This window comes from Methanomassiliicoccales archaeon (assembly GCA_035527755.1).
Taxonomy (GTDB): Archaea; Thermoplasmatota; Thermoplasmata; order Methanomassiliicoccales; family UBA472; genus UBA472.
Genome location: DATKZX010000006.1, coordinates 1 through 56818, shown reverse-complemented (window position 1 = coordinate 56818; position 56818 = coordinate 1). Strand labels below are relative to the sequence as shown.

Sequence of the window (56818 nt, the reverse complement as noted above, 5' to 3'; positions counted from 1 at the left end):
GACGCATCCAGACATCGTTTCTGAAACGTAGGAATGAGGCTTTAGAAGCCTTAGGACGAATGGCCGGTCCACACGAACAGACATTGTCGTGGGCGAACGTATCAGGTCTACCATTGGTCGTCGGATCGATGCTCATGTTCGATCTCTTCTTCCTGATATTCGCTCTTACCTTGGTTGATAGTGATATCCCCGACAACATGTTCGGGTCCTTATCGGCATCCATCATTTTCGGGTTCTTCATACCGATCTCTCTAGGCACATGGTATACCAGGGTAAACCTGAGACATCTCTATGTCTATGATCGAAATGGGATACAAGGTTTCATAGTAAGGAGAAACGGACCAATGAAAGGCATTTATTTGGAGTGGCGGGGAATTTCACGGTTGAAGTTCATCAGAACATATCGCGTACCATCTCCAATAGGTATCAGATTGAACGGTGACAATGGTGGGATCGTCCTGCCGAACTATCTGGAGAACTATCCTATGGTATTGTCGCATTTGATGAGGTTCGCCTCTGACGAGATAAGGTCAGCCATCCTATCGGAATTTGGTGACATCATCGATAATGATGGTAATATATCATTTTCAGATGAGTGACCCTCGTTCAAATGTTCGGTATCAGGGGCAGGATGTTCGTCTCTAGGATGATACGAAATTTCCCCCTATCGATAGCAAACAATGCTTCGCAAAAAACATGTGTGGTCTCGTAGATATAGCATCAAACTCCGGAAAAAGTTCGCAGAAAGATCAAAATACCAACGAATACCAGCAGGATCCCTACATAGATCTGTATTCCCCTCTTCGACAATTTTTTTGCCACTTCCGGGCCGATCTGACCACCGATCAATACCCCAGGAGCGACCCAGATCATGATATTGAAGATCAGTTCTTTCTGTTCAACAAGGGTTGAAATAAAACCGGGGGTCAGGCGAAAGAGCAAGGCGAACAGGTTTACCACAAAAATGATGACGACCGTTGAACCCACGGCTTCCGCGGCTGTACGGATCTTGCAGTGTTTGAGAATGCAGGGCATGATTATTTTCCCTGTCCCCGTAGCGATCAGACCTTTGAGGAACCCGGCTATCGCAGCCCGGATCCAGTAGATCTTTTCCCCCGTCTCTATGACCGCAGGTTCGTTATTCCGGGAAAACAGCCAATTACGACAGATCTGGAACGCCCCATAGAGAATAACAAAACTTCCGAAGAGTACAAGGAGCAATTCTGCCGGGGCAAAAGGAACCACTAACGTCCCTATAATGGCGAACGGGACTGTGATCTTCAGGTATTGTTTGACGATCGACCAGTTTACCGTCCCGCTCTTCAGGTTCCTGACGATTCCAGAGCCGAATCCGAAGAGCATAGTAAGGAGCGCGAGCCAGAATGATGTTTTCGGATCGATCCCTAGCCAGATGACATAGATCGGGATCCAGAAATTTGAACCTGATATGCCTGCTGAGATCGCGAGCATGGCGATGGCAATTCCCAGGGGAAATAGGTAGAAATACGTTACAAGATCAGACACGGGGTTCACGTTTTCCTTTTTTGAAATGATCGCGTAAGAATAAGGACCATATCTATTACAATTATAAAAAAACTAAGAAAATAATAATCTTTCTTCTTGTTCATTAGGTATCTCGACAGTAAATATCTTACAATAACTTAAATGATGCAAAACCTCGCAATATAAAGTACTACCAATTATGTCTCGAACAGATCCGTTTTAAGAATAATACATTCAGGTCGAATTATTGTGAAAAGCTTCAATATGCGCAACCAGGTCGATCATTGATCTTTCGAGAGATCACTTTCTTCTATTCCAGTATTCATAATCCAATCTCTGGTTCTTCCTCTCCATCGCTACAGCATCCTCATTTTCTATATTTTTATAAAAGATCAGTATTGTCGGATCTATAAAAGCAGCAGCGATCCATTCTCCTGGAGAACCTTCAAGATCCCATCCCGATCTGGAGAATGTGACCAGGGCAAATATGCTTATGAGACATAAGGCCCCCATTATCAACGCGGCGATTACAAATCCTTCGTTGGAAGTGGTCATCTCCAACCGAACGAACCAGAACAATGCCACAAAGGAGATGATGAGCGCGATGCCCACGATCGCTTCCTTGATCGTTCTCCGCATTCACTCACTGATTTACAGTTATCATCCGACTATTTACGTTTACCCTATCGTTAAGATCGATCTGTTTGCTAAACTCGTTGCGTTCTCTAGATTCTCGAACGATCGTTCTCTTGATGGACGATGGTCTGTGGGCCTGGAGAAAGTTTCGAAGACCTGGTCGTTCTCTACATCGATCAAAGGATCCATTTAAATGATACGTTCGACCATTTTTCTCGAAGGGTTCTTTCGGCAATTCAAACCGTAGTCCGATTCCCAATATCATTGCCGATCGAAAGGTCCATTGACTTCCGGCCTCACTTCTTCAGCGAGGCCATGGTCTGCTGCGCGAACTGTCTCGCCTCTTCCTTGCCCGTGACGGTCAACGGCCCCTTCAGTCCGGTGACGCCTATGTGTAGCACGGCGTTCTGGGCGTTGAGCCCCTCGCTCTTGGCAAGGTCCCTAAGCTTGGGAGCTGCTCCCTTGACGGCCCACTTGTCCATGCTCCTCTCGGCCATGTCCTCAGGTACGCCCATCATGGTGTCGAACATGACGATCGGTTGATCCTTCCAGCCCTGGGTCTTCAATCCCTTGACGAAGTTCTTGGCCGCAGGGGTCATCTTGAACACTCGTGTGGGAGAACCGAGGAACATGATGTCCCCGTTCAGAACGGGCTTGGTGTTCTCTCTCAAACTTACCAAGGCGATCTCGTTCCCGTCGGCCTTTATCTGATCGGCGATCGCTTCAGCCACCTGCTTGGTGTTACCGTACACGCTATCGTAAACGACAATGCATTTCATAGGGCGACCTCATTATTTTCGATACATAGTATTCGATACTGAGTATCTAACTCGTTTCCTGAATATTTGCATTGACCACCCGACCGAATCGCGATAATGGCCCCCGTCGGCATAATGGATATCTCTTTCAAGAATGCCGTTATGCCATCCATAGTTCTTCTGAAACGATTATCTTGTTATCTTCTAGTCTTATTATATCTACGAAAATATATTTTCCTTTCGGGGCTCCTATCTCCTTCAACTTCTGTTTCACCTCTCTCTTGGAATCCTCATTGTTCTCGCATTCAAGGGTACCTTGATATATTTCTCCAGCCCAATTTAATTTATATTCATATTTGAACATTCGATCAACCCCGTCAACGTAACATCACGAATGGGCTATTTTCAGATTTATTTAATTGCATTAGATGTTTCAGGAAATCTTCATTTTTATGGGGGGGGGTGGTTCCGATGATCCCTTTTCGATAATGGATATAGAAACCACCTAACAGTTCGCGATCAGATATGGGAAATCGTTTCGGCATTGTTCAGTGAAGTTCTCAAATATATTTATTGATAATTGTTTTAATAAATCGATCCGAGCACTCTGGTACAAAGGCTGTCGATTCGGAAGTTGCGGTCTTAAATCATTATCTATGTGCAGTTTAATTAGATCATCATGCCCGAAATGACCTATTTTCGATTGGTCCATCAAGCCATCGATCTCTATAATGAGGGTAAATTGGAGGGGGCCCTCGACCTGATCGAGAAGTATGGGGGTGAGGTAGAAGGTGATCGGGCACAAATACTCAACTTCAAGTGTTGCATCGCCAGCAAGTTGGGGCGAACGGAAATGGCCATGAATATCATGCGCGAGGCCATCATCGGCACTGAATATTGGTATCCTTACGAATATCTGCTGCAGGATGATGATCTGAAGAACATCCGGGACCAAAAGGAATTCACTTACCTGGCCGATATCTGTCGGGAACGCGAGATCTTAGCAAGGAAAGAGGTCCGGGCCGAGCTAAAAATTATAATGCCACTGGGGGGATCATCCACGCAAAGCCCCTGGCTCATGGCGCTGCACGGAAACGGGGACAGCGTTGCACTAACAGAGAAGAACTGGCATTCATTGTTATTGGAAGGTTGTTCACTGGCTTTCCCGCAATCATCCCAGATCACATCCCATGGGACGTACACTTGGAAAGACCTTGAAAAAGGTCTTATGGAGATCAACAGCCATCTACAAGATCTGGAAAAAGAGCATGACATCACCGGAGGTGAGTGGGTCCTGTCCGGATTCTCGGGAGGGGCCAGATTGGCATTTTATTCTGTATTGTATGGGGATCTCCATCCGAAAGGGCTCATACTCGTCGCCCCCTATTTGCCGGAAATTAAGGAATGGGAGGGGGCGATCCGAAATCTTGCCCGACAAGGGTTAAAAATATGCGTTCTATGCGGGGATATGGACTCGATCTCGTTCGAAACCGGAAAGGAAGTTAAAAGGATCATGGACGAGATGGGTATCCCAACTTTGTTGCAGGTCGTTGAGGGTCTGGGTCACGACTTCCCCGATGATTTTGCGCAGCATTTGTCGGAGATGCTCGAGTTCATCCATGATTGATGTGCTCCTAATATGCTTCATGACCAAGATCTGAGTTCCAAACCGTCCTTCTTTGATTAATTTATACATTTATTGATAATAATATCGATATAATATCGTGTAATGGGGGTTTTAGTGCTCAAAGACCGCTTCAGTACATCCTCTTAAATAGTAGTGACATCATGGACAGGTTTGTCCTGCATTCGAAAGGGTGTAGGAAAACAACAGTAGGTAGTTTAGTAATGTATGGAAACAGAGGTAATTCCGGGGGCTTCCGCCCCAGAAACGATGGGCCGCGCGAAATGAGCGATGTAGTTTGCTCCGACTGCGGCGCGAAGACACAAGTCCCTTTCAAACCGACTGAGGGCAGGCCTGTATATTGCAGGGACTGCTTCCAGAAGCACAAGCCGAAGGACAGGTTCTAAGCGTAAATATCAAACCACTTAGGGGCGAATGCCCCGTTAAATTCCTTACTGATATGTCGCAGGACAATATTTTGTGGAACGATGTCGAGATTGAACTGTGACTCGGTGTCCTTTGATAATTTTCTAATGTTCGGTCTCTCGATCCCTTTCTCTTATAGTTCCTCTAGTTAACAATGTTAACATATTTATTGGACGGTCTATATAGCAGACCGATGTATGCGTGGGTCAAACATCTCACGTGTTTTTTGTTTCAAGATTGTACCAAATCCATTATAGTTATCTCAATGTTTTTATAATATCATAATCGATAAAGAGAATCATTAATAAATATGCAATTTTGAGGGGGTCAGATATGGAAGGTACTAAGAGGTCACTAGCATGCGCATTGATTGCAGCGATTATGTTGATATCCGTCCTTCCGGTGCTCGCACCGGGGGCGGCAGGGGCGGGACCATTACCCGCCTGGAGCACTTATACGATCTATAGCGTGGACGACGTCGGGAGCTATTCATCCATCGGACTGGATTCCAACGATTTCGTACACATCAGCTACCACGACTCGACCAACGGTTATCTGATGTACGCGACCAATAAGAGCGGCGTCTGGACCAACGTCGCCCTGGAGACAGGGGCATATGCCGGGCAGGAGACTTCCCTAGCCGTCGACGCTAACGATTACATCCACATGGTCTATTACAATTACCCGAACAGCAACCTCAAGTACGCCACCAACGAAGGCGGGGGCTGGGTCAAGATCGGCATAGACACCGCTGGGGACGTGGGGCGATTCGCCTCCCTGGCCCTTGATTCGATCGGCAACACGCACATCAGTTATTACGACGCCACGAATGGAAACCTCAAGTACGCCACCAATTCCGGCGGAAGTTGGGCACTGTCCGTCGTCGACAGCACCAACGACGTGGGCTGGTACTCATCCATTGCGGTGGACCACAACGACATCGTTCACATCTCCTATTATGATAATACCAACGGGGACCTACGCTATGCGACCAATCCAGGCGGTGTTTGGACCACTACGTCCATAGATACCGCAGGTACGGTGGGCGTGTATTCATCCATTGGTGTGGACTCCACGAACAAGGCGCACATCTGCTACTGGGATGCCACGACCGGTTTCCTCAAGTACGCCACCAACGAGGAAGGTGCCTGGAGAATCGAACTGATCAGTGACACAGCCATCAACGGCATATATACCGATCTCATCGTGGACGAGGACGACGTAGTGCATATGGTGTTCTACGATTCCCTGAACGGGGACATCTGGTATGCCAATGACGCGTGGGACGGATGGACCCTCGGTGCGGTGGACACCTCCGGTAACGTGGGGCGCTATCCCTCCATGGCTCTCGATTCCCTGAACAACGTCCATGTCACCTACTATGACGTCACCAACATGAACCTGAGATACTCGCACCAGGTACTGGTGGCGCCGACCACTCCCCTGGAGCTCATGGCGGCCGCCGGGGACGCCCAGGTCACTCTGAGCTGGACAGAGCCGACCTGGGACGGCGGTTCTCCCATCACCGGGTATAAGGTATACCGCGGCAGCGAAAGCGGTGGGGAGACCTTGCTGACCACCATCGGCGACGTTCAATGGTACGAGGATACCACGGCGGTCAACGGAGAGACCTACTGGTACTACGTGGTGGCAGTGAACGCCATCGGCGAGAGCACCGTGTCCAACGAGGTTTCGGTCGTGCCAATGGCCTTGCCCTCGCAACCAATGGATGTGCAGGTCATCCCTGGCAACGGCCAGGCCATGCTCACCTGGGACGCGCCCACCGATGACGGTGGTTCAACGGTGCAATACTACGTACTATATCGCGGTCAGACCAATGGCGGGGAGATACCCCTGTTGGCCGTCTACGGGTCAACATCCTTTCTAGACGCGGGGTTGACCAATGGGGTCACTTACTGGTATTACGTCACCGCTGTCAACGCGGTCGGGGAAGGGGCCGCGTCCAACGAAGTATCGGCCGTGCCGATGACCCATGCCTCCGCTCCAACCGACCTGCAGGCGATCGCAGGCATGGAGGACATCGGCCTAGGCTGGTCGCCTCCCGCCTCCAATGGCGGTTCGGCCATAACCAACTACGAGGTATATCGCGGGGTTACCAGCGGCAACAAGTCTCTATTGATAACACTGGGCAACGTCACCACCTATCTGGACACATCGGTCGAGCCAGGGGTGGGATACTACTATTATGTCACCGCAGTGAACAGTGCTGGTGAAAGCGTCGCATCCAACGAGGCATCGTCAGTGATCGTTATACCTCCGTCCTCACCATTGTCATTAATGGCAATGGCCAGTGACGAAGCGATATCACTGACCTGGTCCGCTCCGTCGCTGGACGGAGGTTCCTCGGTGACTGGCTACGAAGTACATCGCGGGAATGCTAGCGGTGAGGAAACGTATCTGACCTCCGTTGGCGAGACGAACTACACCGATACTGGATTGGAGAACGGCATGGAGTTCTTTTACATAGTCAAAGCCGTCAACATCGCGGGTGCGGGCTCCGCATCCTATGAGGTATCCGCGATCCCGGCAGCCGTCCCTTCTGCACCACAGGAGCTGCAGGCTTCTGCCGACCCCTCCAACATAATCATCACCTGGACCGCCCCGACGGATGATGGTGGGTCACCCGTCAGCGGCTACATGGTCTACCGCGGTGAAGAGGCCAGCGGAGAGGAGCTGCTGGCGACGATCGGCGCGGTCACCTCATATCAGGATGACACTGCGCAGGTCGGACAGGAATATTGGTACTACGTCAGAGCGGTCAACGCCCTGGGCGAGGGGCCCGCCTCCAACGAGGCCACCACCATCATCCGGTTGGCCCCCTCTGCACCTCTGGAATTGCAGGCGGTCGCCGGAGATTCCATCGTGTTCCTGGGTTGGACCTCCCCGTCGGAGGACGGAGGTGCGGTCATCACAGGCTATGAGATATTCCGCGGCAACGTCAGCGGGGAGGAGGCTTATCTCACCACCGTCACTAGCACGAACCATACCGACAGCGAAGTGCAGAACGGAGCCACCTACTTCTACTATGTCTTGGCCGTGAATTCTGAAGGGTCTGGGGCGGCATCCAACGAGGTCTCCGCCATGCCCATGGCCGTTCCCTCGAACGACTCGGTGTTGATCGCGGTGGCCGGGGACTCCCAAATCGAACTGGCCTGGTCCGCTCCGTCCCACGAAGGTGGCGTGCCTATCATAGGTTATGTCATTTACCGTGGAATGGAGGAAGGCAGTGAGGAGTTCCTGGTTGAGACTGGGAACGTACTGAGCTTCATCGACGCTGGACTATCCAACGGCCAGACCTACTGGTACTATATCACCGCGGTCAACCAGGCCGGTGAGGGTCCTTCCTCTAACAAGGTCTCCGCGACCCCGTCAAGCGTGCCTGGCGCACCCCGGTCCATGCAGGCGGTGGCTGGGGCGTCGGCCATCACCCTGACCTGGCTAGCCCCGGAGAACGACGGGGGCTCCCAGATCACCAACTTTCAGGTGTATCGCGGACCGCCAGGGGAGGAGGTTCTCCTGAGCACCGTGGGCAGCGTGCTGACCTATGCCGACTCCGCCGTGGAGGTGGGACGGGAATACTGGTATTCCGTGGTGGCAGTCAACTTCGCAGGCGCGGGAGCCATGTCCGAATTTGCCTCGGCGATCATATTAGGCACGCCTTCCGCACCGCTCGGCCTGGAGGCCACAAGGGGACAAGACTTCGTGGTCCTGACATGGGAAGCCCCAATGGACGACGGAGGATCACCCATCGTTGTTTACTCCATCTACCGGGGTACGGAAAGCGGCGGGGAGGAGTTCCTGGTACAGGTGGGCGATGTGCTGAGCTTCATGGACGATGAGGCATCAGCCGGTTCCACCTACTGGTACTATGTCACCGCCAACAACTCTGCTGGTGAGAGTGAGGCCTCCTCGGAAGCGAGCATCTCGCTGCAGTCGGTAGCCACCGCCCCGAGCGACCTGGTCGCCGTGCCTGGCGATGGGATGGTCCTGCTGAACTGGACCACTCCGTCCGACGATGGCGGCGCTCCGATAACCGGCTACAAGGTGTTCCGGGTGAACGAGAGCGGCGAAGCGGTTCTGGTGGCCTCCGTAACCAGCGCAGGTTACACGGATGAGGGATTGATCAATGGGGAGGCATACGCGTACTTTGTGGTAGCGACCAACACCATCGGCGACGGCGCTCCCTCCGAACCGGTCATCACCACCCCACAAGCCCCTGAGAGAGGTCAGTTCGATTGGGTACTTTGGCTGCACATAATTCTTCTGATCGTCGCGCTAGTCCTTCTGACATACTACTATGTGAAGCGTAAGAAAGAGGAGGGCGAGGGATCGGAGAAGGAGGGAGGGGAGAAGGTCCAATAATCGATCAGGTGCGAACGGGGGTCCCTTGCCGATGACCCCCCTTTTCCAGCCCCTCACCATTTTTCATACAGCTGTCCTTCCAATCCCTCGGTCATACAACCGAAAGGTATGTAAAGCGGCCGATAAATCAAAAAAGCATAGGGCAAAAGCCCCATGGAAACCCGGGGTCCATCGATTTGTTTTTTTGTACGGGCATCGGGCAGGAGGGGAGTTCATATGATGAAAAATGCTACATTAATCGTGCTCGCCACGGCCGCGATGATGATTTTGGCGGCATTAGCGGCATTACCGCTCGCTGCCGGAGAACAGGTCGTCGGGACCTCGTCGACGTCCTTGGGATCGGGGGGACCCTTGGACTATGATGGGGCCCCGGCGGCCTGGGTGGAATCTGAACATGACACGCCGACCGGCACCAGTTTCATGCTTTACGAGAACTTCGGTGGATTCTGGGCGGATGCCGAGAAATCACCGACCAATACCGAGGACGACCTGTTGTGTTGGGCGGCCACGGCCTCCAACATGATGGAGTGGACCGGTTGGGGCTTCGTGGGGAGCATGGACGACACTGACGACTTCTTACAGTATTTCATCAACCATGTGACCGACGAGGGCAGTTTCACGGAATACGGGCATCAATGGTGGTTCATGGGAGACTTGCCCGATCCCGGTGATGGATGGTCCTCTGAGGACGTAGAAGGCGGCAACTTCTGGTCATCTTCATACGATTACTCGAATTATGCCGGTGCAATACACATGGGGTCGATCTCGATGCAGAACATCGCTCTGTTCATGCAGGCTGGATATGCCACCGGTCTATCTATCTACCAAGTGACCGGGGATGGCGCCCATGCCATTACTTGCTGGGGCTACAACTATGACCCGCTCGTGGACCCTGTCGCTGACCCGAATGGATATTTCAAAGGGGTATGGGTGAGCGATTCCGACTCTCATAAGGGCCAGGCCGATCCCGATGATTTCCTCATCTACTATGACGTGGAATTCAGCGTGGATAACAATTACTGGTACATGCCCAACTACGGTGGGGGTTGGTGGATCGAGGGAGTAAATTACCTGAAGCCCTTCCCCGGTGAGTCAAGGCCGGTAGCGGACACTGGCGGCCCTTACGTGGTCGATGAGGGGACCACCGTTCATTTCGATGCGGGCGGAAGCGCGGATGACGATTCCCTGATGTACCGCTGGGACTACGATGGGGACGGAACCTGGGATACCGGGTGGGTCACTACCAGCATAGTGTCCCATACCTGGTACGATGACTATGAGGGCACAGTGTACCTGGAGGTGTTCGATGGTAGATTGAGGGATATGGACATCACCACCGTGACCGTCAATAATGTGGCACCATCGATCTCGATCTTCGGTGATGTGATAGACGAGAACGGAATGGCCACGGTGCACGGCACCATATATGACCCGGGGATCTACGATACCTTCGAGCTGGTCATCGATTGGGGCGAAGGCTCACCTCAGACGGTCAACTATCCCTCCGGGACACCCATGTACACAATTGCCCATCAGTACCTGGACGACAATCCCACTGGTACACCGTTCGATGATTACCCCATCCAGGTGACAGTGACCGATGACGATGGTGGTGTCGACGTCGAGAACACTATCGTCACCGTCAGCAACGTCAACCCGGTCGTGACCATCGATTCCATGGTGCAGCCCAATCCAGAGTTCATTCTGCCGGTCATTCATACCCTGGAGTTCTATGGCAGCTTCAGTGACGTGGGCACCTTGGACACGCATGATGCAGAGTGGGACTGGGGAGACGGCGTCACGGAATCAACAGTGGTCGTTGAGACGGATGGTTCCGGAACAGTGACAGGGTCGCACATCTACATGGCTCCGGGCACCTATACCGCGACCTTGACGGTCTGGGACGATGACACTGGATATCACTCCGACACCTTTGAGGTGGTGGTCGTGGACGCCCACGGTGCCCTGGACATAATGGACGAATATATCCAGAACCTGCCGGACAGCGCCTTCAAGAAGAACCCGGACAAGATGAAGGCGGCCTTGTCCAACATCATCGGTGCATTGCACAACATGGTCGACGATAGCGATTTCTACGGGGCCATAATGGACCTGCAGAACAACGTCCTGGACAAGATGGATGGCCAGATCGGCGGGAAGGCGGCCAACGATTGGATAATCGATCTGGAGGCCCAGGAGGAACTGGCGATGAAGATCAGCGATATCTGCCAGTTCCTGGCATTGTTCATTTGAACGACCGGGGAAATGTATAAACCCTTTCCATTTTTCCTTTTTATCACGAAACAGGTGCCATCTCTCAATTCAACATAATTTATCACGTTCAAAGAAGACCTTCCGATCTCTGATCGTCCACCAGGTCTGCAGCATGATGCCCCAGGCGACAAGGCTCAGGGCCATACCAATGACCCACACCCACGGTCCATCGAACAACGGGGCCATTCCGTTCCCGGTGACGGCGACGGAAAGGAACAGTGGTAATATGATCGCTAAAAGCCGAAGCATTACCTTCCGGTCCTCCAACCCCCACATCATCAGCAGGGCGGTGGGCATGACGAAGTACACGAGCAGGATCTTAGGATAGACCAGGAAGAACACCATCATCACCAGCGTTGCCCCCTGCCAGAGCGAAAGCTTTCTCTTGTAGGCGAGAAGGGTGGCTCCCCCTACTCCTGATAAGGTCAAGGCCACCCCGGCCCAGCCCGGCAATCCCAATCCCAGTGCGTTCAGGTAATGCCAGGGGCTGATAGATGAACCACCGGTCGGGTAGTCCGGGTTTCCCAGGAGGTAATAGTGGAAGGAAGGCAGCTGGTCCGGGAACAGTATCACCAAAGGCAGCAGGACCAGCATTGCCAGTCCTGTAAAGCCGATCAAGATGGCCACACGGTTCCTCCGGTCAGAACTAAGGAACATCCAGGGGACCAGCAGTACATTGAACATCTTGGTGAGGACGCCTACCAAGGAAGTGACGCCAGATGACCATCCCCTCTCCAGATGCAGCAGGACCAGTGGCAGCAGGAAGAGGAAAGTGGTGATGGCCTCGTCCTGAACTCCGATGCCGAACTCCATCAGACTGAGCGGGTATGCCAAGTACGCTATGCCGGCCATCATGGCCATCCGCTCGTCATGTCGGCGTAATCCCAGATACAGTGTCAGCGAGGTCAATATCGAGAAGACGGCGAAGTATAGCTGATAGGCAAGTGCCGAGCCTCCAACAAGCTGAGGCAGAACGAACATGTACATGATGAGCGGCGGTGATTCCGAGTAGAAATCAACGTACGGTATCTTGCCGTCAAGGATCGATTCCGCCCGAAAGCGGTAGAAATCCAGGTCGGTAGGTTCACTGAGCACGTTGCCGAAGAACGGTCGTAATACCAATGCATCAAGGGCTATGGTCATGCCATAGAGCAGGCATCCGATCAGTATGAGCGCCATGATCCGATGCCGCAGGTCCCCGGTCATGGTCCAATCGACCAATCCTCTGACCTTCGCCATACCGGCATCGATGAGAGTGCCGGAGGTCATATCAGTGTCTCCGAACGACTCAGCCCTTTCACCATGTCCTTCCCTGCTCAATTAACTACCGCCTACATGAGATTTTCAAATATATGATATAACGGCCAGACTGGAGCGGTCTTACTGATAGTTCGCTCACTTTCAATGATCCCGCTCGATATTGTAAATACCTCCTGGTCGCTAGGGGGTGCATGGACCAGAACACTATCGTATGCGGTATGGCGGTTCGATCTCAGGACAGCAGGGCGAACTCCCCTGGTCGATCATACGTTCCGATGCCTTCTGGTGATAAGGTAAAAAGCCCCATGGACCGCAGGAAGCGACCCATGAGAAAATTGAACTAAACCATTTCCGATTTTATATCGCCGCCCGCGTAATTGTGGGGCGGTCCATCACATTTCCTGGGCTTAGATTCTGAAAAGAGCGAGAGGAAATTAATATCGAAAAAATCGTTTATGGGGACATGATCCAATTCTGGATGGACCAACCTCCGCTGTTCGTTCATCGGTTGTCTCGGGGGGAGCTCTTCGAAGGACCACGTTTCGCCACAGTGGACGAGGGGGACGAGGCCACCGTGATATCGTCAAAGGCTGGGGAGGGGGCGGTCGGACCTTATGTGTGCATCACCATGGGCCCTTTCGATCTGGGTCTCATAGGGATACTGGCGAGGGCGTCGGCCGCCCTGATGGAGGAAAAGGTCCCTATTTTCGTTATATCCACTTACAGACACGATCACATACTGATTCCGCTGGAGATGACCAGAAACGCCATAAAGGCGTTGACCGATGCCGGCTTTTCAAAAAGGAAATGAGGCAAGGAATATTTACCGACGTTCGATCATAAGTATCTGTAACGATGTTCATCAAAAGGGTCAGGTCCGAGGGGTTGGCGCACATCTCCTACTTCATGGAGTCGAACGGAGAGGCAGCGGTCATCGACCCCCGCCGGGACGTCGACGAATACCTGGAACTGTCGCGTTCGAGGGGGGCCAGGATCGTCCTGGTCCTGGAGACCCACCGCAACGAGGATTACGTCTCCGGGGCATTGGAGCTGGCCAACGCTACGGGCGCTGGCATCTACCACGGAGGACAGCTGGAGTTCGGTTACGGCAATCCGTTGAATGACGGACAGGATTTCGTTCTGGGCGATCTGATGATCACTGCCCTGCACACCCCGGGGCATACGTACGAGAGCCATAGCTACCTGGTAGCGGACAAGCGCGGACCGTTCATGCTGTTCTCTGGTGACACCATGCTCTCCGGGGACGTAGGGCGCACCGACCTGGCTGGTCCGGAACACGTTAGGGAACTGACCGAGATGCTGTACGAGACCCTGCAGCGCCGTGTCCTGCCCCTGGGGAAAGAGATAATGGTGCTTCCTGCCCACGGCGCCGGTTCGGTCTGCGGGCATGCCATCAGCGACAGGGAGACGACCACCATCGGTCTGGAAGTAAGGGACAACCGGATACTGGCCCTTTCGCGCATGGACTTTGTCATGGGCAAGATGGCCGAGGTAATGGAGAAACCGCCCTACTTCGAACGGATGGAGGCGCTCAACCTTCAAGGACCCATCATCCTGGGACCGTTGCCGATACCGCCATCGATGAGGCCCAAGCAGGTACAGGAGTCCCAGGGAGAGGGCTCACTGGTCCTGGACCTGAGGGAACCGCACAGCTACGCCGCGGCGCACATTCCTCGCTCGCTGAACGTTTGGCTTGATGGACTTCCCGTTTACGGCGGGTACGCAATCCCATACGGTCGCCCACTGGTCCTGGTGGGCGAGAGCTCAGAGCACGTTCGCACCGCTGTCAGATATCTTGTTCGTTTGGGTTACGAAGATGTCATCGGACAACTGAGACATGGTATGGGGGCATGGATCAAGGGGGGACATCCGCTCTCGTCCCTACCCGCCTACTCGGTACAGGAGATCAGGGCAAAACAGTTGACCGGGGTAAATATGCTGCTCGTGGACCTCCGGGACCGGAGAGAGCTGGAGGACGGAGCGATCCCCGGGGCCAAGGTCCTGCATCTCGGAGAATTGATCAAGCGATCTTCAGAACTGCCGGCGGATCGGGAACTGGTTCTGTTCTGCGGCTCCGGCTACCGGGGCGGCATCGCCGCCAGCCTCCTAAGGAACAGCGGGATAAAGAACGTCGGGATCATGCTGGGGGGCTTCCAGGCCTGGAAGAGGAACGATTTCCCGGTGGAAAAGTTCAAGAACGAATGAATTTAAGATAGGCGATGCCATCCAATCGGAACATCTGGTCCAGCAATACATTGATCTCCGGGGCTTGACCGCTGAGCACCATCATGTTCATGCACTTGTCATTGCCCAGGTGATTGTGCACATGGGTCTTGATCAGTGGGTGATTGTCATGATAGATATCGTGTATGGGACCCGAGGCGCAGGTGTCGTTGACCAATATCAGCACGCCATCCACCAGCCCGGCCATCGAACGTCTCTCGCTGTTCTCCGCCATGAGGGTGCGCATGGCCGCCCGGACGGCCTCTGAACGGCCTGTGAACCCCAGTTCCTTCTGCAAGGTCTCGAGGTCCTCCACGTTCTTGTCGGTCAGGGATATGCTGATGATGGGCATTTCGAATGTAAATGTTATTAACAACTATATAAGTTTATGAATATTCCTTAATAATGTAAAATATGGTCGTTCTCCGCTCGCATTAGATATACCAGTAAGATTTAAGAAATCCATTATTTAGCAATATGGAGTTCGGCCCAAGCAATATAATTAATAATTAAATCAGAAAATGTTATTAAGTAGCTCGATATAACAATATTGGGAACAATGAACCGGAAGCAGCTCATCTTGGTGATCGTGGCAGTGATCGTGGCGGTCTTGCTCATCGCAGCGTCCACTCTGCTGAAGGGAACGTCCGGGGAAGATGACCGCATTCAGGTAGTGGCCACCTTTTATCCCCTGGCCTATATGGCCGATAGCATAGGTGGGGAGAGGGTGACGGTGTCGTCCCTGGTCCCCTATAATTCTGAACTTCATTCCTGGCAGCCGTCGCCTCAAGACCTGATCGAGGCCGACAAGGCTGACATAATTCTCTATAACGGCGGACCTGCCGATGCCTGGCTGGTCACGGATGTTCTGCCTTCCATAGGCAGCGATGACAAGTTATTGGTGAACACCACGGTAGGGGTGGTGTTCATTCAGGGGGGCGATGAGGACGACGGAGGAATCGATCCGCACACCTGGTTAAGCCCAAACCAAGCTCGCATACAGGCGCAGAACGTTTTCAATGCGTTGAGCGAGGCCGATCCCGAGGGCGCTGCTTACTTCGAGCAGAGGTTCACCGTTCTGGATCAAACTCTTGCACAACTTCATGATCAATACATGCTTCTCGCTGAAAGCAACGTCTCAGCAATTATCGTCTCCCACGCAGCCTTCGGCTATGTGGCCCACGACTATGGGTTTGAACAGCACGGCGTCATCGGCCTAAGCGCGGACGAGGAGCCCTCGGCCAGCGCCATCGCCCATTTGGTGGACCTCATGCAGGACCAGAGCATCTTCACCGTCTACGTGGACCCAGTGTACAATCAGGATTACGTTTCCATTCTCAGTACGGAGCTGGCGTCCAGGACCGGACACGAGGTCCTTGTGCTGGACCTCTTCCTTATGCTGGGACCGTACGAGGACGTGGATTACCTGGGGCAACTGTCCCAGAACCTGATCAATCTCAAGACCGGGCTAGGAGTGGCCTGAGATGCCGGTCACGGGTCCTATAATCGACGTGCAGGGCCTAACGGTCAAACGGGGCACTTCCGAGGCCATATCCAATGCCTCCTTCATCATCAACAAGGGTGATTACGTCGGCATCGTCGGTCCTAACGGTGGTGGCAAAACGACCTTGGTGCTTGCCCTGCTCGGACTTCTGCCCAAGGAATCTGGCAGCGTCAAAATCATGGGGCAGGACATAGAGTCCTTCCATCAATGGGACAAGGTAGGGTACGTCTCACAATTTGCCATCAACTTTGATTCCCAATTTCCATTGACCGTCCGGGAGCTGGTGGGGCTGGGGAGGATCAACCGCAGTAACCTGGGACGATTCCGGAACAAGGATGATTGGAAGGCGGTCAATGAGGCCTTGGACATCATGAGCATTTCCGATCTGGCGAATAAAAGGATCGGCCGGTTGTCCGGGGGGCAGCGGCAGAGGGCCTTTGTAGCCAAATCACTTGTCAGTGAACCTGAGCTTCTGGTCCTGGATGAGCCAGTTACTGGTTTTGATCCCGTCACCCAGGAGAAGTTCTTCATGCAATTGAGCAACCTTAATCAGAAGAAAGGTCTGACGATCCTCATAGTGTCCCATGATCTAGCAGCGGTGTTCTGCCGCATGTCCAGAGTGCTTTGTGTGAACAAGGAGGTGCACAGTAGCGAGATATCGGATGGGACGGTCCCGGATGCTGTACTGAAGAAAGGATACGGCGAACATTTCCACTTCGCCTTCCATCAGCATAAGTGCCAGGGGGTGTTCGTCGATGAGCAGCTTTGATCTCTTCGACCTTCCTTCCCTTTTCCAATACCAGTTCTTCGTACTGGCATTGATCGGCGGGGTTCTGGCCGCTGTGGTATCCTCATGGATCGGTCTGTTCCTCATCCTCAGAAAGGAATCGATGTTGGTGGATGGTGTGGCCCACACCGCGTTCGGCGGGGTGGCCCTCGGTCTTTTCCTGGGAATCGAACCTATGCTGGGCGCCCTGGCGGTCTCAACGGTGGCGGTCTACGCCATCACATACATGAGGCGCAGAGGTATGGCCCAATCCGATTCGGCCATAGCCGTCATGTTGTCCATGGGCTTCTCTCTGGGCATCATAATCATATCCATGGCCAACGGTTTCAATGTGGAATTGTTCAGCTACCTGTTCGGTTCCATACTCACCCTCGACACCAATGACGTACTGGTCCTGTTCGTTCTGGCGTTGAGCATCATCGGTTTCATGGTGTTCTTCTACAAGGAGATGCTGGCTGTGACCTTCGACGAGGACGGTGCCAAGCTCCAGGGCATTCCCGTACAAGGACTGACGATGGCCTTCAACCTGCTAGTGGCGGTGACCATCGCCCTCAGCATAAAGGTCATAGGGATCATATTGGTGGTGGCGCTGATGGTGCTCCCCGGGTTGACCGCCCTGCAACTTCACCGCTCTTTCAAGAGCACGCTGATCGCCTCCACGATCTTCGGCATATTCGCCTCTTCAATAGGCATCATGCTATCCGCCCTGTTCAACGTGGCCACAAGCGGGGTCATCGTCTTCACCGCTGCCGGTGTGTTCCTGTTCGTAGCGGCATATCAACGGCTGGCCTAAGATCACATGCGGGACCAAACAGGTATTAATCAGAAAGGTGATTGAATTAAAATTACGCATTTATTGTAAATTATTTTAATTAATTACCATATTTATGCAATTTTTTTGTATTTACTACTATTTTCAGTACTGTTAATGTAACGTTGTTGCGTAGGCCATCAACAATCATTATATACGGTCAATTACTGTTAGTGGACGGGGATTTCAATGGGATACGAAGAAATATTTCCACCCATGGATAGCAAGTGGCATGGTAATGCCGCTAAAAGATTTGCAAGCCCCTTTGTGGATACCCCGCACGACCGCATAGACGTGGACCCGATCATCTTGTCCAACGCCGCTGTGGCCTGCGGATACACCATAAGGGACTTCTATGAGAAGCCTGAGTTGGGTATACACTGCGTCGGCTATATCTCCCACCTCTTTGACCTACTGCCAGTTACACACTGGTTCTTTTCGTTACCGTGGGTCACTGAATTGGGTCTTAAGCTGGTCTATAAAGAGACCTTGCCGCCGATCTCTACCGGACCGATATATTCGGACCCGGAAGACATCGACAAGATGCACGTACCCAGCAAGGAAGAGCTGATAGGCAAGACAGGAGCTCACGCGACTGTACCTCTGTTCTACAAGATCTACGACTACGTGGCGAAGAACCTTCCCATGACCTTGGTGCCGATCTCATATGGTTTCGACCTAGTGGGCGCGGCAGCTGAGATGGTGGGTGTGGAGAACTTCATCATGTGGACCTTCACCGAGCCGGAAGCAGCTAACAAGCTGGTTCGGAAGTACACCGACACCGCCGTAAATGGCGCTGAGGCGTTGGCCGACAAGTACGGTATGGCGATGTTGATCGTCGGGTCCGTGCTGGCCAACAACGATATCTTCAGCGACGATGCGGTCGAAGAGTACTCTGTGAAGAACATGTACTACTATGTGGACCAGTGCTTCAAGAGGGGCGCCGGACCTCAGGTGTTCTATCACCTGTGCGGTAACCATGAGACCGACTACAAGCTGTTCAAGGACGGCCTGATGTGGTCCCCGTTCACCGTGATACACGCTGGTTACCAGGGCAGGAATGTATTCCCGTCCGCTCTGCTGAAGGAGACCTTCGCAGACAAGGCGACCTGCATGGGCTCGGTAGATACCAAGCTTATGATCGACCCCAACCCGAACAAGGTCTACAACCAGGCCAAGGAGCAATTGCTCGCTGGCCGTGACTCAAAGAAGGGTTACATTCTGGGTACCTCTTGTGAGACCCCTCCGTACACCATACCGGGACAAATGTTGGCCTTGGTCAAGGCGGCTAGGGACTTCGGTACCTACGGAACCTGGTGAGGTGAAAAAAATGCAAGTAACTATACCAGACAACGTTAAGGAACTGATTGCGAAGAGGGGCCTGAAGGAGTCCGACGTCTTGGATGTCGTGAACACCGCTGCCCAGACCAACCACTACCTGAAGAAGGGAACTGACGGTTTGGCCAAGAAGGTCATCGGTGACCTCACCGTGTACGCTTTGTGCGACCTTTCTGGCAACGGCACTGCCGTGGTCAAGAGCGCCTATGCTCACAAGATGAAGCTGGGCAAGATCGTCAACGTCATGGGCGAGACCGAGTGGAAGTCCGCCGACAAGGGACACGCCATCGCAGCTGGCCACGTAGAGATCGAGTACATGACCGTCAAGAGGAACGGCCCCGCTCTGATCTGTCCGGCCTGCGGCGAGGCTTGGGTCGAGGAATACCTCGCCACCAAGACCTTGGCTGCCGCAGAGGGTCTCTTCGAACAGAAGCGCGCTTAAAACATTTTCAGGCCGCTAAACGCGGCCTTTCATTTTCATTTTTTTTCAATGGGCGCGAGCATTATCCATTATTTGGCAAAAGTAGAATAGTGTCGCATGCCATTCACGTAAATTATTCCGGTGAACAATATGAGCGAGGTCATTGGTCATACGAACAGTCTCTGCCCCAAATGCCTGAAGACCGTCCCCGCTACCAAGATAGCCGAGGACGACAAGGTATATCTGCTGAAGGAATGCCCAGAGCACGGTACTGAGAAGGTGCTTATCTGGAGGGGCGTGGCAGATTACGAGGACATGAAGAGGTACGCGGCGGTGCAGTCAAAGCCCCTGCGTTTGGCCGTCAAGGAGGACAACAATTGCCCGCAGATCTGCGGATTGTGCCCCGATCACGTGCAACACACCTGCCTGGTGGTCATGGAGATCACCAACGGCTGCAATCTGAAGTGTCCAGTGTGCTTTGCCAGCGCCAATGAGCGTTACAAGTTCAGCCCTTCGATCGAGGTCATAAAGGGCATGTACCAGACAATGCTGGACTATGTGGATCACCCCATTTGCGTGCAGATCAGCGGCGGTGAGCCGACCATTCGCGACGATCTGCCGGAGATCGTCCGCATGGGCAAGGTCATGGGCATCGATCACATCGAGGTCAACACTAACGGCATACGATTCGCCGAGGACATCGAGTTCCTGCAGACGATCAAGGACGCCGGTGTAGACTCGCTTTACTTCTCTTTCGACGGATTGCACGGCGACATATACAAACAGACCTGCGGCCGTGACATATTAGCTCAGAAGCTCAAGTGCATCGAGAACTGCGAGAAGGTGGGCATGGGCATCACCCTGGTGTGCGTGGTCTCCCCTAACATCAATCTGGACCGGGTCGGGGAGGTCATCAACTTCGCCAAATCAAAGGTCCCGACCATCAAGGGGGTGCACTTCCAACCGATATCGTACTTCGGGCGCTTCCCCATCTCTCCCAAGGACGAGGACCGGGTCACCATACCCGATCTGTTGAAGGCCATTGAAGAACAGACCAACGGTGAGCTTACGGTGGACAGTTTCGTTCCCACGTCCTGCTCCAACGTCCACTGTGACGCCAAGTCGATGTCGGTGGTCATGGAGGATGGTTCGCTCTTCCCCCTTACCAGCAGGGCATTAGGTCCTCCCAAGGATACCAAAGCTATCGCCACCAAGACCAGAACGGAGATCTCCGATCTGTGGCGCTTCATCGAGGATTCGCTGAAGATCGAAGAAGAGGGTGAGGAGGTCAACGAGTGGGGGTCCTTCGTGGACCGGGCCAAGACCAATTATCTGACGGTGAGCACCATGGCCTTCCAGGATGCTTGGACCTCAGAGACGGAGCGTTTCCGTAACTGTTGCATTCACACCGTGACACCGGATGGAAAGCTGATACCGTTCTGCTTGTTCAATATCAACTCGCAGGAAGGCAAGACCCTTTACCGTCATGAGATGTGGTCAAAGTTCAGTGAAAAGTAAGAACCGGGGGCAAGCCCCCAATATTTTTATTTAATTATCTGGAGTTTCTCTTGCCGAACTGGTTGTAGTAGTTCCCCAAGATATTGTTCATATAGCTGGCCAGGTACTTTTCACCGTACTTGTTCTTGGTGATGACCTGGTTGATGGGGAATTCGGTGTCACAATGCGGGCATCGTGCGTATTTACAGTTCTGATTGGCAAAACGGCAGCCGCGGCAGGCGATGGCCCGGGACTGCATGAGGCTGAATAGCTTTCCGCAGTTGGGGCAATTGAACCGCCTGGTGGTGTTCATCAGTTCAGGGGTCACTCCAGCCCTTTCTAGCTCCGGTGTAAGCGGCATTTTCTTCCTCATCCAGCGTAACCACGCTCTTAATATATTTCTTTTCCCCCGTTTACGTTTCTATAAGACTCTATCGTTACTCCCGCTCCTTTCCGTGTGCCTCCATATCCGGAGGAAATATGACCGACCAATGTAGGAAAGGACGGAAAGGGTGGGAGGAAAATGAATCGGTGGCCTTCATACCCGCCAACAAATTATCGATGATCTTCGGGGAAATGGCCATGACCAGATGGTCGTCTGGTACGAGTCCCCACATCCGGTCCCCCACGCAAGGTATGTCCATCACCATGTCCTCACCTGCGATGACCTTGGCGATCGCAGAGCAGACCGAGGATTGACCGGCGATGGTCCCTCGTAGAACCCGTCCTTCCGCGTATTCGTATCCCAGCAGCACCTTCAAGGCCTGCCCCGGGGTCATATAGGCGACCACCACATCCGGTTCGACCGGCATATGGTCCAGAGGACCCACGAGAAGAGCGTTGTACCTTTGCCCTTCGTTGCCCAACATGAATATCTCATCCTGCAGGGCCTTTGCCGCCTCATCATTCTTGGTGAAAGGTCTGTTCAGTTCTCCGTTGACCAATCTTTCCGGGGTCTGGATCATTCCTAGGCAGGACAGGCCCCATAGACACTTCAAACCGTGGGTGGTGGATACGCATACACCATCTTCTCGATAATGTCGAGCCAGGGCCGCCATATGGCAGGTGGCCGTCGAACGCAGGTTGCGCGCACCCCGAACCGCCAGAGCGTCGGAGGCCTTCTCGAACAGCTTGACCCCTATGGGGTAGGTCCCTAGATTCAGCAGTGAACGGAACTCTCTGGCCTGCCTCACCCGCTCCTTGTCCGGCATGACCCAGGGATGTCCTTTTTAATTTAATAGCCCTGCGGTTTGAAACAAATATATGCTCATTAGGACATGTAGTCGGAGATGAGCATCAAGAGCCGCATCACCATCGCCTACGCCCGTACCAAGCTCTCCTCCCGGAAAGTGGCAGAAGGCGTTGAGAACCCTTTGCACGACTGGGTTGAGCTGAAGGTGCGAAACACCTTCAAGCAGGACCCGGAGTTCAGAAAGGCATTGGGCAGAAGTTCATTGGATGAGATAGATCGGAAGATCTTCGAAGAGTACCAGCTGTATCGATTCCGCAAACAGTTGGCCTATGTGATGCAGAACAGCTACTACTATCAGAAGAAGTACGGTGAGGCCGGCGTGGTCCCCGAGGCGATCAGGACAATGGATGACCTGAACAAGGTGCCATTGACCGAACCGGACGATCTGGCCGAGGAACCGTTCCTCTTCCTATGCCAATCACAAAGCAAGATCGCCCGCACCTTCTCGACTTCTGGAACGTCCGGAAAGAACAAACGCCTGTTCTACACCCGTGACGATCTTCTGAACATCATCGACTCCATTGCCGCGGCCCTGCGTTCCGCCGGGCTGCGGAGCAACGAGACCCTCCACATAATGTTCCCGGCGGTGGTGGCCTGGGACCCTAGTTTGATGCTCGAGGGGGCTTGCAAAGTGGCCGGCCTGAAATCGGTGGTATGTTCCGAGGTGGACGTCGATGAGCAGATGAGGGTCATGAAGGAGAATCAGGCCCGGGTAATAATCGGTCTCACCTCCTTCATTTATCGGATCACGGTCCTCGCCCGGGAGAAGTACGACCTCCGTTCTTTGGGCGTCAAGGCCATCATCTGCTCCTCCGAGCCGCTCTCCGAGGCCGTGCGGCGGGAGATGGAAGGGGCCTGGGGGTGCAAATGCCTAAGCCAGTATGGCATGACCGAGATGGGGTTGGCCACCACGATCGAGTGTCAGGAACAAACGGGATTGCACATCAATGAGGCCGATTTCATGGTGGAGGTCATTGACCCAGACACCGGGAAACGCCTTCCACCGGGCAAGGAAGGAGAATTGGTATGGACCTCCCTGAGCTTCCAAGGCTCACCCCTATTGCGTTACCGTTCCTACGATATATCGCACTACATCGAACCGCCATGCGAATGCGGTCACGTCACCATAGGTAAGATCGGCAAACCCAAGGGGCGCCGGGACTCAGCGACGAAGATCGGTCTGGGAAAGCATATTTTCCCGGTGCTGTTCGATGAGGCCATAATGAATGTCCGCGGGGTGCTCAACTACCAGTTGGTGCTCGATAAGCCCTCCTTCAGGGACCGTCTTCATTTTACAGTGGAGTTCAACGGGGACATGGAGGAAGGCAAGGTGAACGTGCTGGAGGCAATTCTGGCCTTGGAGGAGATCAAGACCGGTCTGGAAAATGACCTACTGGATCCCATCGAGGTGGAGATGAAGGAGGTCTCCAATGATTTCACCCCCAAGATGAAGCCAATTGTGGACAAGAGACGGAGATTCGACGGTTAGAACGCGATCGAGCAATAGTTTTTCTCAAATCACGATCTCATTCACGATCCCCTAAAATCTAATATACTCGGCAGGGGAATAAAATAAGGATCATTATGTCTGAAGAAAATAAAGGCAAGATCGAAGAGACCGCCGAAAAGAGCGGGGAAGTTGTTGGAAAGGGACTAAAGAAAGGCTGGGGCGCAGCAAAAGGTGTCGGGAAAGGGCTCAAGAAGGGAGTCAGTGGTAAAGAATAATAATTGAACGAAAATTCCAGGTATCAGATATCGAGGGACCTGTTCCCTCATCTTATTTTTCGAGATGGTCGAGTACAAGTTCATGATCATTTTGATGAACGCGCGTTCGAAAGAGAATATTCTCCAATGCAGACCTTTGGCATAACAAGGATTATCTATCATTCCTCGAATCGGCCTGTTGATGAAGGTGGGGGTCATATCCGTTCAGGGTGCCGTTCCCGAACACCTGCACATGTCCCAGATCGCATTGGACGAATTGGGGAAAAAAGGGCAGGCCATTGCCGTACGGCGATTGGACGATATTAGATCGATCGATTGTCTCATCATCCCGGGTGGGGAGAGCACTACCATCTCCAAGCTTTTACGTAAGTTCCAACTCTTCGACGAAATAGTCGACATGGGTCGGAACGGCACGCCTATAATGGGCACATGCGCCGGCTGTGTTCTGCTGGCCAAGGAGGGAGGTGAGCAGGCGGAAAAGACCGGGACCGAACTTCTATCTTTGATGGATATGGCGGTGGACCGCAACGCCTTCGGCCGGCAACGGGAATCGTTCGAGGCACCGTTAATGGTAAACGGATCAGGATCTCCCTTCCCTGGAATTTTCATACGCGCTCCTTTGATCACCAAGGTCTGGGGTGACTGCCAGGTGCTTTCCAGACATCAAGGTGAGGCGGTAATGGCTCGACAAGATAATCTGCTGGCTTTATCATTCCATCCCGAGCTGACCACGGACACCCGAATGCACCAGCTACTTTTCTCGTTAGTGTAAAATATTCAGGCGATCCCCTTAGCCGCGTGGATCAGTTTCTTAAGGTCCTCGCCCAGCTCACCGTTCTCAACCACAGTTCCGGTTACCACGATGTCCGCTCCGGCCAAGCGCACCCGTTCGGCCGTTTTAGCGTCACGAATGCCGCCACCGATCAACAAGGGAACGGAAATTGACTTCTTCACCGCGGTGATCATTTCTGAGGACACCGGTTCTGGAGCGCCGCTGCCAGCCTCGAGATAGACAAACTCCATGCCCAAGTACTCTGCGGCCAGGGCAAAGGCCGCGGCGGTCTTGAGGTCGTTCCTAGGAATGAGCTTGGCTTTTCCAACCTCTCCAACCTTCATCCCTGGTTCTATGATAATATAACCCATGGACAACGTCGGAACGCCTAGCTTCTTGATGATGGGGGCGCCTTTCATCTGCTCCCCTATGACGTGGTTCACGCTGAGGCTGTTAAGCATGCTCATGAAGTACATGGCATCGGCGTGTTGAGACAGGGCGTGAGCTCCGGAGGGAAAGTATATCACAGGCAGCGAAACCTTCTCCTTGATGGCCAGTATCGTGGCGTCCAGGTTCTCGCTGGTCACGCCGGTGGAGCCTCCGACCATGATGGCATCGGTGTCCATCCCCGCAGCGATGGTGGCCATCTCAGCGGCCCGTTCCGGACTTTGCTTCGCCGGGTCCAGCAAGGTCATGTGCATGGTCCCCTTCTTCACCTTCTCTATGATGTATTCCTTGACGTTCACAGTAATCCCCCTACTAAGAAGGCCAGCAGGGCCAATAGCATGCCGTATTTAGCCATCTTCTGTCCTTTTGTCGGGTTTCGAAAATGAACTATGGAGCAATATATAAACGTTGCATCGGCGAACAATACCCCGCCCAGGTACCAGATGCCGAAAATACCGTCCAAATACGGGAGTGGGCTCAGGCCTACGGCGATCAGGAAAAACGCGCTGGCCAGATACCCGGCGTTCCTCGCCCCTATCTTCTTGGGAAGTGTCAACCGGTCGAAGTCCCCTTCCATGTCCTCGATGTCCTTAATGATCTCCCTGCCCAGAATTGCCAGGAATGCCAGTAAGGCGATTATGTATGTGCGTTCCATCATACCGACGATAGCCCCGCCTAGCAGGAACAGCATTCCCGTCAGCAAGGCGATCTCCAAGTTACCGGTAAGGGCGTCCTTTTTCAATCGCACCTCGTATGTGAGCATGAGTACGATCGCCAGGATAACAATGATCGTGGATTCCAAGTTCAAAGCCAATGATGCAAAGAAAGAGATGAGAAAGCAGGCGATGGAAATATTAAGCACCTGTTTCGGGGTCATCCTTCCAGAGGGAAGCGGCCGTTCCGGGTGAGCTAGTTTATCCACATTGCGATCTGTGTAATCGTTCAGGGAATTACCACCAGCTATGAATGTGAATACTGCCAGCGAGGCCCAGGCGATAGGCATCCAATGATCTAGTATTCCTGTTCCAGCAGCAATGAGCACTCCCATCAACAGTCCGAGCACCCCCATAACGACGTTGCCGGTCCGGAAGAGCTGAAATAACGGAATCACAAGCGAACATCGACATATCTCTAATAAAGATTTAGCGGGGGTCCAGGCACAAAATCCATTATATTGACCCCGTCTTTTAGCAACAAAATATAGTAATAATCCTTCTTGAAATAGGGCTTCCATGGCTTCACCCGAACCAGCGGCCGAAGTGGAATCGATCAAAGCCGCCGTTTCCAAGTATTTCTCGATCTATGATGTAAAGGTCAGTTACGAAGCCCTCTCCTTCTACATCTCTCCGGACCTGCAGATGCTGGAGAAGAACTTCAACAAGCTACGTTCGGAGTTCAAGGAAAAACGCTTGATCCCGGTGCTCAAGTACCAGGGTGGGGAGTACACCATCAATGTGGTCAAACGGCCTGACCAAAAGACCCGCGGTCTCTGGGTCAACGGTATCTTATTGGCCATTACACTGATCACAACCATCTTCGCCGGGGCTGTTCTTTGGGCAAGTTACGATGGCAACAATGACCTGATGCGTTTGGACAACTTCTTTTGGGGAGGACTGTTCTTTGCCTTGCCCCTTATGGCCATTCTCGGAACGCACGAGGTGTGCCATTACCTAGCGGCCAAGAGGCATGGTGTGGCCGCATCCTTGCCGTTCTTCATTCCCTCGATACCGCCGCTCGGTACCTTCGGGGCGTTCATATCCATGAGGGACCCCATTCCAGACCGTCGTTCACTAGTGGACATCGGCGCGGCCGGTCCATTGGGAGGCCTGTTAGTCACGATCCCGGTGACGCTGATAGGATTGTGGTTGACCTCGCTCGGAACTCCCTCCAGCGGCATGATCGGAGATGAAGGCGCGATCTCCATAATGATACAACCGCTATACGCCCTGCTGGCTCTTTTCATCCCTCTGGCAGAGAATGTTTCCCTGCACCCCACGGCCTTCGCCGCCTGGGTAGGTTTCTTGGTAACGGCGATCAATCTGTTGCCGGCCGGACAGCTGGACGGTGGGCATATAGCGCGCGGTCTGTTAGGTGACAAGTCCAAGTACCTGAGCTATGCCACGGTGGCCATGCTCCTTGTTCTGGGCCTTTTCTACACAGGTTGGCTGATCTTCGCCCTGCTCATCGTATTCCTGGGGCTCAAGCACCCCGCCCCCTTGAACGACGTGTCCAAGCTGAACGGGAAAGGGAAGGCCATAGGCGCCCTGACATTGGCGATATTGCTGATCACCTTCTCCCCCATACCCTTGATGGAGATCACCCCTGACCACTCTTTCACTATGGATGTTCCCGGAGGGAACGAGACCACCATCATGGCAGGTTCCTCGATCTACTTCATAATGTACATCAACAACACTGGCAACACTAACCTCAATATTACGATGGATGTCATGCAGGTGCCCAACGATTGGAGTGCCTCGTTGTATCTGCAAGGTCATACAGAGGACAATTCCACGGATCTGCTGGACCTTGCCATTCCATACGAGAACGGTACGGTGGTCGTATTGAAGGTCACAGTTCCCATGGGGGAAGATAACATTTCCCGGGAGCTATTGGTGAAGACCGTATCACTGACGGCGCAAGGGACGACCTATCTGAGGGTTGATCAGACCTTCATTGTAAGGGTCGAGTGAACAGGTGGTAATATCTTGTCAGGGAGCGGTGTACCCGCTGCCTGTGAACTTGCATCAGTTCCAACCCTTCCGCGGCGATCTCTCGGGGGAGCACCAAGCCTAATCGGCCCCCAGGGACCAGTGACTCGGCCATTGCTATGAGCCCCCTATCGTAGAGACCATTTATCTCCTCTTTATTCGTGCTTGCAGCCCGTCCATAGGGGGGATCGGTGGCAACGGCGTTGACGTCTCCAAATTTTTGATGGATATCGCCGATGTCGGAGACCTCTACCACCGCTCCGCTAACACCGAAATGTTCCAGATTGCGTCGGCAACCATCTACCATCAAAGGGTCAATGTCCGAGCCTATGGCCTTCATTCCTAGGAGGGCGGCTTCCAGTACGATTCCGCCCGTCCCGCAAAAAGGGTCCAGTACGGTCTCTCCCCGATGCACTCCTGTAAGGTTCACCAAAGCCCGAGCGAATCGAGGATGCAGTGATATCGGGGAAAAGTAAGGACGCTCTGCCACCTTTCGCCGGTCAAACTGTTTACGATCGATCTCGAACTGACCAAGGAAAAAATGTACCCGATCGGAAAGCAGGACCCTTAAGTTCAGATCAGGTGAGGTCAGATCGATAGGATGCTCTTTGGAGAGCGCGTGCCCGAGCTTTTTCACCAGTTCGAAGGTGTCCACCTCAGGGTACTGACCTTCTACTTTTTTTATACGGATGCACAGGCTGCCGCTTGGTAAAGGAAGCTCGACCGCGGTCTCCTCCAACCGTTCCAATGACGAGCTTCCCATGTATTGACCTATGCGGTGGGTCAACGCCAATCGGTCGGCGACAGATGGTAAATGTTCAGGTTGGCACTCGACCAATAGAAAACCAGGCCCCGAACCTATTTGACGGAAACCGGGTGATTCTGCTCCCAGACAGGCCAAGGCCTCGGCCTGGGGCAGTGTAGGATGTTCACCCGAAAGCTCAAACAGGACCGGTTGCCGGGGCATGTTGGCCGATCAGTCCCTGACGCCTTCCTCGGTCACGTTGAAGACCACTTCGGCCTCAGGACGGTCGGGGGAGTCGATCAATCGGGCGATGCGCCTTGTTCCCTTGCTCTTCCTCAGGTATAACCGATATGTGGAGGCGTGACCCACGATATGCCCTCCTACGGGCCTGGTCGGGTCGCCAAAGAACGCGTCAGGTTTGGAAGAGACCTGGTTGGTGACGGCGATGACAGAATTGTTGACCTCAGCGAAGGCCAACAGCTCGTGCATATGCTTGTTCAACAGTCCCTGCCTCTCAGCCAGGGTCCCCCTTCCTACGAACTCTGCTCGGAAGTGGGCGGTAAGCGAGTCAACGATCATCAGGCGTATGGGATACATCTTGCAAATATCCGCCGCCTTCTCCACAAGAAGCATCTGGTGGGAGGAATTGTAAGCGCGGGCCACGTGAATGCGCTTCAGTACCGCTTCGGGATCGAGGTCCAGAGCAGTGGCCATCTGAACGATCCTCTCCGGACGGAAGGTGTTCTCGGTATCGATTATGACCACGTCTCCGTCCAAACCACCCTTTTCTACGGGCAATGTGGCGTTGACCGCCAATTGGAAGCATATCTGGGTCTTTCCACTGCCGAACTCACCGTAAAACTCTACAATGGATTGGGATTCCAGACCGTTACCCAGTAGTTCGTCGAATGCTTTGGAGCCGGTGGTTAAACGACTAAGATTTCGCCGCCGCTCTAAAATCACGTCCCCCGGCTCGAAACCACCGACATCGGCGGCCCTCTTGGCAGCATCAATGATCTTCAAGGCGGTGGCCTCTCCGATATCGCAGGCATCGGCCAAGGTCTTGGGCGATTCCACTGCTATGGTCATCAGATTGGTATATCCCGCTTCTCTCAGTTTTTCGGCAGTTGCAGGTCCTACTCCAGGCAACTCTTCAATGTTGACGCTAGCCATAACTACACCTATCCTTCCTTATCCATGAGTATATTAAAAAGATGTTTGGGGGATGGTCGAAAGTGTTCCGACCAATAGCAGGATGGTCACCCATCCTTTAATTGTTAGTTATTACAGTGCAGCTTCCTGCATATCAAAAGGATTTATTACTGAGTTACGATAAGGGGAATCATGGCCCAGAAGAAAAAAAAGGAGCCAGAGGTCAAAGAGGAGTATACATTCATAGCTCCTGACTTCAACGAGAGGGAGTTCTTGGAGAAGGACCTGTCTGGAACCAAGGCCGTTTTGTTCACTGCGGTTTTCGCTGTCCTGTTCGGTGCAGTGGCGTACTTGACCACTGGGATCAGCGTGACATTGGGGTTGATGTTGATAATCGTTGGCGCTTTTACCCTGAGATACATATTCAAGGCATTACCAATCAATATCAGCACCATTGAGAACAAGACCTGGATCGGAAACGGTATAATGTTCTTCTTCCTCGCACTGGGCATCTGGATAATTTTACTGAACCCTCCGTTTGGGGACGCCATCGATCCGCAGCTCAACGACCTTCAAATATGGGCGGGCGACAGTCAGCTGACCAACTTCAACAACGTGCCCTTGAACGCATCGGTGACCTTCAACATCACCGCGATGGACAACGGCAACCTGAACTCGGTGCAGTTCAAATTGTTAGGTGATACGCCGCAAAGTTGGAATATGACGATAGGAGAGGATGGTCGTTGGGAACATACGATGACCTTTACTCAAACGGCCACCTACAACTTCGTGATCACCGCCACGGACGATGCTGGCAACGTTGAAACACTTCAGCGAAGTATATTGGTGGTCTAAACCCTCCAATTCTCTCTTTTATCTATTAATTTTGACAATACCGGAAGGTTTCCTGTCCGATACACCTCCAGCCCATAGCAGCAGTGCATGCCGTCCAAGGATCGGAAGTCGTTGCCCAAGGCAGCCTCGCTGCCCTTTTGTTCGATCAAGGCGGCGGGGTCACAGAACTCCCGTTGAACGTAAACCACCCATCGCCCCTCGCTCAAGAACGGTTGGCTCAATCCATTCTCGCGCCATTTGGCCAGAAACTCATCGGCATTAGCGGTCCAGGCCGGAGGGCCTTGGTGCAGTCGTCCGACTGGTAATGCATCCCTTTCCAGCTCGAAGGCAATACGCACATCCTCCCCTACCGCATACGAATGGTCCATGACCTTGAACTCGTGGGCTTCCAGGAGCTTTCGTAGGCCCAGGGCGCTACGTTGGAGCTGAGGGAAGAGGTTGTCATCGACCAGGTCAGGGCGGTTCAGCACTATCACTAGGGGATGGGTTCCTCGTGCCGTGAATGTCCTTTCGACATCATGCATAGGCCACGGTGCTCTTTCCCGGGGAAAGAAGAAGCGAGCGTCCGGAGAAGCGTAATATTCCCGGCAGGCGTGAATGAACAAGCAGAAGCTATCCAACGAAAGGGCGGAAGACACATTGCGTTTCGCATCCACCGGGTCGGCAAAGGTCAATGGGCCGGTCCCGCCGCCGTTGACTGTTCCATCGACATCCAAGATCAGACCTGGACGCCAATCCAACGCAGCCTTCACCACTCCAGAAAAGTCTTTGAACGTCAAAATGAGCAATTCGGTAAGATATCCCGAGAAACCATGGACCCGGGCTTCCGCGCCATAAACACCAACGCCTTTGAAGAATTTTTTCAATAGGCGTACATGATCACGCTGTCCTTCCACGAGGCGCTCCAGGACATAATGGGTATGGAACGGTGTACGGTCCACCGCTGAACGTAGCTGTCCGGCATCGGCAACCTTGTAGCAAGGGACCAGGTCCACTTCGAAACCCTGGAAGGTCCCACGGGTGTATGGGTGCTCCGCGTATCTTCTCTCCCCTCCCAGTACTTCTTGTCCAATACGGAGGCCCAAGTGCTCTAGCTCCCTACGCTCAACGTCCACGGGGAACTGTACGAAGAGATCGATGTCCGGGGTTCCGACATAAGTTCCCTTAGCCACTGAGCCTACTAGAATGGTCTCCAACGGCAATCCCGTTAGGGATATGGATGCTTCTGTTCGTCGAACCAGTTCCCTGACCGCCTTATCCAATCTTTCCTCGACCTCTGTGCTTGGTCTAAGTTGGCGTATCAGTTCTTCTTCCAAGGACATCGCTTGGGCATGGGGGGAATGGATTATCTTTTTTGGGGAAGAAAGAACGCAGCAGGCCGGTTAGTTGGGGATTCGAAACTGAAAAGGGGATAAGCCACCGACCCATTGCGCTGCAAACTATTCTATGTAAGCACTACTATAAGAAGATTACCAAAAAGTGTCCGAATCTTTCAATTTTTTTTTACTCGGATGATCTTACCCAGATGTACTGTCATCAGGTCTTCCGCAGCTACTGTTCGGACTCCTGTCTCCTTCTCTATCATAGCCGCTTGCTTTTCTGCCCCGGCATGAATGAGCTTAGCGCCAAAATGGGTCAATATGGCCATCTCAGGCCTTATTTCCCTTACCATATCCAGGGCGTCCTCGGTGCAAAGATGGTTCGGGATACGAGCTCCCCACGGTCTAGTTAGTGGCAGGATCAGCACGCGGCTCCCTTCCTGGTGTTTTAGCACTTGGTGGTCAAGCTCGGTATCGCTCACGTACGAGACCAGTCCTTCTCTTGTCTCCATGGCGAAGCCAACGCCTGTGGGATCGCTATGCTTGGTGGGAGTGAACCGAATGCGCATGTCGTTCAATCTCACTTCTCCTCCAGCCTCGGCCATCTCGATGCGGTTTAGCAGAGAGCGGTGATATTTTGAAACTGCCGGTCCGTGAAGTTGATGACCTTCCAGGACCGAACGGCTAGCCAATAGTGTCCCCCGCTTTTTTAGCCCGCCACGGGACATGCCCTCGATCATCACTTCAGCGTCGGTGTAATGGTCAGGATGGCAATGGGATATGAGGACGGCTTCCGTTCTGGCTGGATCTAGCTTCATACGATGCATCTGGTGGGCCGCTGACGGACCAGGGTCGATGTGCATGTTCAGATCGTCCATGACATAAAGACCTCCGGTGGCCCTTATCTGGTATATGGTTGAGAATCGTCCACCGCCAGTGCCTAGAAAGATCAATTTTGTCGTGGTCCCACCCCTGTTACATTTACAATAACAATGTAAACTCCACATACGGTCATGGGCCATCAATCTTGCCCTTCCACTGCATATAATTATTATCGGGAGATGTTGTTCCACAGTCGATGGTCAACAGTGTTCTGATCAAGAATGGGGTCATCGTCACCCAGGACCCCGAGCGGCGTGTGTTCCAGGGGGACGTGTTGGTCGAAGGAGGCATCATCACCGAGGCGGGGGTCGTAAAGGGAGGGGCCGACCAGATAATAGACGCCGATGGGGCGCCGGTACTTCCAGGCCTGATAAACACCCACGCCCATGTTGCTATGACGGTCATGAAAGGGTTGGCCGATGATCTGCCGTTCCCCAAATTCCTAGAGCGGGTGTTCGCCATCGATTCCGACCGTCATCAGGAGGACCTTCTTGCCGGATCACGCTTGGGCTGCATGGAGATGCTGTTGGGCGGAACAACCACATTCGTCGATCTTTACTATTCCCAGGATATTGTGGCCAAGGCGGTCAAGGAGGTCGGGATGAGAGGGGTGCTTTGCTGGGCGGTGCTTGATCAGGAATATACCACCCAACAGGGGCTGCCTCTGGATAACTGCAAGCGCTTTCATGACCAATACGCAGAAGATGATAGCATCATCCCTGGAATAGGGCTGCAAGGCGTCTATGTGTGCTCGGAGGAGACCTTCATGAGGTCCAGGGAGTTCTCCGATCTCACCGGTGCCCTTATGACCTTCCATCTGTCCGAAACGAGGAAGGAGGTCTACGATCACAAGGCCAAGACCGGGATGCGGCCGACCGATTGGCTGGGATCTATCGGTTTCCTCAACGAACGATGCCTGGCAGCTCACGCCGCCTGGCTGACCATCAACGAGGTACGTGCGCTCGGCCGCGCCCACGCATCCATATCCACCTGTCCAGTGTCCAACATGAAGCTGGCAACGGGCGGGGTGGCCCCAATTCCGGAGATGCTCCGCGAAGGGGTGAACGTGACATTGGGGACAGACGGGTCCACGACCAACAACTCCTTGGACATGTTCGGTGAGATGAAGACACTGTCGTTGTTGCAGAAGTCCAGCCGCTGGGATCCAACCATTGTCACTGCTCAGCAGGCGCTTGACTTCTGTACCGTCAACGCCGCTCGGTCATTAGGGATGGAGGCGGATATCGGTTCGATCGAAGTGGGAAAGAGGGCGGACCTGGTCATCATGGACTCCCGGTCCCCTGGGTTAAGGCCGCTTAGCCTGGATAATGCAGTGTCGAACCTGGTCTTCGCCGGTACTCGTGGCGATGTAATTACCGTTCTATGCGGCGGTAAGGTCGTGGTGAAGGACCGACGGTCATTGACGTTGGACGTGGGAGGGGTCATCAAGGATGGACAGAAGGCCATGGGCCAGCTGTCAAAACGGTGAAGGGGGAAAAAGTGGTCCCGACTCCCGGATTTGAACCGGGCACCTGCTGATATCGGCGGCTGAGGACCGGCATGCCGGGATCCCACTACAGTCAGCCGCTCTAGCCAGACTGAGCTAAGTCGGGTTCAGGCTCCATATTACAGATACCGTATTTATCAATTATTATGCGCGCTTAACATCAAAGATGACAAAAATCATTGTCTGGTCGTTATTATTGGTCACCATTTTGTAAAAAAGCATTATATATGGATCACGACATTGTATTGTCAGACAAAAGAGGTCTAACCGACCCCTATGTCAGGAAGTATCGATGGAAGAAGGCGACCTGGAGAAGGTCACACTGAGAATACCTTCAAGGCATATCCGAGCCCTGGATTTCCTTGTACAGGTAGACGATTTCCCCTCCAGATCAGAAGCGATAAGGGCTGCCATCAGGGACTTCATCTATGCCAGGCTCGATCTGGTCACCGACAAACTGAAAAGGATGGAGGAGGCCGAGAAGATAATGGCTGAGATGGAGGCCTACGAAGAGCGGTATTTGAGGAAATAGCCTGTTAGGAAGGGATGGGATGCACCTAGTCAGGCCCGAGGTTCCCCCCAGAAACCTCCCCTCTTATCTTTTTTTTTAAAAAAAATGTGTTTAAGCTTAACCGATATATCCCAAGTCCTCACGCTTAGGCGGTTCGGCGACCTCTGCTTCCTTCAATTTACTGGCGATGAGATCGATCTGCTCGGCTTTGTCGGTCAGGGCGGTCAGGTCGATCTCGATGTTGAGCAGGGACATGAGCACCTTAAGAACCGCCTCGGCACCCTTGGGGTCCACGAAGTAACCGGAGGTCTCGCCCATCAGGCACACCGCATCTATCCCGGCTATCTTTCCCAGCCCTAGCATCAGGCCTGATGCTCCAACGATTCCGCTGCCCGGCTCTCCCTTGGAGAAGATCACTCCGTGCTTGGTCATCTCTTCCGCCAGTTCGATATCGGTGACAGCGCCTAGGACACGGGGCTTTTCGACCATCTTACCCACACCATATCCGCCCAGAGTGTAGATCCGGCTGACCCCTAGGTCCTTGGCGGTCTCTATCGCGTGGTGGGAGAGCTCATACTGGCCGTCCGGTGTCATGCCTTGGTAATCGCCGGTCATTATTATTATGTCTGGCCGATTTCCTTCTCCTCTATAGTAATGCAGTTCGTTGTTGACCAGGCGGATGACCCCATCATCGTCCAGCAACACCTGTGGCGGGAAGTGCTTGGAGAAAATATCTGCGAACTTGGTAGCCTTGACCTGTTCCACCAAATGTTCGGCCGCGAGCTTGCCTACGTTGCCCACACCTGGTAGTCCCTCGATCAATATGGGGGCATTCAGCTCGGGACGCTCATGCATAACAATTATAACGCTATCCATCTCAATCACCCTATTCTTGGCGAGCCTTCCGACGATACTCTCCATATCTATCGTCAGGAGAGAATCGGGAAGGGATCGGCGTGGAGGTTTTCGAACCACATATGGGACAAATGTCCTTGAGGGTATATCCAAGGCACTTGTCACATTTTCTGAGAGTGGTCTTCATTGTCCTATCCCTTTCAAATTCCGATAAGACGTACCTATTGATAAATTATTATTGAAGGGACGCCGTCACTTGTTCTCCCTGTGGAACGAACCATCCCCGCCTGATTCCTTTATTTCGGAAATGACGATGTTAGTGACTATCTTCATAGCCTCTTCCGCTGTCTTGTAGTCGGGGGCCGTCATGACCAATCTGTATCGGGGCGCACCAATATATTGGATATCCAATTCCTCTTCCGCTGCTTCAAGCCCCTTTTTCAAGGCGCCCTTGATGATTTCCACGCCGTCGGGGGCGGGAGAACGGAGTTCCAAAATACCTGAGATCTGCACGAAAGGTGGTGTGACGTTCTCCTTGGCCACTTCTACGAATGCAGTTGTCCAGTCGCCGGAGAGTTCCATCTCTTCCATGGCATTGTCGTCGATGGCACAGCCCTCGAACGCGCCGTAGAGCGTTTCGAACTTGTCCACCAGATCGTAGCCGAACTCTTCCCAGCATTGGTCCAATGTCTTTTCAAGACGGGTCGCGACTATCTCTAGCAACTTTTCCGCCTTGGTCTCATTCTTCCATTGCTGAACTTTCTCCCGCCGCTGATGTTCGTTCACCGATTTCAGCGAGAGATCAATGTGTCCCTTAGAGGAATCTACACCGAGAACTTTACATACGACCTTCTGGCCCTCGCGAACATAGTCGCGTATGTACTTGACCCAGCCGGTGGCCACATCACGTACATGTATGAAACCTTCCTTTTCGCCGTACTCGTCGAGCGTTACGAACGCTCCGAAGTTCTTGACGCTCTGAACGGTGCAGACCACGAGTTCCCCTTCTTCAGGGAACCCGCTGACCCTCGCCATTAGTCGACCACCTCAAGCAGCTCTCCTTTGATCTCTCCCTCGCCTCCTCGGGATTTGATCAAGGTAGAGCCGCACACGGCGCAGGCCACGTTCATGGCCGGCTTTTTGAATGTGATCTGCTCATTTCCGCAATCTTGACATTTGACTTTTATGAACTTACCGGTGGTTGGCATTAGCGTCACTCCGTCAGCTCGAACTTTTTAGCCCTGAAGCATCTCTTCTGATGGGCTTTTTTGCACTTCTTACAGCGGTATCTCAGAGAGATTCTCTTGGTTGGCTTCTCACGGCCCTCAGGCTTTGGCCTGGGGAACCCGCCATAACCGGCGGTAGCCCTACGGAATCTTCTCTGACCCCACTTCATCTCGCTGGCCTTTCTCTTCTTAACTCTCTCGACCTCATGGTCGGTGTGAGTCTTGCAGGATGGACAGTAAGTCTTAATGGACCTAGGCATCTTCATTAAATTCATCCCTTTGGAGCAAAATTGCCTAAATACTCATTCAATATTTAAACCCTTAGCATAAAGAAAACTGTGCTCGAATATGCTGGTTAAGAATCACTGACATTAAGACTTTTGCTATTTTTACAATCGTCAATTGCTGAACACATTTGCATGATCGGTATTAATTATCATCTAAGTTCACCATTCCAGCTAAAATGGTTAATATAATAATATATTATATATAATAATAAATAGGGAGAGGTCCGTTATAGAATGGGTTCATGAGAACAACATATATCTTACGAAAGATTATAATATAACTCCATGTCTTCAGATAAATCCTACAAAATATATGCTGAATGCCATTTTATTTCAATTGAAGTAATATGGAGCATGCCAGTAATTGGCCAGCAATATTAATAAAACTGGAAATAGAAAAGAATATATATCAACTAAATAATAATTGATATGTATTTATAAATGATAAAAGGGTGTAAAAAATATGGCCGACAAAGGCTTCAGTAAGAAGGACGAATCGCTGGTAGAACTGTTAGTTAATACTGGAATGCCTAAAAATGTAGCAAAGACATTGGCGTTTTTACGCAAGAAAGAGGAAACGACATCTGTCGAAATAGAGATCATGACCGCACTGAGACAACCTGAGGTCTCTATTGCTATGCAGGAACTACGCCGCAGGAAGTGGGTGATCAAACGGGACATCAAGAAGGAAGGCAAGGGCCGACCGGTCCATGCGTATAAGCTGGCCATCCCCTTCGACAAAATCATAGAGACGTTGGAGAAGGAAGAACGGAAGCGCATGGAGTCCATCGAAAAGAACACCGATCAGCTCAAAGCGCTCTGTCTGAACCCCTGATCAAACCCTTTCCATCACTCTAATACCCTGGTCCGAAGCTACAATAACTTTTTTGGTCATCTTCAGGAACAGCCCGGTCTCTACGACCCCAGGGATATTCTTTAGTTTTTTCTGCATCTCGTATGGGTCACGAATGCCTCGTTCGAAATGCAGATGATAGATGTAATTGCCATTGTCGGTGATGAAAGGTTCACTTCCACCGCGCAGCTCCGCATTGCAGCCTAGCTCCTCCATGTAAAGGCGCGTGCGACCATGAGAGAATTTCACAACCTCTACGGGTAGGGGGAACTTCGTCCCTAGGTCCCGAACTAATTTGGAATCGTCCACCACGATCACCAGGGCGCGCGTGGAATGAGCAACTATCTTCTCTCTAAGTAAAGCTCCTCCCATTCCCTTCACGAGGTCCAGATTCCCATCCACCTCATCCGCCCCGTCGATGGTCAAGTCCAAGGTCCCGACCTCCTCCAGTGTTGCGAGGGGGATGTTCAGCTCTCGAGCCTGCTTCTCGCTGGCGAGCGATGTTGGCACAGCTATCAGATGATACCCGTCCTTCACCAACCGGCCTATGGCCTCGATGGCGAAATAGGCCGTGCTTCCGGTCCCCAATCCCACCTTCATACCGTCCTGCACCATTTCCACGGCCTTTTCCGCCGCCAATCGCTTCTTATCGCTCATCCTAACCCTCGAAGTTCGTTCGCACCAGTTCGGTAAGGGTGTCCACTATGTATGTGTTGATGCGCCTCCCCTTCTCTTCTGAGGCCAGACCCGCGTCCCCCGAGAACCCTTTTGGGAAGCAGCGCTCTGGATCTGAAACGATCAGGTAACCGATGTCCACGAACTCACCGCACGATCTTTCCTTGGCCACTAGGTCGGGACGTATGTCCATGATGCGTGACGTTTCCAGAAGTCCGCCATGACCATCTTCCAAACCCTGGCATATCTCCTTCTCCAGGTGCAATGCGAGCTGGTAATCGCTAAGCATCATGACCTTCATGCCCAGATGCTGGGTGGCGTGCTCACAGGCCAATTTGATCGCGATCCTGTGCACCGAACCGAAATGGCCAGTGAGGACCACCACCTTGTGTACCTTGTTACGGTGCAGGGATTCTAAAATATCCTTGACAAGGGAACGCAGGGTGTCGAAGGTCAGAGATATGGTCCCTGGCATATTGAGCGTGGAGGAATGCTGCCCGTAGTTGATGGTGGGGGCCACCAAGCCACCGACCCTATTGGCTACCTGGGTGACCATCTCATCCGGCTGGAAGGTGTCAGTTCCCAGCGGTAGGTGCGGTCCATGGGCCTCACAGGCCCCAATGGGTAGGAACACGATCGGGTCGGCTTCCATGGCCTTGGCGAAAGCGATCGAACTGATCTCATCTATCCTCATTTCTCCACCTCCGGGTCCGTATCGATTAGCGGGGTGCCGCACACCGGGCATTTCCCCCGTCTAAGGGAATCGTTCTGGAACGTGTTCATCAGTAAGGTGTCGATCTCATCGATCCTGGCCTTGTCTATATTTTTCTTGCAACGCGGGCAGTGAAGTGGCATGTTCGTATCGTATGAGGTATGGCAGGAAATTGATTTCAATCCTTCCCCGGCGGAAGCGGTTAAATCCCCCGAAACGATTGCCCGGACATGCGTTTGGCCTGTCTATTCTCTGGCGGTAAGGATTCTACCTATGCCGCGTATCTGATGGAGCAGGCTGGACACGAGATCGTTTGCCTGGTGGCGGTGATGCCAAGGGACCCGCATTCATGGGTGTTCCATACTCTGAACCTGGAGCACCTGCCGGAGATGGCCCGGGCCATGGGAAAGGACCTGGTGGCAGTCCCCTCCAGCGGTGAGGAGGATGACGACCTATCCGCCCTAAGGGACGCACTTACAGGGCTGGGTGTGGAGGGGGTGGTCACCGGGGCCATCGCCTCCGACTATCAGTGGGACCGTATCAACGGGATCTGTGAGCAGCTGGACCTGAGGGTGTTCTCTCCCCTTTGGCGGAAGGATCAATCGATGCTGCTTACAGACATGATATCGGCCGGTCTCAAGATATTGATCGTAGGGGTCTTTGCCGAGGGGCTCGGGGAGAGCTGGTTGGGTAAAATGCTTGACCGAGAGGCTCTGGGTGACCTGGAGCGTTTGGCCAAGGCTCACGGTCTGAACGTATCGGGTGAAGGAGGTGAGTATGAGACGCTGGTGCTCGACTCACCAGCGCACCTCTGCGAACTGATACCGGGAGAGGTCGTTTCCGACTATCATCGTGACTCTGGACGTCTGCATATCGGGCGCCTTTCGTCGAGGTCTAAGTAGAAAAGGAACGCATTACTTCGATCAGTGCCGGTACGTCCGGTCCGGTGTGGGGGCTTTCGGGGACCCAGCTATACAGGACGGTCAGGTCCCGGTCGACCATGAAGATCCCCCGGCAGGAGCGGTTCTTGAACCACCCATCGTCGTCGCATGACATGCCATATTCCTCGGTCAAAGTTCCGTCCTCGTCAGCCAACAATCGGAAGGGGAGGCGCATGGATTCTTTCCAGGCAGCATGCGACCTAACACTGTTGGTCGAGATCGGCAGCAGGCGTACCCCTGTCTCCTCTATCAGATCGTACGAGTCGCGCAGCTCCCCCATTTGAATGGAGCAGATCATACCGAAATCGGAGGGGTAGAACATCAGAACGACGATCCTCTCGCTCGCCTCCTCGCTCAATCGGACCGAACGCCCCATGTCATCAGGCAATACGAAGTCCAAAACCTTCTGACCGATCTTCGGGACGCGCCCCTTGTCCATAGGGAACTTATTCCACGCCGATTTTAAAAAAGTTCCTAGGCTAGCTTTCTGACCTCGGCCAGTATAGTATCGTAGTCCGGCTCGTAATTGGAGTCCGGGGGGATGTGGACGTAACGTACGATGCCGTTCCGATCGATGATGAACTCGGAGCGCAGCGTGAACCCTTCCCAGGGGCCCCCGATCGCTTCCACCGTGCCCAGAAGTTTGGAGAGACGGGTTCCCTCATCGCAAAGCAAAGGGAACGGTATCCCCAGGTTCTCACTGTACGCACCGAGCGAGCGGGTCGAGTTGTTGCTCACGCCGAAGATGCGGCAGTTGGCATCTATGAACACCTTATGCATCGCTTTGAAAGTGAGGAACTCTAGGTTGCAGATGAATCCGAAGGCCGAGGAGAAGAAGAGTAGAAGCACGGTCCCCTCCTTCCACTGATCGCTCAGCCGGACCTCTCTGCCCATGTCGTCCTTCATGGTCCAGTCCGGAAACGGTTTACCCACTAGGTCCTCGTCCACCCTCCCTCCATGCCCGGGAGAGCTAATAATATGTTCGCGGTGATCTCAGGACCAATGGGACTATGGTATCAATATCCGTGAACGATCATGATCTGATCTGTGTATCTTGCATCGTGTGCGAGGTTCTACTGTTCATCGACCCTCACAGGTTCCAGGATGTTCTCCAGTTCTTCGTTGAGATAATGTTCCAGGACCTCTTCCAACCGTGCTCCCTCCAACCTGTAGACGGTGACAAGCTGGTCCCGCAGGGCGTGGAACGATATCTCCCCTATCTCGGGGGTGATCAGGGCGTCGACCTTCTCCCGCACGATCGTGTTCACCGCATGCAGACCAGCGCGGTGCTCGCGATCCTTTTCATCATTGGCGATGATGGTCCATTCCTCCAACCTACGCTCCTTCTTATTGACGGATACCAGGGCGAAGTAGGGGGCCCTTCCGAACTTATCCGAGGGAATGGAATCCAAGCCTCCGTCGTTGTTCAACGGCACCACCACGCGCACCTCCGAAACATCGCAAGGCTCGATGTGCACGGTAAACCTTTCCAATCGGCCAATGTTCTTCCGGACGTCCATCTCCAGGCGTCCGGCGATCTCGTGAGCCCTCTCCACATCGAGATGTTTCCTTACCTTGACTGCGACCTCCCCAAAGAGGAATGGTCCAGACCTCCGGAGCTTAAGGTCCGCGAACCCCTCTACACCAGCTATTCCGCTTATGGTCCCGATGACCCGGTCCTCGATCTCTCTGCTCGGTGAGATGTCCATGAGGGTGAACACGGCATCCTTGATGGACTCCAATCCGATCTTTAGTATGATTATGGAGATGACGATGATGGCCCCCCCTTCGACATAGGGCACTTCGAAATAGGCCAGGGCGATGGCGGCGACCACGAGCAATGATACGAACACATCCATGAAGGTGTCCCTGGAATTGATGATCAGGGACTGGGAGCCGATCTCCTCTCCGACCTTCCTCTGATACTTGGCCAGCAGAGCGGACACGGCCGAGGATATCAAAGCCACCCCGCCAGCCAGCAGGGGATTGGACACCTCCGATCTCTCCAACAGTCGGGAATAGCCTTCGAGGACAAGTTCGATGGCCGCGTAGATGATGAAAAGGGAGATGAAGAGGGTGGCTATGGATTCGGCCTTGTAATATCCGTACGGGAAGCGCTCATCCGCTTTCCGGCGCGAGACCCTAAGCCCGAGCCAGGAAGCGGTGATCGGAAGTACGTCGATGGCCGAGTGCACGGCGTCGGTGATCAGCACCAGAGAGCCTGTTAAAAGTCCCCCCGCCCCCTTTCCCAGAGCCAGGAGTCCAGTGACCCAGGATGAGACCATGGCGCCCCGCTCCCCCTTTCTGAGGAGTGCGTCAGCGTTGCTCATCTCCCCCATTTCCCTATCATCCTGGTCCCACATCGAGGACATTTCAGGCTTGAGCACGGTCTCCCTCGATCATGAGGCTCGGAATGACCGCAACTGGGACACAAGCATTGAGAGGGAGGGCCCTCTGTCAAACCTCTTCTCCGTCGGAACATACCACACGCACGGAGATATCATCGTCCGAGGGCCATAAGCCTAATCCCAAATCAGGGTCCGGCCCGATCCATTTCCAGTCGGTAAGATCACTATGATGATGAAATGAAAAGTGAGGCCGTCCGAATTTGAATCGGAGTCTCAGGCTCCCAAAGCCCGAAGGATGGACCAAGCTACCCTACGGCCCCTCGGCGCCGTGATGGCGTGTTCAGTAATATATAATTGTCTAAACTGGCAATTGATATATATTCGAAAGGTGCAAACACCGTGCATGAACGGTCGCGCGGCAGCGGTGGCGGGGATCGCCATAGCCATCGTCATCATGCTCTTGGCATTCTTCTTATTGGGCGGCATAGCTCAGGACCCCGATGGATTTCAGGAGGGGGAACTTACCGCTCCAGCGATCAATTTCATAGACGATACTGTCATGGAACCGAGCCCGGTCAGCGGACTGGACTATTCGGTTCACCTCAAGACCTCGATGAGCTATACGAACGTATACCAGGAGTTCGGCGGGACCATAGAGCTTTTCATTGAGAACGCAGGCTCCAATGAGGTGTTCGTCAGCGCCTATAGCTTCAATTGGGAAGGCCAGGGTGATGTTTTTTCGGTGAACTGCTCCGAGTACATATCGCCGGGTGAGGAAAAGGGATTGGGGATATTGTATTACGAAGGACCGGGCACGAGCGGTACGACGACCTTTGAGATCCATATGAACCTGTGGGCCTCCTCCCCCAACGGCAACTTCTGGAGCGATAAAGGGACATTGATGGTCGGTAGCAACGATATGGAATGTCTGTTGGAGCCTGAACTACACGCTCGGGAGATTGATAGGAACCCGGTCAAGTATTACAATCGGTTCAACGATCTGGTGGATCTCGAGGCCGTGAGCGATCTTGCCGAGAGGGTGCTAGACACTGTACCCGGTGACTATGGCGTGTTGCAGATCATCGAAGCATATGAACTGATAAGGGCGGAGTTCCCCTATCTGTCAGATACCGACGACCATTGGCAATCGGCTTCGGAGACCATTTCCTTGGGTACCGGTGACTGCGAGGACCACGCCATATTGCTATCGTCCCTGCTCACCGTCCTAGGCGGTGACTGCCGGATCGACCTCATCAGTGGGCACGCGTTCCCAACGGTCTACATAGGGAACAGCACTTCCCAGGCGTTAGAGGTCAAGGAGAACGTCCAGGCCTTCTACGGTAACCAGGTGCCAGTTTTCTGGATCGAGGATGAGCTGGGATTCTGGTTGGTGGTGGATACGGTAGGCATGCCCTATGCAGGAGGATATCCCGCGGCCAGTATTCCCATCGGTACCGATGGGGGAGATTCCTGGAACTTCGAGCTCGCTGATTGGATCTTGATGATCGACGTGACCGGGGAGACGGTGCCCGGTCTGGTGCTCTAGTCCGGTTTGGCCACTATCTCCCGCACCGCTTTGCGGATGGCCTGAGCGCTGTTCATGCTCGGTTCCCAGCCGTAGGAGCGTAGTTTTTCCGAGGACAGGAGCATGCTCTTGACGTCCCCTATCCATCCGCGGCCGCCCTGGACCCCACCTGTCCACCGGTACACGACGCCACGCAGTTCCATGGAATCGATGACAATGTCGGCGATCTCTTTGACCGTCAAACGATCGACCGATCCCAGGTTGAACATCTCCACCTTGTTCCTGGCGTACTCTGCGCCAATGATCATGCCGCGCACGCAATCGTCCACGTGTACGTATGATTTCACCGTTCCCGGCTCCGCGCCCAGTATCTCAAGTTGGGTGGGGTCGTTCCGCAATTTGGCCACGAAGTCGTGGAGCACGTTGTGCGTACTGCGGGAGCCGACCACATTGGCGAAGCGGAAGATGACCGCCTGCATGTCGAAGGAATGGGCGTAGGAGCAGATCAACGCCTCGCAGGCCAGTTTCGTGGCTCCGTAGACCGATATCGGCACCAGCGGTCCATACTCCTCCGGGGTGGGTATGACCGTGGTCTCACCGTAAACCGTTGAGGTGGATGGGAAGACGACGTCCTTGATCCCCAGGCTCTTCATCGCCTCCAACACCCGGTAGGTGACCTCGATGTTCTGCTGGTAGTGCGACAAGGTGTCCTTCGCTCCCGACCTTACGTCGGGGTTGGCGGCCACATGTATCACCATATCCGCGCCCTTGAAAACATCCTTAAGATCGTCTTTCAGCAGGTCCGCCTGGATGAAGGTGAAATCGTCATAGGCCTCCGCCTCCTCTAAGAACGACCTCCGTCCAGCGCTGAAATTGTCCACTCCGACCACGTGATTGCCCATCTCAAGAAGGGCGTCCGTGAGGTGGCTGCCAATGAATCCGGCGCAGCCGGTCACCACTATCTTATTGCCTCTGATCTTCATTTCTTTCCCTCCATCCTTTGCTTCAGCTCCCTAGCGAGTTCCACCATGGCCTTTCCTCGGTGAGAATGATGGTTCTTGGTCACCATGTCCATCTCGGCGAAGGTCAGCTCTTGCCCATCAGGCATGAAGATAGGATCGTATCCGAAGCCGCCCTCCCCCCTCTTCTCAGTTATGATACGTCCAGGTGACCGTCCGGTGAGGGTGAACTCACCAAGCTCGTCGGAGCATACCCCGATGCAGCATTCAAAATGGGCGGAGCGGTTCAGGCCATCCAGCAATCGTAACATTCCCTGGCAGCCGATGGTTTGCATGACGTAGGCCGAATAGACTCCGGGGAATCCGTTCAGGGCCGGCACGAACATTCCGGAATCGTCCAATATGAAATCACGGTACCCGTCCCTCTTCAGTCGTTCCATGCACGCCAGTACCACCTCGTGCAAGGTATCGGCCTGTATCTCGTCGCAATCCGCCTGGAGATGCTTTACCTCGATGCCCAACGGATAAAGGCCGTTCCGGTACTCTTCCAGCTTGTGCTCGTTGGATGTCACCAGGTTCAATATCACGCGTACCGCCCCCTCTCCTCAATGTCCTTGACCTTGGCCAGGACCTCTCGCCCCCGCGGGAGCTCTCGAGCATAGGTCTCGACGATCAGATCGTAGGCATACAGCATATCCGAGTGTGCCGATTGGAACGCTTCCTTCAACAGATGCAGGTCGACACCCATCTCTTCCATGCTTGCGGCCTTGGTTCCCATTGAAAGGTCGATGAACCAAATGCGTTCGTCCTCCATGATCATGTTGGAGGTGGTCAGGTCGCCATGGGTCATGCCATGGCCGTGCATTCTGGCCACCATCCGTCCTATCTCCTGGCAGATGCGCCTAACCTCCTCTTCCGAAGCGGTGGCCAAAGCATCCTTGACCCGCGGTCCATCGATCTCCTGCATGCACAGTTCCGCATTCTCCAGGTCGATGTCGTACACGATGGGGGTGGGGACCCCGCAGCTCCGGGCCTCTTGAAGCAGTCGGGCCTCCATCTTGGTGCGGTGGGCTCGAAGAGATTGGTCCAAGGTCGGGTGACGGTACGTCTTGGGTATGCGGCTTTTAATAAGCACGTTCCTCCCCATCCACACGTCCCGACGGATCTCGGCCTCCGCCCCTCTTCTTATCACTTGCACGGTCCAAGTAAAGTCAATGCTCGGTTATTATCCTTTCACCCTCCCTCGATGATAGCCAATGACCTTTCGTTCCGTAATGGAAGAAGGCCCGCAGGTTCACGGACGGATCGCCGTTCGCGAACTTCATATCAGGTGGTAGCAACCGAACCACTCTCTGATCCAAATAGCGGGGGTCCAGCAGAACAATGGCCGCGCGATCCTCCTCACGGCGTATGGCCCGGCCGCATGCCTGAAGCACCTTGCTCAAGGCCTCGTAGGTGTCCAGATATAACCGGGCCTTCTCCTCTCCAATTCTTTTGGCCGTTCGAAGCATAAGCTCCTTCCTCTCCAGACCAGGGGGCGGGATGGGTAGTCCGGCCACCATGACCGCGGAGATGCATCCGGCGGGAAAGTCCACACCTTCGGAGAAGGAACCATGAATATTGCATAGCAGGAGCACGTTCGGTCCATCCAGCAGACGTCGGGTCAGAGCGTCCTTTTCCTCCTTGCCCAGGCCGGGACGCTCAGCCAGCAGCACCTTGTCCAAACGGATGTTCCTCAACTCCCGATGCACCGCAGATAGATAGGAGTAGGAAGGGAGGAACACCAGCACGTTACCCGGTACGTCCCTGCTTAGTTGAGCTACTCTTTGGGACATATCCTTCGTACTCTCTCGACAGCGTTCACGGAATCGGGTGCCTACTTCCGGAACGATGATCGCCAGGCGTCTCCGGGCATCGAAAGGTGATGGATAGGTCCGGCAAAGGCAATCTTCTATGCCCAGTAGGGTGGCGAACACCTCTGGTGGATGCAAGGTACCGCTCATGAATATGGCGCCAGAACAATGATGGAGCACGTTCTGCACTACCAAGGAAGGTTCCAGGAAACGAAGGGAGATACGGCTCTCGTCAGGATGGGCTATGCGCATGCCAGCCTCGCCAAAGCGATACCAATCACGCACGAACTCATTTCGCTCCTCCAGTATCTCCGGTTCAGGGAGGCCAAGGGATTCCAGGTGCGTTCGTAGCTCCCCGGAGAAAATTTTCCGGTGACCTTGAGAAAGCATCTCTCTCCAGACCCTTTCTAAATCGTCATCGTCCGAGGAAGGTACGATATGCTCTTTGCTGAACATTTCCCTGATCCGGGATGGTAGGTTGTGGGCCTCGTCCACCACCAAATACTGTGGTCGGGAAGATCCTTGGAACCGCAGGATATCGGGAAGATCGCCGAAGACCCTGGAATAGTCTCCGACCACCAGATCGGCACCGTTCAAGGCAAATCTCGCGGTGAGGTATGGGCACGCCCCTCGCCTCACACATAACGACATCGATTCCTGGGCGTGCATGGGCCTCTGCAGGACCTCCTTGGCACAGAGGACAATGCGTCTCTCCGCCTGCAGATGGCAACGTTTTCCGTTCAGGCAAGGGGGTCGGGGGCCGAGGGGACACATGCTCTCCCTGGAGAGTAGGTCCACTGTCCTGATGGCCGCGGGCAGGACCTTAACGGTTTCAATGACCGCCCGATGCTGCGATTGCTTTGGTGTCAAGAACACCGTCCTGCCATTACGGCCCATGGCTGCCTCCAATGTCGCCGCCAACGCCACCGCGGTCTTCCCTAGCCCGGTTGGAGCGTGGGCCACCAGCACATTACCGGAACCGAGGCAATCTCTCGCATCCTGCAGAAAGTCCCGCTGTCCGTGTCGGAGGCCAGGAAAAGGGAAAAGATCGATCGTCCCGGAACTCATATGGGTTCATTCGCGAAGAGGGCGTTCTCCCTTGGCACTACGATGAGACTGACAATATGCTCATTGCCGAGAAAATGGAAATACAACCAAGATTGTAACCATCCTCAAGGTGATACCCTGAAGTACAATATTACTGGAGACAACCTGCAGTGCGTAAACGTTGAGTTCTCCCCGGGAGAGGTAATATACTCTGAAGCGGGAAGCATGGTGTACATGAGCGGCAACGTGCGATTGGAGACCAAGGCCAAGGGTGGAGTAATGTCCGGTCTCAAGCGGGCCGTTACCGGAGAATCATTCTTTGTGACCAACTTCCACGCCGAGGGAGGTCCAGGTATGGTAGGGTTCGGGGGGAACGTACCAGGAAAGATCGTTCCCCTAGATCTGAGGGGGGGAAAGCAGTGGCTGCTCCAGAAGACCGCTTTCCTAGCAGCGGAGGACGATGTCACCTTGGACATTGCTTTCCAGAAGAAGTTCGGTGCTGCCCTGTTCGGCGGCGAGGGCCTGATCTTGCAGAAGGTCCAAGGGGAGGGCACTGTGTTCGTGGCCGGTTGCGGTGACTTCATCGAATACAACCTCGCGCCCGGTCAGGTCATGAAGGTCTCCACAGCCAATACGGTGGCCTGGGAGAGCAGCGTACAGTATGACATTCAAAGCCTGGGGATAAAGACCGCCCTGTTCGGCGGGGAAGGGCTCTTCGTAACCACCCTCAGGGGACCGGGACGGATCATTCTACAGACCATGACCATGTCCAAGTTGGCTAATTCATTGGTCCCCTTCCTGCCCGATAGGAAGTGATGAAATGGCCTCTCGAGGGGCGGACACCACTATAGTGGCGCTGTTGATGGTCAGTATCATAGCCGTGGCCTTCTTGGCCCTGCTTTTCCTTCCCTTGGTTATAGCTGCTTTACTCGTGATAGTGGCTGTTATCTTCGTGGCGGTGGCCGTGGCGTTCATACTGGGTGGGCTGATGGTGATCCCGTTCTATTTCCTGAAACGAAAAAAGAACGTCGAGCCTGGCTCCTACCGGATGGAGCAGATGGACGATATGCAACAAAAGGAGAGGAAGTAAACTTGGAGGAACTGGTGCTATTGCCGTTCCGATGCTCCACCCTGGACGAGATGCTCGACGGAGGGGTGGAGAGCGGATGTCTAACTCTCATCTACGGCGCGGCAGGCACCGGCAAGACCAATCTATGCCTCACTTTGGCCCGGGAGGTCGCTCTACAGGGCAAGAAGACGGTGTACGTAGATAGCGAAGGCGTGTCCATGCAACGCCTCAAGCACATGGCCGGAGAGGACCAGGAAAAGGTTCTGAAGGAGGTCTTGATCAGCGAGGTGCACAGTCTGGAGGACCAGGACCGCATGGTCAATAAGGCCATCAAGCTCGCGGAGGGGAATTCCGAGATCGGATTGATAGTCATCGATTCCATGACCATGTTCTACCGTCTGGCGAGCAAGGACGACGAGCGCGTTGAAAGACGATTACTAGGGGGGCAGAGCGCCAGATTATTGACCCTGGCCAGAAAAAAGAACCTGCCGGTGGTCATAACCTCCCAGGTGTACACAGACATGGAAACCGGGGTCTTCGAAGCGTTAGGCGGCAATGTGCTCCATCACAATGCCAAGACCATAATCCTGGTGGAGAGATTGGCTCCTGGAAAGCGAAGGGCGGTGCTGATGAAGCACCGGCATTTGGCGGAGGGCCGTTCGGGAATATTCTACCTTACTGACAAAGGGATCGAGACCGAGCCTCAGATGTCCCTGCCCACGGCGTAATCGACCATCTCCCGTAGCATATCCTTCTCCGTACAATCCATCAGGCAGGAGAGCAGTTCCTTGGCGCGCTTGGCGTAATCCAGGGCGAACTGACGCGCATGCTCTATGGAACCGATATCCTCCAGCAGCTGGGTTGCGGCTTGGACGGCCTCATCGCTGGCGTTGGCGTTGCCCAGGGCAGCGGTCAGGACGATCTTCCGGGGGTCCTTCTCCAAGCGTTCCAGGGCATCGACGACGATCAGCGTTCTCTTGCCATTGCGAATGTCGCTGCCCACTGGTTTGCCGGTCTTTTTGGCATCGCCCTTGATCCCCAGGACGTCGTCCCATATCTGGAAGCCGATCCCCAGGAGCCGCGCGTATTCTCGCATGGACGATATTTGTTCCTCCGTTCCCCGCCCGATGATCGCCCCGCCCTCGGCGGCGCAGGCGAAGAGAACGGCGGTCTTCTTCTCCACCATGTCCAGATATTCTTCCCGAGAGACCTCCGCCCGCTCTTCGTTATCCACATCCATCTGCTGTCCTTCAGCGACGAGGAACACGGTGTTCGAGACGGAGCGTAGCAAGCGGCGGATGGCCTCACCATCCACATCCGTGTCGGCAAGAATCTCGTACGCCCTGGCGAACAAGGCGTCCCCAGCGATGATCGCTGTCGGTGTATCGAAGGCGATATGTACTGCCGGTTTGCCACGACGGACCGGGTCCTGGTCGATGACATCGTCGTGGACCAAGGTGAAATTGTGTATGATCTCTAGTGCGCAGCCGAACGGGAGCGCCGCTTTTCCTCGGCCTCCCACGGCCTCTGCAGTAAGCATGGCCATGACCGGGCGCATGCGCTTCCCCCCCGCTTCTGGATAATGTCTCATGGCCTTTATTAGCTTCTCATGCTTTCCATGCTCCACGTAGAGAAGGATGGCCTGGTTGATCTCCTTCACCATGTCTTTCATCTTCTTGGTGTGATCCATGATCATCAATCCTCCGCTGCTGAAAGCCAATCGGCTGTTCTTCCGCTTACTATGATCCGGCGTCGTCTCAGGTCAGCCACCTCGCTGCATCCGGTCAGGAACATGGCCGCCTTGAACTCCGCCTTCATCATCTCGAGCTTGGCGATCACGCTCTGGGTCGAATCCATGGCCTCTGCCAGTAATATTCTGGCGCAACCAGCTGCATTACCGCCGAGGGCGATGCCTTTGGCCATGCGAAGACCATTGTCCACTCCTCCACTGGCGATGATCTCCAGGCCCACGTCCGCCTCGATGACCGCCGCTGGGGCCGGTATGCCCCATTCGAAGAAGGTGGCACCTACACCACTAGCTACCAGGTCATGCTGCATGCGGGCCCGGTGCATCTCCACAACGGCGAAGTTGGTACCGCCCATGCCTGAGACGTCCATTCCCCGAATGCCAGTGCCCTTGAGCTGCAAGGCCGTCTCCCGGGAGATGCCAGCACCGGTCTCTTTGACCATGCATGGAAGTTCTTTGGCCAACGATCTTATGCCTTCCAGGCAGCCTAATGCGTTCACATCGCCCTCCGGTTGGATGACCTCCTGCAGGAAATTGAGATGTATGGCCATGATATCCGCGTCGATGAGCTCCCTGGCTCGAAGTACGTCCTCGAGAGAAAAAGGCCCTTTGTTCTTCTGTCTGACCAGTTGTGGCGCGCCCACGTTCCCGATGACCAGCGGCACGTCATATTCTTTGATCAATGAATAAGTGCCATCATCACCGTGCTCTATGGCCGGTCGCTGGCTTCCCACTCCAAATCCAATTTGCATCTTGGCGCAGGCCTCGGCCAAATTTCGATTGATCTTCTCGGCCAGAGGGAAGCCTCCGGTGATGGCCGTGACCACCAATGGGAATTCCAGTCTCTTTCCGAACAAGGTGACCGAGGTGTCGATGTCGTCCATGTTCACCTCAGGCAGAGCCTGGTGCACAAAATGCACGTCCGCCCAATAGTCGTAATCGGAAACGACATTCTCATTCAAGGTGACATCGATGTGGTCCGATTTCCTCCGCTCTATCTTCTTCATATGGATCCACCTACAACTCTGGAGGCAATGACCGAACGTCCCTTCATGGCCGCCTCTAGCCTTCCTGGTACCTTGCCATTGAGCACCAGGCATTCTTTGGTTCGGCCGGCCATATCTATCATGAATTGAATTTTGGAATAGATGCTGCCGGTGACGTCAACGTTCCTCTCCGTCCTTGGCAGTGCGTCCAGCACCGCCTTGTTCACATTCTCTATTAGTTCTGCGTCATCATCCATATTAGGATCGCCGGTGAAGACGCCATCCACATCGGTGACGAACAGCACCTTGTCCGGACTGAATTTCTCGGCCAAGGACATCATCAGCTGGTCACCCGAGCATATGCTCAATCCGCGCTTCTGGTCCCAGACCACGTCGCCAAAGGTCAACGGGACCATATTCAGGTCTAAATATCTCTGGAAAAGGTCAACGTCCAGCATCTCTAGTTTTCCCTGGTTCATTCGAGCACAGGAGGCAGGTGGGAGTGATACGACCGGCAGTCCGCTGTCCAACATGCAACGGGATATTTCCAGGTTCAGTTCTCGGACATCGGCCATGACCTTGGCCGCCCCCATGATCTGGGAGGGTCCATCGATACCCAGGTGCAGCCTGTGCTCCTTGGCCAGCATATGCCCGAACGATCCAGCGCCGTGAACGATCATGACCTTCTCGTCCGAAGAGGCTATCTCCAAAGTCAAACGGCTGGCGATCTCACGATCGAAGGTGCGGTATCTGCCCTTATCGGTAATTACGCTGCCACCTAACTTGACCAGTATCATCTGCTTCCTCAGGATAATTGGTCTTTGGGTATTAATGTTTCAACCGAGGGGATATGAAAAAGCTCAGATCCGCCGGCCACATTTAGGGCAGAACGCATCCTCAACCGATACGTCGGTTTGGCAATGTGAACAGGTCCGCTGCACCTCGACACGAGTGCCGCACTTTCTGCAAAAAAGGTCCTCCTGGGGGACACCGATACCGCATTTGACGCACTTTCTTTCCGGTTTGGGGATCTTGATCCGGGACACCTCTTTCTTTGGTTCAGATAGACCTGGTGAAGATACTCCCATCATTCTCCTGGCCCTCATTCCCTCCTTTAGGGCTTCATCGTATCTCTTCTCAGCGAAACATTGCTCGGCCTGGGCCAACCGCTCCTTCGCCTGGGCAATATCCTTGCCGCATGCCTCCTCTGCCTCTAAGTGGGCACGGCATGAATTGATGATGAAACGAGATTCGATCAGGTTCGGTTCTAATTTCGTGACTTCATGAGCCGTCTCGTGCTCCTCATCCAAGGGTGATTTCGGTTCCGTCTTCGGTGCATCACCTAAAGACATCTCTATGAAGGGGGCATTGATCAATATGTCCCTGGCCTTCTTGGCGGACTCCTTAGAAGAAACGAAACTGCCTCGGTTGTAAGCCTGTTCAGCCTGAATGATGACCAGTTCGGCCTCACGCGTGTCCTTCCCCTTCTGCCTGAGGGCCGAGGCAATGGCCTTAGTGGTGGCGATGTTATTGTAGGCATCGTCCTTGTCTATGGCCTTGTCAAGGTACTCTCTATTGCGGGTGCGCATGAATCGAAGTTCGATGTATACCACTATAGCCAAGATAATAAGCAGGACGACCAGAAACACGAGGTCAACGTCCAGTACAACCACCTTCGATTATGAAATCAATAGGTGATTTATCAATATTAATTCTATCGGGTACTGGAATATTAAAAAATAAAGGTAAGAAAGAATGGCTGACAGCGTTCCAGGCTTCCCGTGGGCTCGCGCACCACAGTACAACGGAGAACGCGGGCGGGCTTAGCTTCTGGGATCAGACGAGACCAGGCGTATCCCCGCCGCGATGGCCGTCAAACCATTCTGGAACAGTGCAACCAATCCGATTATAAAAACTTATTTGGAAGGCGTAGGGCACGATGTGATAGAGGTGGATGAAATATGATCCGCTTGAAAGACCGGGGCGATCATTTCCATAAAATTCTAATTGGAATATTAATTTCATATTATAATAGTACAATAATATGCAATGGAAAAGAAAATATCGTAATATTTTTACGAATTTTGCATGAGGTTTCTAATATATCGGTGACTAAAAACAGAGTTATTTTTCAATAATCTATTAAAGCCAGCTATCTCAAGGATGCCAAAATATTGTTTCGATTATTATCAATGTTGATACTAAGCATTAAATACGCACCTAACCTAGTTAAGAGTCGATTCAACCTCGGAAAGGACAGATTTCATAATCTAATCAACGCACACGCAAATCCACTAATGCACGGCCGCTTCGGCGGTTGGATCATCGAAGGGGGGAATAAGGGCATGAGTGCCAATGGCGACACTGATAGTAGAACAAATCTAGCGAAGATAGGGGCTTTATTGATCGCTATCTTCATGATCAGCGCCGGATTCATAACAATTCTTCAGATCACTGTTGAATCCGGTTCTGCGGCAGATAATTATCCGGCGGAGTATTTCGTCGGGTATGATTCTGGATCGGCAGTATGGCAGAACGCGAACTTGGGTAAGGCCTATATGGAGGGAGATTGGGTCTCTTACCAATTGCGCCTAGATACCGGAAGTAAGATATGGGGTGCAAGTGAGTTCAGTATCAAGTACAATTTCTATCAAGTATCTAGTAATGCGATTTACATCGATGGGTTCGATACATCTCTAGCAACCGGGTTCCAATATTCGACCGGGGACGTGCTAGTAGATGGAACGGAGATTCCGGGAGCCGGATGGGGTACACATATCCCAACGCCCGAAACCGGTGAGGCTGCTGGAACCGGACCGACGATCATAAACTTCATGGATGAATTCGATGGCACCACCGATTCGGATGCAACTCCGGATCAATTTAGGTATTTCACGGTGAAGGACCTGTCATGGCCCACTGCCACGGACCATGTGATAATCTTCTTCAGGGCTCATCTGTCCCTGAGCATCATCTGGCAGCAGGACCTGGAAAAGATCCTGCCGCAGGCGATGTCTGGAACTGAGTTCTCAAGTTGGGGCACAGGCACTTCGCACCAAGGGTCCTCATATGCAACTGGTTCTTCCAGGCATTTCTACCTGGAATTCCCTGGAATTGGTCTAAAGACAGTTCCGATTCCAATTACCGCCTACCCGACCAATGTGATAAGTGGACAGAAATTCGTCAACCTCAACCCGTTCGATGGTTGGAGGATATCGATGGAGGGAAAGCTCTATCTGTGGGGATCCTGTGAAAATATGGTCTTCATCCCCTATTCATCCAATGTATTGACCGGTGATGGACCGTGGGCGAATGGGTATTACGCATTTGATGGTTTGCCCAAGGGAAATTACACCGTATGGGAAGAGGATAAGGTTGGGTATGTACTGGTCCTCATAGGACGCGATCCCGGCTTAGTTAGCCCATATCACGACTGCGTTTCTGGTGAAGATTGGCCCAATCCCGATAGAACCACGGTATACGTGGATATGGTGAGGGGGACCCAAGCAGAGCCTCATACTCAGTTGATCAATTTCTACAATGTCTTCGGGACACCAGCAATAGACATTGAGAAGTATGTCTGGAACGGAGCGAACTGGGAGGACGCCGATACGGCGACCGGGCCTTTCCTGACCGCTGGACCTGTGCAGTTCATGATCAACGTGACCAACACTGGAAACGTGGAACTGACGGATGTTACGGTAACCGACGATAAGTATGGTGACGTGACGGTCCCGAGCGTCCTAGCTGCCGGAGAATCAGTTGAGGCCATGTACAACATGGAATGGGTCGCTGGACAACAGGAGAACAGTGCTACAGTTACCGGCTGGTTCGACGCCTTAAACGAAGAAGTGACCGATAACGATCTGGCGCACTACTTCGGTGCTGCTCCTGGAATAGACATCGAGAAGTATGTCTGGGACGGCGACAGCTGGGAGGATGCGGACACGGTCACCGGACCTTACCTGCTCTCTGGGCCGGTAGAGTTCAAGATCGTGATCACCAACACTGGTAACGTGCCTCTCAACGACATCGAGGTCGATGACGACATGTACGGTGGAGTGACCCTGCCGGGCACGACCCTGGCCGTGGGAGCTCACATGGATGTCGAGTACAGCATGGCCTGGGCATCCGGACAGCAGGCGAACACCGCCTGGGTGGACGGCTACTTTGATGATCATATGTACAGCGACAGCGACATGGCGCACTACTTCGGTGCTGCTCCTGGAATAGACATCGAGAAGTATGTCTGGGACGGGGACAGCTGGGAGGATGCGGACACGGTCACCGGACCTTACCTGCTCTCTGGGCCGGTACAGTTCAAGATCGTGGTCACCAACACCGGTAACGTGGAGCTGAGCGACATCGAGGTCACTGACGACATGTACGGT

At 53.4% G+C, this 56818-nt stretch carries 60 protein-coding genes, 2 tRNA genes and 1 rRNA gene; 28 read left to right on the top strand and 35 right to left on the bottom strand.

Annotated elements, in window-relative coordinates:
• The first annotated feature begins 59 nt into the window (after positions 1-59).
• Positions 60-599, top strand: a complete 540-nt coding sequence (locus VMW85_02385; protein HUT26880.1) for a hypothetical protein — start codon at positions 60-62, stop codon at positions 597-599.
• Between the two features lie 121 nt (positions 600-720).
• On the opposite strand, the gene VMW85_02380 is transcribed toward VMW85_02385, so the two are convergent.
• The 4 genes from VMW85_02380 to VMW85_02365 all read right to left on the bottom strand — a co-directional run bounded on the left by VMW85_02380 (position 721) and on the right by VMW85_02365 (position 3261).
• Positions 721-1524 carry a sulfite exporter TauE/SafE family protein gene (locus VMW85_02380; GenBank protein ID HUT26879.1) on the bottom strand — a complete coding sequence of 268 codons (804 nt, stop codon included), beginning with the start codon at positions 1522-1524 and terminating at the stop codon, positions 721-723.
• Positions 1525-1803: 279 nt separating this feature from the next.
• Positions 1804-2058 (bottom strand): hypothetical protein, encoded by a 255-nt coding sequence (locus VMW85_02375; protein ID HUT26878.1) that lies wholly within the window; start codon positions 2056-2058, stop codon positions 1804-1806.
• 377 nt (positions 2059-2435) lie between these two features.
• The gene (locus VMW85_02370; GenBank protein HUT26877.1) at positions 2436-2918 is read right to left on the bottom strand and encodes a flavodoxin domain-containing protein; all 483 of its coding nucleotides are present in this window, start codon (positions 2916-2918) and stop codon (positions 2436-2438) included.
• 139 nt (positions 2919-3057) lie between these two features.
• Positions 3058-3261 carry a hypothetical protein gene (locus VMW85_02365; GenBank protein HUT26876.1) on the bottom strand — a complete coding sequence of 68 codons (204 nt, stop codon included), beginning with the start codon at positions 3259-3261 and terminating at the stop codon, positions 3058-3060.
• A 315-nt stretch (positions 3262-3576) separates the two neighbouring features.
• Between VMW85_02365 and VMW85_02360 the strand changes: the two genes are divergently transcribed.
• The 4 genes from VMW85_02360 to VMW85_02345 all read left to right on the top strand — a co-directional run bounded on the left by VMW85_02360 (position 3577) and on the right by VMW85_02345 (position 11583).
• Positions 3577-4524 carry a hypothetical protein gene (locus VMW85_02360; protein HUT26875.1) on the top strand — a complete coding sequence of 316 codons (948 nt, stop codon included), beginning with the start codon at positions 3577-3579 and terminating at the stop codon, positions 4522-4524.
• A 161-nt stretch (positions 4525-4685) separates the two neighbouring features.
• Positions 4686-4928 carry a CxxC-x17-CxxC domain-containing protein gene (locus VMW85_02355; GenBank protein HUT26874.1) on the top strand — a complete coding sequence of 81 codons (243 nt, stop codon included), beginning with the start codon at positions 4686-4688 and terminating at the stop codon, positions 4926-4928.
• Between the two features lie 352 nt (positions 4929-5280).
• Entirely contained in the window at positions 5281-9330 is a 4050-nt protein-coding gene (locus VMW85_02350; protein ID HUT26873.1) for a fibronectin type III domain-containing protein, read from the top strand.
• Positions 9331-9546: 216 nt separating this feature from the next.
• On the top strand, positions 9547-11583 hold the full coding sequence (locus VMW85_02345; GenBank protein HUT26872.1) for a PKD domain-containing protein: 2037 nt from the start codon (positions 9547-9549) through the stop codon (positions 11581-11583).
• 69 nt (positions 11584-11652) lie between these two features.
• Here the strand turns inward: VMW85_02345 and VMW85_02340 are convergent, their stop codons facing one another.
• Complete coding sequence (locus VMW85_02340) at positions 11653-12924, bottom strand: glycosyltransferase 87 family protein (protein HUT26871.1); 1272 nt, start codon at positions 12922-12924, stop codon at positions 11653-11655.
• Positions 12925-13055: 131 nt separating this feature from the next.
• On the opposite strand from VMW85_02340, the gene VMW85_02335 reads away from it, so the two are divergent.
• The 3 genes from VMW85_02335 (at position 13056) to VMW85_02325 (ending at position 15090) form a co-directional block, all read left to right on the top strand.
• Positions 13056-13208 (top strand): hypothetical protein, encoded by a 153-nt coding sequence (locus tag VMW85_02335; protein ID HUT26870.1) that lies wholly within the window; start codon positions 13056-13058, stop codon positions 13206-13208.
• A gap of 119 nt (positions 13209-13327) precedes the next feature.
• On the top strand, positions 13328-13675 hold the full coding sequence (locus tag VMW85_02330; protein HUT26869.1) for an ACT domain-containing protein: 348 nt from the start codon (positions 13328-13330) through the stop codon (positions 13673-13675).
• Positions 13676-13719: 44 nt separating this feature from the next.
• Positions 13720-15090 (top strand): MBL fold metallo-hydrolase, encoded by a 1371-nt coding sequence (locus VMW85_02325; GenBank protein ID HUT26868.1) that lies wholly within the window; start codon positions 13720-13722, stop codon positions 15088-15090.
• Here the strand turns inward: VMW85_02325 and VMW85_02320 are convergent.
• Complete coding sequence (locus tag VMW85_02320; protein ID HUT26867.1) at positions 15077-15460, bottom strand: CopG family ribbon-helix-helix protein; 384 nt, start codon at positions 15458-15460, stop codon at positions 15077-15079. The genes VMW85_02325 and VMW85_02320 overlap by 14 nt on opposite strands.
• Positions 15461-15667: 207 nt before the next feature.
• Between VMW85_02320 and VMW85_02315 the strand changes: the two genes are divergently transcribed.
• The 6 genes from VMW85_02315 to VMW85_02290 all read left to right on the top strand — a co-directional run bounded on the left by VMW85_02315 (position 15668) and on the right by VMW85_02290 (position 21487).
• The gene (locus tag VMW85_02315) at positions 15668-16591 is read left to right on the top strand and encodes a zinc ABC transporter substrate-binding protein (GenBank protein ID HUT26866.1); all 924 of its coding nucleotides are present in this window, start codon (positions 15668-15670) and stop codon (positions 16589-16591) included.
• Position 16592: 1 nt separating this feature from the next.
• On the top strand, positions 16593-17381 hold the full coding sequence (locus VMW85_02310; protein HUT26865.1) for a metal ABC transporter ATP-binding protein: 789 nt from the start codon (positions 16593-16595) through the stop codon (positions 17379-17381).
• Positions 17368-18192: a metal ABC transporter permease gene (locus tag VMW85_02305; GenBank protein ID HUT26864.1), complete on the top strand. Its 825-nt coding sequence runs from the start codon at positions 17368-17370 to the stop codon at positions 18190-18192. The genes VMW85_02310 and VMW85_02305 overlap by 14 nt, the downstream gene beginning before the upstream one ends.
• Positions 18193-18399: 207 nt before the next feature.
• The gene (locus VMW85_02300; protein ID HUT26863.1) at positions 18400-19530 is read left to right on the top strand and encodes a uroporphyrinogen decarboxylase family protein; all 1131 of its coding nucleotides are present in this window, start codon (positions 18400-18402) and stop codon (positions 19528-19530) included.
• Positions 19531-19540: 10 nt separating this feature from the next.
• Positions 19541-19990 (top strand): hypothetical protein, encoded by a 450-nt coding sequence (locus VMW85_02295; protein ID HUT26862.1) that lies wholly within the window; start codon positions 19541-19543, stop codon positions 19988-19990.
• A 129-nt stretch (positions 19991-20119) separates the two neighbouring features.
• Complete coding sequence (locus tag VMW85_02290) at positions 20120-21487, top strand: radical SAM protein (protein ID HUT26861.1); 1368 nt, start codon at positions 20120-20122, stop codon at positions 21485-21487.
• A 34-nt stretch (positions 21488-21521) separates the two neighbouring features.
• Here VMW85_02290 and VMW85_02285 read toward each other — a convergent pair whose 3' ends face one another.
• A complete protein-coding gene (locus VMW85_02285) occupies positions 21522-21827 on the bottom strand; it encodes a hypothetical protein (protein ID HUT26860.1) in 306 nt (101 codons plus the stop codon).
• 76 nt (positions 21828-21903) lie between these two features.
• Entirely contained in the window at positions 21904-22677 is a 774-nt protein-coding gene (locus VMW85_02280; protein ID HUT26859.1) for a DUF169 domain-containing protein, read from the bottom strand.
• 78 nt (positions 22678-22755) lie between these two features.
• Between VMW85_02280 and VMW85_02275 the strand changes: the two genes are divergently transcribed.
• The 3 genes from VMW85_02275 (at position 22756) to pdxT (ending at position 25215) form a co-directional block, all read left to right on the top strand.
• A complete protein-coding gene (locus VMW85_02275) occupies positions 22756-24207 on the top strand; it encodes an AMP-binding protein (protein HUT26858.1) in 1452 nt (483 codons plus the stop codon).
• 95 nt (positions 24208-24302) lie between these two features.
• Positions 24303-24443: a hypothetical protein gene (locus tag VMW85_02270; GenBank protein ID HUT26857.1), complete on the top strand. Its 141-nt coding sequence runs from the start codon at positions 24303-24305 to the stop codon at positions 24441-24443.
• Between the two features lie 181 nt (positions 24444-24624).
• Positions 24625-25215: a pyridoxal 5'-phosphate synthase glutaminase subunit PdxT gene (pdxT, locus tag VMW85_02265; GenBank protein ID HUT26856.1), complete on the top strand. Its 591-nt coding sequence runs from the start codon at positions 24625-24627 to the stop codon at positions 25213-25215.
• A 5-nt stretch (positions 25216-25220) separates the two neighbouring features.
• Here the strand turns inward: pdxT and VMW85_02260 are convergent, their stop codons facing one another.
• Both VMW85_02260 and VMW85_02255 read right to left on the bottom strand, forming a co-directional pair.
• Complete coding sequence (locus VMW85_02260) at positions 25221-25961, bottom strand: geranylgeranylglyceryl/heptaprenylglyceryl phosphate synthase (GenBank protein HUT26855.1); 741 nt, start codon at positions 25959-25961, stop codon at positions 25221-25223.
• The gene (locus VMW85_02255; protein HUT26854.1) at positions 25958-26773 is read right to left on the bottom strand and encodes a UbiA family prenyltransferase; all 816 of its coding nucleotides are present in this window, start codon (positions 26771-26773) and stop codon (positions 25958-25960) included. The genes VMW85_02260 and VMW85_02255 overlap by 4 nt, the downstream gene beginning before the upstream one ends.
• Before the next feature lie 121 nt (positions 26774-26894).
• Here VMW85_02255 and VMW85_02250 point away from each other — a divergent pair, with 121 nt between their 5' ends.
• Positions 26895-28355: a site-2 protease family protein gene (locus VMW85_02250; GenBank protein HUT26853.1), complete on the top strand. Its 1461-nt coding sequence runs from the start codon at positions 26895-26897 to the stop codon at positions 28353-28355.
• Here the strand turns inward: VMW85_02250 and VMW85_02245 are convergent.
• Positions 28336-29340, bottom strand: coding sequence for a methyltransferase domain-containing protein (locus VMW85_02245; protein ID HUT26852.1), 1005 nt, complete (start codon positions 29338-29340; stop codon positions 28336-28338). The two genes, VMW85_02250 and VMW85_02245, sit on opposite strands and share 20 nt — an antisense overlap.
• A 9-nt stretch (positions 29341-29349) precedes the next feature.
• Positions 29350-30291, bottom strand: a complete 942-nt coding sequence (radA, locus tag VMW85_02240; GenBank protein HUT26851.1) for a DNA repair and recombination protein RadA — start codon at positions 30289-30291, stop codon at positions 29350-29352.
• A 171-nt stretch (positions 30292-30462) separates the two neighbouring features.
• On the opposite strand from radA, the gene VMW85_02235 reads away from it, so the two are divergent.
• A complete protein-coding gene (locus VMW85_02235) occupies positions 30463-31125 on the top strand; it encodes an Ig-like domain-containing protein (GenBank protein HUT26850.1) in 663 nt (220 codons plus the stop codon).
• Here the strand turns inward: VMW85_02235 and cca are convergent.
• Together cca and VMW85_02225 are read right to left on the bottom strand one after the other, a co-directional pair.
• Positions 31122-32447, bottom strand: a complete 1326-nt coding sequence (cca, locus tag VMW85_02230; protein ID HUT26849.1) for a CCA tRNA nucleotidyltransferase — start codon at positions 32445-32447, stop codon at positions 31122-31124. The genes VMW85_02235 and cca overlap by 4 nt on opposite strands.
• A gap of 170 nt (positions 32448-32617) precedes the next feature.
• Complete coding sequence (locus VMW85_02225; GenBank protein ID HUT26848.1) at positions 32618-33322, bottom strand: MBL fold metallo-hydrolase; 705 nt, start codon at positions 33320-33322, stop codon at positions 32618-32620.
• A gap of 200 nt (positions 33323-33522) precedes the next feature.
• Between VMW85_02225 and VMW85_02220 the strand changes: the two genes are divergently transcribed.
• A complete protein-coding gene (locus VMW85_02220) occupies positions 33523-34815 on the top strand; it encodes an amidohydrolase family protein (protein HUT26847.1) in 1293 nt (430 codons plus the stop codon).
• Positions 34816-34827: 12 nt separating this feature from the next.
• On the opposite strand, the gene VMW85_02215 is transcribed toward VMW85_02220, so the two are convergent.
• Positions 34828-34939 (bottom strand) — tRNA-Tyr (locus VMW85_02215).
• A 186-nt stretch (positions 34940-35125) separates the two neighbouring features.
• On the opposite strand from VMW85_02215, the gene VMW85_02210 reads away from it, so the two are divergent.
• Positions 35126-35365, top strand: coding sequence for a ribbon-helix-helix domain-containing protein (locus VMW85_02210; GenBank protein ID HUT26846.1), 240 nt, complete (start codon positions 35126-35128; stop codon positions 35363-35365).
• Positions 35366-35461: 96 nt separating this feature from the next.
• Here VMW85_02210 and VMW85_02205 read toward each other — a convergent pair whose 3' ends face one another.
• From VMW85_02205 to VMW85_02190, 4 genes are all read right to left on the bottom strand, one after another.
• A complete protein-coding gene (locus tag VMW85_02205; GenBank protein HUT26845.1) occupies positions 35462-36220 on the bottom strand; it encodes a proteasome assembly chaperone family protein in 759 nt (252 codons plus the stop codon).
• 231 nt (positions 36221-36451) lie between these two features.
• Positions 36452-37234: a translation initiation factor IF-2 subunit alpha gene (locus VMW85_02200; GenBank protein HUT26844.1), complete on the bottom strand. Its 783-nt coding sequence runs from the start codon at positions 37232-37234 to the stop codon at positions 36452-36454.
• Positions 37234-37407: a 30S ribosomal protein S27e gene (locus VMW85_02195; GenBank protein HUT26843.1), complete on the bottom strand. Its 174-nt coding sequence runs from the start codon at positions 37405-37407 to the stop codon at positions 37234-37236. Before VMW85_02195 ends, VMW85_02200 begins: the two co-directional genes overlap by 1 nt.
• A gap of 5 nt (positions 37408-37412) precedes the next feature.
• Positions 37413-37691 (bottom strand): 50S ribosomal protein L44e, encoded by a 279-nt coding sequence (locus VMW85_02190; GenBank protein HUT26842.1) that lies wholly within the window; start codon positions 37689-37691, stop codon positions 37413-37415.
• Between the two features lie 484 nt (positions 37692-38175).
• Here VMW85_02190 and VMW85_02185 point away from each other — a divergent pair, with 484 nt between their 5' ends.
• Positions 38176-38547 (top strand): ArsR family transcriptional regulator, encoded by a 372-nt coding sequence (locus VMW85_02185; protein ID HUT26841.1) that lies wholly within the window; start codon positions 38176-38178, stop codon positions 38545-38547.
• Here the strand turns inward: VMW85_02185 and rpiA are convergent, their stop codons facing one another.
• The 3 genes from rpiA to VMW85_02170 are packed head-to-tail and all read right to left on the bottom strand — an operon-like array spanning position 38548 to position 40095.
• The gene (rpiA, locus tag VMW85_02180) at positions 38548-39222 is read right to left on the bottom strand and encodes a ribose 5-phosphate isomerase A (GenBank protein ID HUT26840.1); all 675 of its coding nucleotides are present in this window, start codon (positions 39220-39222) and stop codon (positions 38548-38550) included. It abuts the gene before it with no gap.
• 1 nt (position 39223) lies between these two features.
• Positions 39224-39934, bottom strand: coding sequence for a creatininase family protein (locus tag VMW85_02175; GenBank protein ID HUT26839.1), 711 nt, complete (start codon positions 39932-39934; stop codon positions 39224-39226).
• Positions 39931-40095, bottom strand: a complete 165-nt coding sequence (locus VMW85_02170; GenBank protein ID HUT26838.1) for a hypothetical protein — start codon at positions 40093-40095, stop codon at positions 39931-39933. The genes VMW85_02175 and VMW85_02170 overlap by 4 nt, the downstream gene beginning before the upstream one ends.
• An 87-nt stretch (positions 40096-40182) precedes the next feature.
• Here VMW85_02170 and VMW85_02165 point away from each other — a divergent pair, with 87 nt between their 5' ends.
• Positions 40183-40854: a diphthine--ammonia ligase gene (locus tag VMW85_02165; GenBank protein HUT26837.1), complete on the top strand. Its 672-nt coding sequence runs from the start codon at positions 40183-40185 to the stop codon at positions 40852-40854.
• On the opposite strand, the gene VMW85_02160 is transcribed toward VMW85_02165, so the two are convergent.
• From VMW85_02160 to VMW85_02145, 4 genes are all read right to left on the bottom strand, one after another.
• Complete coding sequence (locus VMW85_02160) at positions 40847-41332, bottom strand: redoxin domain-containing protein (protein ID HUT26836.1); 486 nt, start codon at positions 41330-41332, stop codon at positions 40847-40849. The two genes, VMW85_02165 and VMW85_02160, sit on opposite strands and share 8 nt — an antisense overlap.
• A gap of 35 nt (positions 41333-41367) precedes the next feature.
• On the bottom strand, positions 41368-41841 hold the full coding sequence (locus VMW85_02155) for a peroxiredoxin family protein (GenBank protein ID HUT26835.1): 474 nt from the start codon (positions 41839-41841) through the stop codon (positions 41368-41370).
• Between the two features lie 125 nt (positions 41842-41966).
• A complete protein-coding gene (locus tag VMW85_02150; protein HUT26834.1) occupies positions 41967-43280 on the bottom strand; it encodes a cation diffusion facilitator family transporter in 1314 nt (437 codons plus the stop codon).
• Positions 43281-43486: 206 nt separating this feature from the next.
• Positions 43487-43561, bottom strand: a tRNA-Pro gene (locus VMW85_02145).
• 83 nt (positions 43562-43644) lie between these two features.
• Between VMW85_02145 and VMW85_02140 the strand changes: the two genes are divergently transcribed.
• Positions 43645-44787, top strand: a complete 1143-nt coding sequence (locus VMW85_02140) for a transglutaminase-like domain-containing protein (protein HUT26833.1) — start codon at positions 43645-43647, stop codon at positions 44785-44787.
• On the opposite strand, the gene VMW85_02135 is transcribed toward VMW85_02140, so the two are convergent.
• Genes VMW85_02135 through VMW85_02120 form a run of 4 tightly spaced genes read right to left on the bottom strand, consistent with a single transcriptional unit; the run spans position 44784 to position 48646 of the window.
• A complete protein-coding gene (locus VMW85_02135) occupies positions 44784-45749 on the bottom strand; it encodes an NAD-dependent epimerase/dehydratase family protein (GenBank protein HUT26832.1) in 966 nt (321 codons plus the stop codon). The two genes, VMW85_02140 and VMW85_02135, sit on opposite strands and share 4 nt — an antisense overlap.
• Positions 45746-46312, bottom strand: a complete 567-nt coding sequence (rdgB, locus tag VMW85_02130) for an RdgB/HAM1 family non-canonical purine NTP pyrophosphatase (GenBank protein ID HUT26831.1) — start codon at positions 46310-46312, stop codon at positions 45746-45748. Before rdgB ends, VMW85_02135 begins: the two co-directional genes overlap by 4 nt.
• The gene (locus tag VMW85_02125) at positions 46309-46923 is read right to left on the bottom strand and encodes a KEOPS complex kinase/ATPase Bud32 (GenBank protein HUT26830.1); all 615 of its coding nucleotides are present in this window, start codon (positions 46921-46923) and stop codon (positions 46309-46311) included. Before VMW85_02125 ends, rdgB begins: the two co-directional genes overlap by 4 nt.
• 13 nt (positions 46924-46936) lie before the next feature.
• A complete protein-coding gene (locus VMW85_02120) occupies positions 46937-48646 on the bottom strand; it encodes an ATP-dependent DNA helicase (GenBank protein HUT26829.1) in 1710 nt (569 codons plus the stop codon).
• A 42-nt stretch (positions 48647-48688) separates the two neighbouring features.
• Here VMW85_02120 and VMW85_02115 point away from each other — a divergent pair, with 42 nt between their 5' ends.
• The 3 genes from VMW85_02115 to radB are packed head-to-tail and all read left to right on the top strand — an operon-like array spanning position 48689 to position 50422.
• A complete protein-coding gene (locus VMW85_02115; protein ID HUT26828.1) occupies positions 48689-49441 on the top strand; it encodes a TIGR00266 family protein in 753 nt (250 codons plus the stop codon).
• A gap of 4 nt (positions 49442-49445) precedes the next feature.
• A complete protein-coding gene (locus tag VMW85_02110; GenBank protein HUT26827.1) occupies positions 49446-49715 on the top strand; it encodes a hypothetical protein in 270 nt (89 codons plus the stop codon).
• 2 nt (positions 49716-49717) lie between these two features.
• Complete coding sequence (radB, locus tag VMW85_02105) at positions 49718-50422, top strand: DNA repair and recombination protein RadB (GenBank protein ID HUT26826.1); 705 nt, start codon at positions 49718-49720, stop codon at positions 50420-50422.
• On the opposite strand, the gene VMW85_02100 is transcribed toward radB, so the two are convergent.
• From VMW85_02100 to rrf, 5 genes are all read right to left on the bottom strand, one after another.
• Positions 50398-51390 (bottom strand): polyprenyl synthetase family protein, encoded by a 993-nt coding sequence (locus VMW85_02100; GenBank protein HUT26825.1) that lies wholly within the window; start codon positions 51388-51390, stop codon positions 50398-50400. The genes radB and VMW85_02100 overlap by 25 nt on opposite strands.
• Positions 51390-52448 (bottom strand): type 2 isopentenyl-diphosphate Delta-isomerase, encoded by a 1059-nt coding sequence (fni, locus tag VMW85_02095; protein ID HUT26824.1) that lies wholly within the window; start codon positions 52446-52448, stop codon positions 51390-51392. The genes VMW85_02100 and fni overlap by 1 nt, the downstream gene beginning before the upstream one ends.
• Entirely contained in the window at positions 52445-53224 is a 780-nt protein-coding gene (locus VMW85_02090; GenBank protein ID HUT26823.1) for an isopentenyl phosphate kinase, read from the bottom strand. The genes fni and VMW85_02090 overlap by 4 nt, the downstream gene beginning before the upstream one ends.
• Positions 53225-53287: 63 nt before the next feature.
• Positions 53288-54100: a zinc ribbon domain-containing protein gene (locus VMW85_02085; protein ID HUT26822.1), complete on the bottom strand. Its 813-nt coding sequence runs from the start codon at positions 54098-54100 to the stop codon at positions 53288-53290.
• Positions 54101-54184: 84 nt separating this feature from the next.
• Positions 54185-54305: ribosomal RNA gene (gene rrf, locus VMW85_02080) — 5S ribosomal RNA — on the bottom strand.
• A gap of 467 nt (positions 54306-54772) precedes the next feature.
• On the opposite strand from rrf, the gene VMW85_02075 reads away from it, so the two are divergent.
• Positions 54773-56818: hypothetical protein (locus VMW85_02075; protein HUT26821.1), on the top strand; the 2046-nt coding region annotated here is incomplete at its 3' end.

Bases quoted from the DNA above. Each gene is read 5' to 3' on its own strand.
- VMW85_02345 (HUT26872.1), top strand. From the start codon at position 9,547: ATGATGAAAAATGCTACATTAATCGTGCTCGCCACGGCCGCGATGATG.
- VMW85_02185 (HUT26841.1), top strand. From the start codon at position 38,176: ATGGCCGACAAAGGCTTCAGTAAGAAGGACGAATCGCTGGTAGAACTG.
- VMW85_02330 (HUT26869.1), top strand. From the start codon at position 13,328: ATGATCCAATTCTGGATGGACCAACCTCCGCTGTTCGTTCATCGGTTG.
- VMW85_02115 (HUT26828.1), top strand. From the start codon at position 48,689: ATGAGACTGACAATATGCTCATTGCCGAGAAAATGGAAATACAACCAA.
- VMW85_02290 (HUT26861.1), top strand. From the start codon at position 20,120: ATGAGCGAGGTCATTGGTCATACGAACAGTCTCTGCCCCAAATGCCTG.
- VMW85_02315 (HUT26866.1), top strand. From the start codon at position 15,668: ATGAACCGGAAGCAGCTCATCTTGGTGATCGTGGCAGTGATCGTGGCG.
- VMW85_02110 (HUT26827.1), top strand. From the start codon at position 49,446: ATGGCCTCTCGAGGGGCGGACACCACTATAGTGGCGCTGTTGATGGTC.
- VMW85_02140 (HUT26833.1), top strand. From the start codon at position 43,645: ATGAACGGTCGCGCGGCAGCGGTGGCGGGGATCGCCATAGCCATCGTC.
- VMW85_02305 (HUT26864.1), top strand. From the start codon at position 17,368: ATGAGCAGCTTTGATCTCTTCGACCTTCCTTCCCTTTTCCAATACCAG.
- VMW85_02335 (HUT26870.1), top strand. From the start codon at position 13,056: ATGGACCAGAACACTATCGTATGCGGTATGGCGGTTCGATCTCAGGAC.
- VMW85_02160 (HUT26836.1), bottom strand. From the start codon at position 41,332: ATGGACAAGGGGCGCGTCCCGAAGATCGGTCAGAAGGTTTTGGACTTC.
- VMW85_02090 (HUT26823.1), bottom strand. From the start codon at position 53,224: ATGATACTGGTCAAGTTAGGTGGCAGCGTAATTACCGATAAGGGCAGA.
- VMW85_02310 (HUT26865.1), top strand. From the start codon at position 16,593: ATGCCGGTCACGGGTCCTATAATCGACGTGCAGGGCCTAACGGTCAAA.
- VMW85_02250 (HUT26853.1), top strand. From the start codon at position 26,895: ATGGCTTCACCCGAACCAGCGGCCGAAGTGGAATCGATCAAAGCCGCC.
- VMW85_02375 (HUT26878.1), bottom strand. From the start codon at position 2,058: ATGACCACTTCCAACGAAGGATTTGTAATCGCCGCGTTGATAATGGGG.
- VMW85_02195 (HUT26843.1), bottom strand. From the start codon at position 37,407: ATGCCAACCACCGGTAAGTTCATAAAAGTCAAATGTCAAGATTGCGGA.
- VMW85_02225 (HUT26848.1), bottom strand. From the start codon at position 33,322: ATGGACGATCTGAACATGCACATCGACCCTGGTCCGTCAGCGGCCCAC.
- VMW85_02235 (HUT26850.1), top strand. From the start codon at position 30,463: ATGGCCCAGAAGAAAAAAAAGGAGCCAGAGGTCAAAGAGGAGTATACA.
- VMW85_02365 (HUT26876.1), bottom strand. From the start codon at position 3,261: ATGTTCAAATATGAATATAAATTAAATTGGGCTGGAGAAATATATCAA.
- VMW85_02175 (HUT26839.1), bottom strand. From the start codon at position 39,934: ATGAGGATAGATGAGATCAGTTCGATCGCTTTCGCCAAGGCCATGGAA.
- VMW85_02300 (HUT26863.1), top strand. From the start codon at position 18,400: ATGGGATACGAAGAAATATTTCCACCCATGGATAGCAAGTGGCATGGT.
- VMW85_02370 (HUT26877.1), bottom strand. From the start codon at position 2,918: ATGAAATGCATTGTCGTTTACGATAGCGTGTACGGTAACACCAAGCAG.
- VMW85_02245 (HUT26852.1), bottom strand. From the start codon at position 29,340: ATGCCCCGGCAACCGGTCCTGTTTGAGCTTTCGGGTGAACATCCTACA.
- VMW85_02295 (HUT26862.1), top strand. From the start codon at position 19,541: ATGCAAGTAACTATACCAGACAACGTTAAGGAACTGATTGCGAAGAGG.
- VMW85_02350 (HUT26873.1), top strand. From the start codon at position 5,281: ATGGAAGGTACTAAGAGGTCACTAGCATGCGCATTGATTGCAGCGATT.
- VMW85_02360 (HUT26875.1), top strand. From the start codon at position 3,577: ATGCCCGAAATGACCTATTTTCGATTGGTCCATCAAGCCATCGATCTC.
- VMW85_02280 (HUT26859.1), bottom strand. From the start codon at position 22,677: ATGCCGGACAAGGAGCGGGTGAGGCAGGCCAGAGAGTTCCGTTCACTG.
- VMW85_02320 (HUT26867.1), bottom strand. From the start codon at position 15,460: ATGCCCATCATCAGCATATCCCTGACCGACAAGAACGTGGAGGACCTC.
- VMW85_02165 (HUT26837.1), top strand. From the start codon at position 40,183: ATGCGTTTGGCCTGTCTATTCTCTGGCGGTAAGGATTCTACCTATGCC.
- VMW85_02325 (HUT26868.1), top strand. From the start codon at position 13,720: ATGTTCATCAAAAGGGTCAGGTCCGAGGGGTTGGCGCACATCTCCTAC.
- VMW85_02385 (HUT26880.1), top strand. From the start codon at position 60: ATGGCCGGTCCACACGAACAGACATTGTCGTGGGCGAACGTATCAGGT.
- VMW85_02120 (HUT26829.1), bottom strand. From the start codon at position 48,646: ATGAGTTCCGGGACGATCGATCTTTTCCCTTTTCCTGGCCTCCGACAC.
- VMW85_02270 (HUT26857.1), top strand. From the start codon at position 24,303: ATGTCTGAAGAAAATAAAGGCAAGATCGAAGAGACCGCCGAAAAGAGC.
- VMW85_02210 (HUT26846.1), top strand. From the start codon at position 35,126: ATGGAAGAAGGCGACCTGGAGAAGGTCACACTGAGAATACCTTCAAGG.
- VMW85_02220 (HUT26847.1), top strand. From the start codon at position 33,523: ATGGTCAACAGTGTTCTGATCAAGAATGGGGTCATCGTCACCCAGGAC.
- cca (HUT26849.1), bottom strand. From the start codon at position 32,447: ATGTCCTTGGAAGAAGAACTGATACGCCAACTTAGACCAAGCACAGAG.
- VMW85_02200 (HUT26844.1), bottom strand. From the start codon at position 37,234: ATGGCGAGGGTCAGCGGGTTCCCTGAAGAAGGGGAACTCGTGGTCTGC.
- pdxT (HUT26856.1), top strand. From the start codon at position 24,625: ATGAAGGTGGGGGTCATATCCGTTCAGGGTGCCGTTCCCGAACACCTG.
- VMW85_02135 (HUT26832.1), bottom strand. From the start codon at position 45,749: ATGAAGATCAGAGGCAATAAGATAGTGGTGACCGGCTGCGCCGGATTC.
- VMW85_02275 (HUT26858.1), top strand. From the start codon at position 22,756: ATGAGCATCAAGAGCCGCATCACCATCGCCTACGCCCGTACCAAGCTC.
- VMW85_02170 (HUT26838.1), bottom strand. From the start codon at position 40,095: ATGCCACTTCACTGCCCGCGTTGCAAGAAAAATATAGACAAGGCCAGG.
- VMW85_02285 (HUT26860.1), bottom strand. From the start codon at position 21,827: ATGCCGCTTACACCGGAGCTAGAAAGGGCTGGAGTGACCCCTGAACTG.
- VMW85_02190 (HUT26842.1), bottom strand. From the start codon at position 37,691: ATGAAGATGCCTAGGTCCATTAAGACTTACTGTCCATCCTGCAAGACT.
- rpiA (HUT26840.1), bottom strand. From the start codon at position 39,222: ATGAGCGATAAGAAGCGATTGGCGGCGGAAAAGGCCGTGGAAATGGTG.
- fni (HUT26824.1), bottom strand. From the start codon at position 52,448: ATGAAGAAGATAGAGCGGAGGAAATCGGACCACATCGATGTCACCTTG.
- VMW85_02355 (HUT26874.1), top strand. From the start codon at position 4,686: ATGGACAGGTTTGTCCTGCATTCGAAAGGGTGTAGGAAAACAACAGTA.
- VMW85_02205 (HUT26845.1), bottom strand. From the start codon at position 36,220: ATGGATAGCGTTATAATTGTTATGCATGAGCGTCCCGAGCTGAATGCC.
- radA (HUT26851.1), bottom strand. From the start codon at position 30,291: ATGGCTAGCGTCAACATTGAAGAGTTGCCTGGAGTAGGACCTGCAACT.
- VMW85_02100 (HUT26825.1), bottom strand. From the start codon at position 51,390: ATGATCATGGATCACACCAAGAAGATGAAAGACATGGTGAAGGAGATC.